The sequence below is a fragment of the Streptomyces sp. Ru72 genome, assembly GCF_002920635.1.
Taxonomy (GTDB): domain Bacteria; phylum Actinomycetota; class Actinomycetes; order Streptomycetales; family Streptomycetaceae; genus Streptomyces.
Genome location: NZ_PQSR01000032.1, coordinates 1 through 57,671, shown reverse-complemented (window position 1 = coordinate 57,671; position 57,671 = coordinate 1). Strand labels below are relative to the sequence as shown.

Sequence of the window (57,671 nt, the reverse complement as noted above, 5' to 3'; positions counted from 1 at the left end):
TACGAATGCCGCGCGGTTATGCCACCGCCGCGGCAGCCGTCTGTGTCGAGGGGTGGCGCATGTCCAGGGAGCAACGCGGGCCGAACGAAAAGCTCGGCGCCGTTCTCGCCCTCGCGGGAATCAGCAACGCAGGACTCGCCCGGCGCGTCAACGATCTTGGTGCCCAGCGCGGGTTGACACTTCGCTACGACAAGACCTCGGTGGCCCGCTGGGTGTCGAAGGGCATGGTGCCGCAGGGTGCCGCGCCGCACCTGATCGCCGCGGCCATCGGCCAGAAGCTCGGCCGCCCCGTACCGCTCCACGAGATCGGTCTGGCGGACGCGGATCCCGCACCGGAAGTGGGCCTGGCCTTCCCCCGGGACGTAGGACAGGCGGTGAGGTCGGCGACGGAGCTCTACCGCCTCGACCTCGCCGGGCGCCGGGCCGGCAGCGGCGGCATCTGGCAGTCGCTGGCCGGATCTTTCGCAGTGAGCGCTTACGCGACCCCTGCTTCCCGCTGGCTGATAACACCGGCCGACAGCTCGGTGGCCCGCGACCCCGCCCCCGGCGACGGGTCCGGGGCGCCGATCAAGGTCGGCCACAGCGACGTCCGGAAGCTCCGCGAGGCGGCGGAGGACGCGAGGCGCTGGGACTCCAAGTACGGGGGCGGCGACTGGCGGTCGTCGATGGTGCCGGAGTGCTTAAGGGTGGAGGCGGCGCCGCTGCTGCTCGGGTCGTACTCCGACGAGGTCGGCAGAGCGCTGTTCGGCGCGGCAGCGGAACTCACCCGGCTGGCGGGCTGGATGGCGTTCGACACCGGCCAGCAGGAGGCCGCCCAGCGCTACTACATCCAGGCGCTGCGCCTCGCGCGCGCGGCGGCCGACGTGCCCCTCGGTGGCTACGTCCTGGCCTCCATGTCGCTGCAGGCGACCTACCGCGGCTTCGGCGACGAGGGCGTCGACCTCGCCCAGGCCGCCCTGGAGCGCAACCGCGGCCTGGCCACCGCCCGCACCATGAGCTTCTTCCGCCTGGTGGAGGCCCGAGCGCACGCGCGCGCGGGTGACGCCCAGGCGGCCGGCGCGGCCCTGAAGGCCGCCGAGGGCTGGCTGGAGCGGGCCCGCGACGGCGACAACGACCCGTCCTGGCTCGGCTTCTACTCCTACGACCGCTTCGCCGCCGACGCCGCCGAGTGCTATCGCGACCTCAAGGCCCCGCGCCAGGTCCGCCGCTTCACCGAACAGGCGCTGTCGCGGCCCGGGGAGGAGTACGTGCGCTCGCACGGGCTGCGCCTGGTGGTGTCGGCGGTCGCCGAGCTGGAGTCGGGCAACCTGGACGCGGCGTGCGAGCAGGGCGTGCGGGCGGTGGAGATCGCCGGGCGCATATCGTCGGCACGCACCACCGAGTACGTACGGGACCTGCTGCACCGGCTGGAGCCGTACGGCGACGAACCGCGCGTGGCGGAGCTGCGGGAGCGGGCGCGGCCGCTGTTGATGGCCCCGGTCTGACGGCGCGGCCGCAGGGCGCTTCCCCGGGTTTGAAGGCATTGTCAGTGGCGCAGTGCACTATCGAAACCGGGAGGTGGAGCAGGTGCGGCAGATCGCCTACGACTGCGACGTGCTGGTGATCGGTGGCGGAATCGTCGGCCTGTCGACGGCGTATGCGATCACGCGTGCCGCGCCCGGCACGCGGGTGACCGTCCTGGAGAAGGAGGCCGGCCCGGCCCGCCACCAGACGGGGCGCAACAGCGGGGTCATCCACAGCGGGATCTACTACCGCCCCGGCTCCCTGAAGGCCCGGTACGCGGTCGAGGGCGCCGCCGAGATGGTCAAGTTCTGCGCGGAGTACGGCATCGCGCACGCCGTCACCGGCAAGCTGATCGTCGCGACCGAACGGGAGGAGCTGCCGCGCCTGCACGCGCTGGTGCAGCGCGGCCGGGAGAACGGCATTCCGGTACGGGAGCTGGGCGCCGCACAGATAGCGGAGTACGAGCCCGAGGTGCGGGGTCTCGCGGCCATCCATGTGGGCAGCACCGGGATCTGCGACTTCGTGGCGGTCGCCCGGCAGCTCGGGGAGGCCTCCGGCGCGGAGATCCGGTACGGGGCGGACGTCCTCCGGATCGACCGGCGCGCCTCGCTGGGGGTCGCCGTACGCACGGGTGACGGTGCGGTGCTCCGCGCGCGTGTGCTGGTCAACTGCGCCGGGCTGCACTGCGACGAGGTGGCCCGGCTGACCGGGGACGACCCCGGGGTACGGATCGTGCCGTTCCGGGGCGAGTACTACGCGCTGCGCCGGTCCGAGCTGGTGCGGGGGCTGGTGTATCCGGTGCCGGATCCGGCGTTCCCGTTCCTCGGTGTGCATCTGACCCGCGGGATCGACTCAGAGGTGCACATCGGTCCGAACGCGGTGCCGGCGCTGGCCCGCGAGGGGTACGGCTGGCGGGTCGTACGGCCTCGGGAGCTGGGCGCGACGGTGGCGTGGCCCGGAACGTGGCGCATCGCGCGGCGGCACTGGCGGTACGGGGCGGGGGAGCTGCGCCGGTCGGTGTCGAAGGGGGCGTTCACCGAGGCCGTGCGGAGGTTGCTGCCCGCGGTGCGGGCGGACGACCTCGTGCCGGCCCCTGCCGGGGTGCGGGCGCAGGCGGTGCTGCGGGACGGGACGCTGGTGGACGACTTCCTGATCCGGGAGGGGGCGCGCGCGGTCCACGTGCTGAACGCGCCGTCCCCTGCGGCTACCGCTTCGCTGCCGATCGGGCGGGAGGTGGCACGGCGGGCGTTGGCGGTGCTGGGGCGGGAGTGAGCGGTGCCCGGGCAGCGCTGCCACGGGGGACCCCCGGACGGGCCGGCAACAGCCGCCCTACCTCTAAAATTGATCCCACTGTGTCTGATTCCCTCAACTTCGCTCCCGAAGACTCCCAGGTCACCCGTGGTGGCGGCGCCGGTGGCGGTGCCGGCGCGTCCATTCGGCACACCCGGGCGAAGGGCGAGCCCCGGTTTCCCGACGGGCCCAAGGCCGATCCCGCCGGGTCGCACTTCGAGCGGCGGATCCGTAGCTTCCAGCCGCGGCGGAGCCGGGTGACGGCCGGGCAGGCGGACGCGCTGCAGCGGCTGTGGCCCAAGTGGGGTCTGGACATCGACGGGCAGCGCGTCATCGACCTCGCCGAGCTGTTCGGGAACAGCCGCCCCGTCGTGCTGGAGATCGGGTTCGGCATGGGCGAGGCCACCGCGGAGATGGCCGCCGCCGACCCGGACACCAACATCCTCGCCGTCGATGTGCACACCCCCGGCCAGGGCAACCTGCTGGCCCTCGCCGACCGGGCGGGAATGACCAACATCCGCGTCGGCAACGGCGACGCGATCATCCTGCTCCGCGAGATGCTCGCCCCCGACTCCCTCGACGGGTTGCGCGTCTACTTCCCCGACCCCTGGCCCAAGAAGCGCCACCACAAGCGGCGGCTCATCCAGCCCGACTTCCTCACCCTCGCCGCGAGCCGTCTCAAGCCGGGCGCGCTGGTGCACTGCGCCACGGACTGGGAGCCGTACGCCGAGCAGATGCTGGAGGTGTTCACCGCGCACCCGCGGTTCGAGAACACCCAGCCCGGCGGCGGGTACGCGCCACGCCCCGGCTTCCGGCCGCTGACCCGTTTCGAAGGGCAGGGTCTGGACAAGGGTCATGTCGTGAGCGACCTGCTCTTCCGGCGCGTACAGCACAGCGCGCAGCCCACCGCCGAAGACTGAGCGTCCGCGCGTCTGTTGGACACCGTCGCGGGCGGCGCCCCCGTCTGGTTAGGGTCGATGCCGTGGCCACCTTTCCCTCGTACCCGACCCATCCGGGCGGCGACTCCGCCGGCGGCGGCTCGTTCGGGCACCCGCACTGGTGGCAGAGGCGGTGGGTGCGGTACGGGGCGCTGATCACGCTCCTCGCGCTCTCCGGGCTCGTCATCCTGGCCCTCGTGCGGCAGCAGACCGGGACCGAGGGCTTTCTGGTCGGGCTGGGCCTCGCGGTCCTGCCCGTGCCGCTGCTCATCGCGGCCTTCCGCTGGCTGGACCGGGTGGCGCCCGGCCCCTGGCGGAACCTGATCTTCGCCTTCGCCTGGGGCGCGTGCGCCGCCGCCCTCATCGCGATCGTCGCCAACAGTTTCGCCACCCGGTGGATAGCGACCGCGACCGCCGATCCGCACAGCGCCGACACGCTCGGCGCGACCGTGATAGCGCCGATCGTCGAGGAGTCCGCGAAGGCGGCGGCCGTGCTGCTCGTCTTCCTCTTCCGCAGACGGGACTTCACCGGGATCGTCGACGGGGTGGTGATAGCCGGCGTCACCGCCACCGGCTTCGCCTTCACCGAGAACATCCTCTACCTGGGCACGGCCTTCGGCACCGACCAGATGAGCGGGGGAAGCGGGCTGGCGTCCGTCACGGCCGCGACCTTCTTCGTCCGCGTGGTGATGTCGCCCTTCGCGCACCCGCTGTTCACCGTGCTCACCGGCATCGGTTTCGGCATCGCCGCGCTGTCCGCGGAACGCCGGCACGTGTGGCGGGTGCCGGCGCCGCTCGGCGGGCTGCTGCTCGCGATGGGCATGCACTCCATGTGGAACGGGTCGTCCACGTTCGGCCAGTACGGGTTCTTCGCCGTGTACGCGTCGTTCATGGTGCCCGCGTTCGGGCTGCTGACCTGGCTGGTCATCTGGACGCGGCAGCGGGAGCTGCGGACGGTGCGGGAGGAGCTGCCCGCGTACGTGGTCGCCGGGTGGATGGGGCCGGTGGAGCCGTTCGTGCTCGGTTCGATGCGGGCGCGGCGGCTGGCCCGTGAGTACGCGAGGCAGCACTTCGGGAAGGACGCGGCACGGTCGGTCGCGCGGTACGAGGCGTACGCGACGTCCCTGGCCTTCCTCCGCCACCGGGGGCGCCGGGGGCGGGTGAGCGGCGATTTCGTCGTACGGGAACGGGAGTTGCTGACCGAGCTGTGGGCGCGCCGGGAGGTGGCGCGGCCGGCGCTGGCCTACGCGGCACGGGCGACGGCACCCGTGGCTCCGCCGGTGTGGCCGGGGTACGGGCACGTGGCCTTCCAGGGGGCGCCGCGGTACGGCCCCGCGACGCCGCAGCACGGCCCCGCGACGCCGCAGTACGGCCCCGCGATGCCGCAGTACGGCCCCGCGATGCCGCAGTACGGTCCGGCGGCGCCGTATCCCGGGCACAACCCCTATCAGTCCTAGGAGTTGCCGGGAGCTCGGCGCCGCCGGATTCCGCCCTCTGGGGGCCCTACGCCGACGCCTCCGTCAGCTTGGCCACCTCCTCGTCCGTCAGCGTCAGGTCCGCCACGGCCAGCAGCGCCGGCAGCTGCTCCACCGTCCGCGCCGAGGCGATAGGGGCCGCGACCGTCGGCTGGGCCGCCAGCCAGGCGAGCGCCACCGTCGGGATCTCGGCGCCCCGGGCCTCGGCGACCTCGTCGAGGGCCGTCAGGACGCGCTGTCCGCGCTCGGTCGCCAGGTGCTTGGCCGCACCCTCCGCGCGCGCCGACTCCACCGTCGTATCCGGCCGGTACTTGCCGGTCAGGAAGCCCGAGGCCAGCGAGAAGTACGGAACCGCCGCGAGCCCCGCCCGGGAGGCGAGGTCCTGCAGCGCACCCTCGTAGGTGTCGCGCGAGACCAGGTTGTAGTGCGGCTGCAGCGCCACGTACCGCGCGAGGTTCTCGCGGTCGGAGAAGTCCAGGGACTCCTTCAGGCGCTCGGCGGAGATGTTGGAGGCGGCGATGGCGCGCACCTTGCCCGCCTTCACCAGCTCGTCGAGCGCGCCGATGATCTCCTCGACCGGCACCTCGGGCTTGTCGAAGTGCGTGTAGTAGAGATCGATGTAGTCGGTGTCCAGACGGCGCAGGGACGCGTCGGCCGCGGCCTTGATGTTGGCGGCGGTCAGCCCCTGGTAGTCGGGGTGCTGACTGACCTTGGTCGCGATGACCACGTCGGAGCGGTTGCCGCGCGCCTTCACCCACGTGCCGATGATGGTCTCGGACTCGCCGCCCTTGTTCCCCGGCACCCAGGCCGAGTACGAGTCGGCCGTGTCGACGAAGTTCCCGCCCGCCTCCGCGTATGCGTCGAGGACTGCGAAGGACTGCGTCTCGTCGGCGGTCCAACCGAAGACGTTGCCGCCGAGGGACAGCGGGAAGACCTCGAGATCGGAAGAACCCAGCTTGCGAAGAGAAGTCATGCTCTGTGTCAACGCCTGGACCGCGCCGGTGTCTTCCGGGAAGCCCGCAAAGATCGTGCAAACTGCGCGCTCTTCGCGGGGTGCGGTCAGGGGTTGAGGCCCTTGCCGCGCAGCCAGGCCAACGGGTCGATCGCGGCGCCGCCGTTCGGGTGGACCTCCAGGTGCAGGTGCGGCCCGGTGACGTTGCCGGTCGCGCCCACGCGGCCGATGACGTCGCCCGTGCCGACCTTCTGCCCGACCGTGACGCTGATCGACGACTGGTGGCAGAACCACAGCTCGGTGCCGTCGTCGAGGGTGAGGATCGTGCGGTAGCCGTAGGAACCGGCCCAGCCCGCCTCCGTGATCGTGCCGCTGTGGACGGCCTTGATGAGCGTGCCGGTGGGTGCGGCGAAGTCCAGGCCGGTGTGGAAGCCGGAGGACCACATGGCACCGGCGTCGCCGAAGTGGGAGGTCAGGGTGTAGGAGGAGGTCGGCAGCGTGAACTGCCGGGCGAGTGCGGCGAGCCGCGCGGCCTCCTGCGCCTTCTTCTGCAGAGCGGCGGCCTTGGCCTGCGCGTCGTCCTGCGCCTTGGCCGCCGCGGCGGCGGCCTTCTTCACCGCGGCGTCCTCGGCGGCCTGCGCCGCCTTCTGCGCGATCCGGTCCTGCTGGGACTCGGCCTGCTGCATGATCCGGGCGCGCAGCGCCTCGCCCGCGCCCTTCGCGTTCGCGGTGCCGGTGGCATCACCGGCATCGGTCCGGCCGACGCTGCTGAGAGCGGTGGCCGAGCTCTTGGGTGCGGCGGAGTCGTCGCCGATGAGCGCCTTGGCGGATTCCGTGACCGAGGAGAGGTCCGGCAGGGATATGGACACCGGCGGCTTGCCGGACTGCGCGGTGGCCATTCCGCCCGCGCCGACGGCGGCGATCACACCGACGCCGAGGACGGTGGAGCTGCGGGCGAGCCCGCCCCCGCGCTGCTTGACGACGCGGTGCCGGCCGCGGACGGAGCGGAGGGAGTCCTCGGTGGGGTTCCACTCCTCCCAGGGGCCCTCGTCGATGCCGGGTGCGACGTCGAGCGTCCGAGTGCCGTTCGGGGCGAACGAAGTGCTCTGGGCAGGCCGGTTGAACGCCACGTGGGCGTACTCCTTTCCTTCCGTCTCGCCTACCGGGTTAGCTGACGGGTTCGGAGCAGGAAGGTCTCCTACGCGCGTATACCGGCCGTGCGACACGGCGGTATCCGCTCGATTCACCCCAAGGTGGTGGTTCCCCGGCTCCCTCGCGGGATTCGGCAGGCGCGCACGGAGCCGCCTCTGGTGACGGCTGGGACGACCGCGCTGCGTTATCGAACGTTAATAGACCCGAGGCGCGTATTCCAAGCCGTTCGGGCAGATCCGTCATGCCGTCGACCTGGACTTTCACGGTCTTAACGGAGGAAATCGGGCGAGTCGCCACCGCCCCAGCGACCACACAGGCATTGACGGTATGTCAGCTGTTATGCGGAGGGACATGACTTACTCACTCTTCGTGACCGGGCTCATGGGCCGCGGGCCGGCGCACGGCCAGCAGAGCCATGTCGTCCGTGCCACGGCGCCCGGTGTGCCGGGCGACCTCGCGCGTCACAGTGCTCAGCAGGGCGCCGGGGCCGGGGAAGACCCGTCCGGCGAGGCGGACGGCGGGGTCGTAGAACCGGCCGTGCGCGTCCCGTGCCTCCGAGACGCCGTCGGTGTGGAAGAGCAGCGTCGAGCCGGGTGGGAAGTCCCACTCCTCCGCCCGGTCGGGCCAGACGCCGAGGTCGCCCATGCCGAGCGGCAGCGCGGGCTCGCGGGCCTGCAGTTCACGCAGGGAGCCGTCCGGGAGCAGGAGCAGCGGAACGGGGTGGCCGCGGTTGACGATGCGGACGACGCCGGAGCCGTGCGGGATCTCGGCGAGGACCGCGGTGGTGAACCCCTCGTAGACGTCGGGCCCCTCCCGTCCGGCGCGGTCGCGTGACAGCGCCCGCTCCAGGCGCTGGACGACGGCCTCGAGCGTCGGCTCCTGTTCGGCGGCCTCCCGGAAGGCGCCGATCAGGACGGCCACGGCCGTCACGGCGCCCATGCCCTTGCCGCGTACGTCGCCGACGACGAGCCGTACCCCGTGCGGGGAGTCCTGGACGGTGTACAAGTCGCCGCCGATGAACGCGTCGGCCTGGGCGGCCTCGTAGCGGGCGGCGATGTCCAGCCCACCGATCCGGGCGGCCGGCTCGGGCAGCACCGCACGCTGCGCGGCCTCGGCGATCTGGCGGGCGGAGGCGAGGCGGGCGACGTTGCGGCGGACCAGCACGTTGATGAGGACGGCCAGGGCGGCGACGGTGACGACCGTGGCCACCTCGGTGACCTCGCCCGCCTTTCCGAGGACGCCGAGCCCGAGGTGGACCCCGAGGACGACGGCGACGGCCGCCGTGCCGGTGAGGACGGTGCCGCGCAACGAGAACAGGGGCGCGGCGACGAGCGGCGCGGCGGTGAAGAGGGGGCCTGCCGTGTAGTCGGCCGGGGCGAAGAGGTCGAAGCAGACCCCCGCGACGATCAGCAGCCCGGGCAGGGCCCGCAGAAAGGACCGCGCGTAGGAGATCCGCCGCTCCTCGGCCTCCGCGGCGGCCTCCGCCTCGGCCCCTGCGTACGCCGGCCCCCGAACGGCCCTCGCGCCGGGGGCGGGGACGGGGGTGCCGGGGCCGGGCGCGGGAGCTTCGAAGGCTCCGAGAGCTTCGGGCGCTTCTGGGGCTCCGGGGGCCTCGACGAGCCGGCCGGGTCTGCCGGGTCGGCGGTCCTCGCGGTCGGGGACACACCCGCCGGACCGGTTGCCGCGGTCGGACAGACACCCGCCCGACCGGTCGTGACGGCCGGAGAGACGCCCGCGCGACCGCTCGTGGTCCTCGACCCTCTCCTCACACGGCCCGGCGGGCCCACACCGCTCGTCCGGATCGTCCTGCTCCCATGACCACCGCTCTCCTGCTTGCTGCACCACCCGTCCAGGCTTCCCGGAAGGGCGGCGGGGGGCGACCGCTGTGGGCCGGGCGGAGTAGCCGCCAGTGGGTGAAGGAGAGCCGGGGAGACACCGAGGGCCGGAGTCCTTTCGGACTCCGGCCCTCGGCCTTCAGTAGCGGGGACAGGATTTGAACCTGCGACCTCTGGGTTATGAGCCCAGCGAGCTACCGAGCTGCTCCACCCCGCGTCGGTGATTCCAGTGTACGCCATGCGCGCGACAGGTAGCGCACGGGTTGTACCCCCATGCCGTCGCACCAGCGATTTCCGGCCGTAGACGGAGCGGCTCGGCCCCCTCGGAGACCGTCAGGAACGGGCGGCCGGGGGCAGCAGATGGGCGTTCGGGGCCTTGGCGCGGCCCTCGTACTCCGGAAGCAGCACCACGTCCACGCCGGCGGCCGCCAGCACCGCGTTCCCGTCAGCCGACGCGACGAACGTGTCCGGTTCCCGCCAGGCCGTCACCACCCGTCGTACCCCCGCGTCGATGATCAGCCGGGAGCAGGGCGCAGGCCGGGACGCGCGGCGGGCGCACGGCTCCAGGCTGCTGTACACCGTCGCGGAGGCCAGCCTCGGGTCCGCCGGGTCCAGCTTCGCCAGCGCCGCCTCCTCGGCGTGGACGACGGGGTCGCCGCCCTCCCGGGAGTGGCCCCGCGCCAGTTCCGTGCCGTCGGCGGCGACGACCACCGCGCCGACGCTGAAGGCGGTCTGTGACGGCGGGCACCGGTCCGCCAGCTCGCAGGCCACCTCCAGCCATCGCCGGTCCGCGGCCGAGGCGAGCCTCCCGGTGCCGGGCGCGGTGGGCACGTACCGCATCAGCACCACGTCGCCGACCGCGCGCGTCTCCACCAGCCGCATCCGGCCCGGCGGGTACACGCCGTGCCCGAACATCCGCGGGGCGTCCGGCTCCCCCACGAACAGCGGCGCCACCACGAGCTGCACCTCGTCCGCGAGCCCCTGCTGGAGCAGCCGCGTGTGCACGCTCCCGCCGCCCTCGACCATCAGCCGCCGTACGCCCTTCACATCGCCGAGGTGGTCGAGCACGTCCCGCCACTCCACGTCCGGCCCGAGCGCGACCACCTCCACGTCCGCCGGCAGCACACCGCGCAGCCGCCGGGCGCCCTTGTCCGTCGTGTACAGGGTCTTCGCGCCGCCCGTGTGCCAGAAGCGGGCCTGCGGATCGAGGTCCCCGGACGCGCTGACCGTGACCTTCAGCGGGTACTCCGGCAGCCCGGCGGCGAGGCGGGCCGCACGCCGCTCGGGCGAGTAGACCAGCAGCCGGGGGTTGTCGATGCGCAGTGTGCCCGCGCCGATGAGGATGGCGTCGCTGCCCGCCCGCACCTCGTCGACCCGGTCGAAGTCCTCCGGGCCGGACAGCAGCAGCCGTTCCGGCCCGGTGTCGTCCAGGAAGCCGTCGAGGGAGACGGCGGCGGACAACAGGACGTAGGGGTGGGCCATGGCGGCGCTCCTGGGGTCGGGACGATCCGGTGAACGAGGCAGCTTGGTTCAACTTTTAAACAATAACTACACTGCCAGTATGACGACCCGCTGGCTCACCCCCGAGGAACAGCGTGCCTGGCGCGCGTACCTGGCCGCGTCCTGGCTCCTGGAGGACGCGATCGACCGGCAGCTCCAGCAGGAGGCCGGCATGCCGCACCTGTACTACTCGATCCTGGCGAACCTCTCCGAGGCGCCCGACCGCAGTATGCGCATGACCGATCTCGCCGAGGCACTGAAGATCACGCGCAGCCGGCTGACGTATGCGGTCACCCGACTGGAGAAGGACGGAACGGTCCGCCGGGAGGGCTGCCCGACCGACAAGCGCGGCAGCGTGGCGGTCCTGACGGAGGACGGCAGGGCGCTCCTGGAGCGTACGGCGCCCGGTCATGTCGAGACGGTCCGCTCGGCCGTCTTCGACCACCTCACCGAGGAGCAGGTGGCCCAACTGGAGGCGATCTGCTCCCGGATCACGCAGGCGCTCCAGCAGGACGAGGAGCGGTCGGCGTGCGGCGAGCTGCCGTGGCGTCGGCGTTCGTCCACACCGTGACTCAGGCGACACGGGCAAAATAGTTGCTTGAAACTTAAAGCAGGGATAGAGTCTCGACCGAGGTTGTGCTTCAAATCTGAAGCATGAGGCGCATCCTCCGCACCCGCCATCGTCGGCCAGGAGAAAGACGACAGCCATGCGCGACGCACACGAGACCGCCCCTTCCCGCGACTCCGGTGACACAGCCGACCCGCACACAACCGCCCCGCACCCGGCGGGGCTGCCCGCAGCCGCCCTGGCCGTCCCCCTTCCCGCCAACGACCTGCCCGGTGCCGTTCTTCCCGCCACCGAGCTGCTCGGTGGCGGCCTGCCCGGTGCCGGGCTTCCGGCCGCCACCGTCCGCACCCGGGTGACGGTCCCGCTCCGCTTCGGCGACGGCTACACGGTCACCGCGGACCTGGTCACCTTCCACGGCCTGGCCGACGGGCAGGAGCACGTGGCCGTGATCCTCGGCGAGCCGGCCGCCGGCAGGCCGCCGCTGGTGCGGCTGCACTCCGAATGCCTGACCGGAGACGTCTTCGGCTCGGCCCGCTGCGACTGCGGCCCCCAGCTGCGGGAGGCGGTGGAGCGCATCGCCGAGCACGGCGGCGTCCTGCTCTACCTGCGCCAGGAGGGCCGCGGCATCGGCCTCTACAACAAGCTCGACGCCTACGCCCTCCAGGACCAGGGCCTGGACACCTACGAGGCGAACGCCGCGCTCGGCCTGCCGGAGGACGCCCGCGACTACACGGCCGCCGCGCAGATGCTCCGGGCGCTCGGCATCGACGCCCTGGACCTGCTCTCCAACAACCCCGACAAGGCCCAGCAGCTCCGCGACCTCGGTCTCACGGTCACCCACCGCGTCCCCACGGGCGTCTTCACCACCGCCCAGAACGTGCGCTACCTGCGCGCGAAGGTGGTCCACACCCAGCACACGCTGCCGCTCACGGAGCTGACGGCGGGCTGACGGCGGCTGAGCGGGCCGGTCCGGGACCGTGTGGTTCAGGACACTTCCAGGCTGCGGAAACGGCCTGGCCGCTCCTTCCACGCACTGCCGCTGAGCAGCACAAACGCAGAGATGCGGCCGGAGCACTACACTGGCCGCCACATTGACACGCGCGACTCGAGGAGACACAGGACCGTGACGGCCATCGTCGACGAGCTCAAGTGGCGTGGGCTGATCGCCCAGGCCACTGATGAGGACGCACTGCGCAAGGCTCTCGCGGACGGCCCCGTCACGTTCTATTGCGGCTTCGACCCCACCGCGGCCAGCCTGCACGTCGGCCACCTGGTGCAGGTGCTCACCCTACGCCGGCTCCAGCAGGCAGGGCACCGGCCGCTGGCGCTCGTGGGCGGCGCGACCGGCCACATCGGCGACCCGCGGCCGACCGCCGAGCGCACCCTGAACGACCCGGAGACCATCGCCCGGTGGGTGGCCCGGCTGCGCGCGCAGATCGAGCCGTTCCTCTCCTTCGAGGGCGACAACGCGGCGACCATGGTCAACAACCTGGACTGGACCGCGGGCCTGTCCGTGATCGAGTTCCTGCGCAACATCGGCAAGCACTTCCGAGTGAACAAGATGCTCACCAAGGACTCGGTCGCCCAGCGCCTGGCGTCCGAGCAGGGCATCAGCTTCACGGAGTTCAGCTACCAGTTGCTCCAGGCCATGGACTTCCTGGAGCTGTACCGGCGGTACGGGTGCACGCTCCAGACGGGCGGCAGCGACCAGTGGGGAAACCTCACGGCCGGTCTCGATCTGATCCACCGCCTGGAACCGCACGCCGAGGTGCACGCGCTCGCGACGCCGCTGATGACGAAGGCGGACGGCACCAAGTTCGGCAAGACGGAGACCGGCGCCCTCTGGCTCGACCCGGAGATGACCACGCCGTACGCGTTCTACCAGTTCTGGCTGAACACCGATGACCGGGACATCTCGCGGTACATGCGCATCCTCTCCTTCAAGTCCCGCGAGGAGCTGGAGGAGTTGGAGAAGGTGACCGCGGAGCGACCGCAAGCCCGCACCGCGCAGCGCGCGCTCGCCGAGGAGCTGACCACGTTGGTTCACGGCGCCGACCAGTGCGCTGCCGTCATCGCCGCGTCGAAGGCGCTGTTCGGGCAGGGTGAACTCGCCGAACTCGACGAGGCGACTCTGGCGGCCGCGGTCTCCGAGCTCCCGAACGCCAAGGTGGGCGAGCTCGGCCAGGTCACCGATCTCTTCGCGGAGGTCGGCCTGGTGGCAAGCAAGTCTGCCGCCCGCCGCACCGTGAAGGAGGGCGGCGCCTACGTGAACAACGTCAAGGTGACCGCCGAGGACGCGGTCGCCACGGCCGACCAGCTGCTGCACGGTCGCTGGCTGGTGCTGCGCAGGGGCAAGAAGAACCTGGCAGTGGTCGAGGTCACCGGAACCTGAGGCAGACCGGGAGCCGGAGCTCAGCCGTGGGCGGGAGGCGCCCTTCCCGCCCACGAAGCTGAGCCACGCCAACCGCGAGGCGAGCAAGCCGGTCGGCATCAGCCCCGGCGCGGCCGGATCACGTCCCCCGAGGCTCACCGCAACGCGCGCCGCGCCGTCCTGGTGGACCACAGCATGGCCAGCAGGCTCGCGACATGCACCGGGGTGAGGGCGCGGAGGACACCGTGCCTCCGGCCGACGAGGGCGATCAGGGTTCCGGTGGCGGAGCCTGCCAGCGCCAGGAGGACGCAGCGCCGGGAGACCGCGCGCGCCGCGGTCACCGCGCGCAGGATGCGCCAGGCGTCCTGAAGACCGTCCGCGCAGACCAGGTCCGCCGACCAGGACGCCTCGGCGCCCGGCGCGTCGGGCACCGCGACCGCGATGTCCGCGGCGGCCAGCGCCTCCGCGTCCGAACCCGAGATCACCAGGACCCCCTCCCCGTGGTCCCGCAGCTCACACACCCGGCCGGCGAGGCCTTCGCGCCCGCCCACGATCTCGTCGGACGGGCAGAGGAGTTCCCGGATGCGCTCGTCCTCGCTGAGCACCACACGCGCTCCGGTGGCGCGCGCGGCGGCCAGCACCGTCACGGCGGGCGGAGCCGGCCGCCCGCCCTTCGTCACCAGCACCGCGGAGTCGACGACCACGGCGGAGACCACGTCGAGCAGCCGCAGCGCCGACGGGTCCAGCGGTACGACACCACGCCGTGCCAGCTCACGTCCGACCGTGGCGGCGAAGGCCTCCCGCCCGTAACGGGCCGCCCGGGGGACGGCGGCGAGCAGGGCGTCCGCCGCCCGGCCGGTACTGCCCCTCAGTGCGAACACCGCCACCGCGGTGAGCGGGGCGGCCGACGCCAGCCGCGCCTCCCACCGCTCGACGGGACCGGGTGGCCGGGCCCTGCCCCGCAGATGCCGCACCGGCCGGGTGTGCGGCACGCAGGCGGGGCCCGGGCACAGGTCCCTCTCGCGCCGCTCCCACACCTGACGCCGGGCCCGGATCTCGCGCAGCAGCAGCGTCCGGTTCGCCGCGTCGACGGCGGGCATCCCGATGCCGCCGTACAGCCCGCCCACGACGGCGCCGGCCAGCGACAGCAGCAGATCGGTCTCCAGCGGCCCGATACGGCGCACCAACGGTCTGCGCAGCCCCCGCTCCAGCTCCAGCGCCGCCACCGCCACGGGCACCACCCGGGGCAGCGACGGCAGCCCGAACACCCTCCGGACCACTCCGGCTGCCACCGCCGCGCAGTCGACCAGCAACTCGGCCGTCACCGCCGCGACCGGCGCGTCGTCGCCCGGGGTGACCGGCTGCGCCCAGGGGAAGTCCGCGTCCCGCACGCCTTGGGCCTTCTCCACCGCCCTGACCGTGTTCAGCAGGCGGTCGACCCCGACACTGCGCTCGTCGAACGACAGCAGCACCTGGCCGGTCACCGCGTTGACCTCGGCCCACCGCACCCCGCTCAGCCCACGCAGCGCCCTGGTCACACCGCCCGTCAGCCGTTCCCGAGTGCGGCCGCCGCGATCGAGCCCGCGCACCTCGATGTGCGCACGCCCGTGCGAGGCCCACACATGACGGGTGTGCCGCCGCGGATGGAGATCGGCCAGAACGCGCCCCGCCCGTACGGCCCGCCCGGGCACCCCCGCGGCCGCCGAGACGCCCTGCTGGACCGCCGACACCGCGATCCGCCCGCTCCCCTCGGCGGCGCGCAGCCCGGTCCTGGCCGCCACCGGCGCCACCCGCCCGGCGGTTCGGGCGCCCGCCGCGCCGAGGGCCCACGCCCCGCTGACCCCGGCACGGGTCACGGACGCCAGGGACGACACCACACTTCCGGCCACCACGCCCGGGTACCCGCAGGGCTCGCGCTCTAAATGCCGCTCGCCGACCGCCACCGGTACGACTCCGCTCGTCGTCTCTACTCGTCGTCCGTGGCGGCCGTCATCTCCCCATCCAGCACTCCCTCGTTCTCGAACAGCTCGGCCGTCAGCCGTCCGGTGTCGGTCGTACCCTCCAGCTCGAGCAGCACGCGTGCGGCCGGGTCGGTGCTGCCGGGCAGCCGGTCGACCTTGACCTGGAGGATGCGGAAACCGCGCCGGGTGCAGATCTCCATCAGCCGGGGCAGCAGGGCCGTTCCGGTGCGGTAGGTCATGCGCAACTCGAAGACGGACGGCGCCCTGTCCGGCATGAGACGCGCAGTGAGCAGCGGGTAGCCCCGCACGACGAGGAAGTGCAGGGCCGTGACCGCCATGGCGAGGATCGGCAGGCCCCCGCCGCAGGCCATGCCCACCGCGCAGGTGAGCCAGACCGTCGCCGCGGTGGTCAGGCCGCGGACGGCGTCCCGGCGTACGAAGATGAGTCCGCCGCCGATGAAACCGATGCCGGACACGATCTGGGCGGCCACCCGCGACGGGTCGAAGGAGACGTGGTCCAGCCCGAGCACGTTGGTGAAGCCGTGCTGGGAGACCTCCATCATCAGTGCGCTGGCGATGCCGACCAGGGTGTGGGTCCGCAGTCCCGCGCTCTTCTGCTGCGCGGCCCGCTCCCAGCCGATCAGGGTGGACAGCACCAGGGCCACACCGAGTTCGGACAGCTGCCGCAGCCCCTGCCCATTGCCCACGTCCCACAAGTCAGCCGCCAGCTCGGACATGCGCACCTCCCCTCCGGCCACACGCATACCCCGGTGACGACGGCCATGCCTGTGAAGAGGGGCACGAGTCGAGAGGGCAGGGAGGGGACGCTCCCGCGGGCCCGGAGAACGAAACGGCGCCCGCCCCGGCCGAAGCCGGACCGGACGCCACGTGACAGGCCGGAGGAGGGTGCCCCTCGCCTGCCAACCGCAGGCCCTGTGGGACTCGAACCCACAACCAATGGATTAAAAGTCCTGGCCAGGGCTTGCCGATGATTCCGGACGCTGCTTCCGTGTCCGGAATCCCCTGGTCAGAGCATGTTCACCGTGGGGCGCGGTGCGGCTCGTGACGGCTCGTGCCGCACCGTCCGCTCACGCATAAGGGGCCGGCGACCAGCCCTTTCCGGCATTCTGCCTGACGCCATTGTTTGAGCGTGCCCTCGCCGCGGTCGGGGAGGAGCCGTCTCTATCTCATCGGAGGTTCGGAGTGACGACGTCGAACGTTCCGGTGAACGTGTCGAGCAGGCCGAGGAGGGCCTCGATGTCCGTACGGTCGCCGTCCACTGCGGCGGCTTCGTCGGCGAGGAGTTGACCGAGGGGCGTCGTGCCGTAGGCGAGGTCGGCCAGTGCGGCGTGTGTGATGCGCAGCGTGCCGGTCGGCTCGGTGGGGAAGGGCGGCTGCGTGTGGCGCAGGATGCCGTTCTCCACGATCAGCAGGAGGCGGTCCTTGGTCGTGTCGTCGAGCCGGTCGCTGGTGATGTCGAGCCCGATGCGGAGGCGGGTCTTGGCGGCGTTCGGGCCGTTGAGGCGGATCGCCATGTAGTCCAGCACCATCTCCGTCGTCATGCCGGCCACAAGGTCCGGGCCGGCGCCGCCGGACGGCTGCCCCGCCGGCGCGCCGTGGCGCAGTTCCTGGGCGCCGACGAGGTAGAAGTTGCGCCAGGGTGCCGCCTCGGAACGGTAGCCGAGCTGTTCGAAGACGTCGGCCTGGAGCAGGCGGGCGGGCCGGTGGTCGGGGTCGGCGGCGAGGGCGTGCCCGAGCAGTTCGGCGGCCCAGCGGTCCTCGCCGGCTTCGTGGGCGGTGCGGGCGTGGGTGACCGCGGCGTCGGTGCCGCCCATGAGCTCGACGTAGCGCCGTCCTGCCTCGGCGGGCGGCAGTGGGTCGAGGTGGGCCGGGTTGCCGTCGAACCAGCCGAGGTAGTGCTGGTAGACGGCCTTGACGTTGTGGCGCGTGGCGCCGTAGTTGCCACGGTTGGCCCAGTAGGCGTCCAGCGGCTCGGGCAGCTGGAAGAGCTCGGCGATCTCGTTCGGCGTGTAGCCGTGGTTGGCCAGGCGCAGGGTCTCGTCGTGGAGATAGCGGTAGAGGTCGCGGTGCATGCCGAGCAGCTCGGCGATCTGTTCCTGGCCCCAGACCGGCCAGCCGTGGCCGAGGAACACGACGTCGGAGTCGGCCCCGTACAGGCGCAGCGCCTCGTCGATCGCGGCGCTCCACGCGGCGGCGTTGCGGACCGGCGCGCCGCGCAGCGTGTACAGGTTGTGCATGTGGTGGGAGATCAACTCAGCCATGCACAGCGCCCGGCGCTCGGGCAGATGGAAGTTCACCTCTGCGGGCGCCTCGGTGTCGGTCACGTACTGGAAGACGAACCGGACCCCGTCGAGGACGAGTTCCTCGCCCGTGCGCCGTACCTCGTGCGTCGGACGGATCAGGGACGTGCGGCCGGTCGCCACGGCAGCGCAGCTGCCGTTCATCACGTGGCCGCGGGGGCCCTTCGGCAGGCGGCCGCCGAACATGAAGCCGGAGCGGCGGCTCATCGCGACGCCTGCGGAGACGTTCTCGCTGACGGCGTGCTCGTAGAAGCCCGCCGGGGCGACGACCGGGACCAGGCCGGCGCGGACGTCGGCCTCGTCGACGACTCCCTTGACCCCGCCGAAGTGGTCGATGTGGCCGTGGGTGTGCACGACCGCGGTGACCGAGCGGTCCCCGAGGGTGCGGCGGACCAGGTCCAGGGCGGCCGCGGAGGTCTCGACACAGGTGAGGGGGTCGATGACGACATAGCCCTCCTCACCGGTGACGACCGTCATGTTGGCGGCGTCGTAGCCGCGCACCTGGTAGACGCCGTCGGTGACCTCGAACAGGCCGTGGTTGCGGTGCAGTTGGGACAGTCGCCACAGGCTGGGGTGCACCGTCGTCGGTGCGTCACCGTCGATGAAGGAGTGCGCCGTCAGGTCCCAGACCACCCTGCCCGAGCCGTCCCGGATAACCGGGGGGTCGATCGCGGCGATCCGCCCGCGCTGAACGTCCTCGAAGGCCCGCCGGTCACCCCACGGGAGCGTCTCCGCGGCGGCTGAGTGCCGTGCGGCCGTAGCGGGGCCGGCCTCCTTCGGCTGGAGTTCGGCGGGCGGATCGGACGTCTGGGACATGGCCCTTCTCTTCCTCTGTGATCGACCTGAAGGCGGGTGGGACACCAGCACCGGCCCCAACCGATACCTCGATTCAAGGTATACCTGAAAGCTAACATGCGATTCGTGGTACCTCGGTACGCGGTATTTCGCCAGTGCATGCGACCATGGGGGCGTGTTGGAGCTCGCGATCCTGGGTCATCTCGCGGACGGCCCGCTGCACGGTTACGTGCTGCGCCGCCGCGTCGAACAGTTGTCCGGCCATACCCGGCCGATCAGCGACGGCAGCCTCTATCCAGCGATCAACCGCATGGTCAAGCGCGGCCTGCTGGCCCGGCACACCGAACCTGGCGCTGCGGCGGCCCAGCGGTACGTGCTGACCCTCACCGACGCAGGGCGCGCCGAACTGCTGGAACGCCTGCGCGAGCCCACCCAGCAGGACATCACCGACCACAACCGGTTCTTCACGCTCCTGGCCTTCCTCTCCCTGTTGCCCGACACGGAACAGCAGCACGCGGTGCTACGGCGGCGGCTGGAGTTCCTGGAGACGCCCGCGAGCTTCTTCTACGACGGCGACCGCCCCCTGCCGGCGGAGGAAGTCGCCGACCCTTATCGCCGCGGCATGCTGCTCATGGCCCGATCCATCAGCCGGGCCGAACGCGCCTGGCTGCACGAGGTCCTGGACGGCCAAGGCGGCACCACGGGCTGACGAGCACGGGCCGACTGCGCCGATGCGCCGCAGCTGACCCGCTAGGGGGCACGAACGTGCGCGCTTCACCCCTCCTCGTGCACGGCGACGGTCCCAAGCGCTCAGTCCCACTTCTCTTGAAGGAAGGATCACTCCCATCCGTTGAGTGACACCTGAGGGCCATCCTGGAGATAACGGTGGAGAGCGCTGGTGGTGGTGTCCACGAACTCCCGCGGGATGGCGCCGGCGTCGACGGTCACGTCCGCTGGAGTGTGTATCGACGGCCACGGGCACATCCGCTCACGTACGGGCCAGAAAACGAAACAGCGCCCGAGCCGACCGAAGCCGACCCAGGCGCTGCGTAGCAGGTCAGAGGGGGGAAGCCCTCTCCCGCCGCCGTAGGCCCTGTGGGACTCGAACCCACAACCAATGGATTAAAAGTCCACTGCTCTGCCAATTGAGCTAAGGGCCCTCGCGATGTTGCCTCCCCGAGCATAGCCCGACGAGGCCGTATCTCCGATCGGGTATCGGGGAGGCGGGCCGGAAGTGTTCGCTGTGGGTGGCATGTGGGTGGGTGCAGGGGCGGCCGTGCGGGTGGCCGGTGGGGTTACGGGTCGGCCGGTTCGGGGGCGCCGCTCGGGGTCTCCCCTGCTCGAGCGGAGCCGAGAGCTTGGGGAAGGCCGGCCTCGCGGATGCGGGTGCGTTCGTGGTCGGGGTTCAGGAACCAGTGGCGGGCCGACGCCAGCCACCAGGTGGCCGCGAAGCCGAGGACGACCAGGACGGCGACCGGGGCGTAGTTGAACGTCTCCCAGGTGACCGGGGAGACCTGCGGGAGCATGAAGAGGACCGTGATCACTACGACCCAGGCCACCGAGATCACGCCGATGGGCTGGGACCAGCGGCCCAGGTGCCAGGGGCCGCGTTCGAAGGTCTCGCCCCGGCGGACCCGCAGCAGGGTCGGGATGACGTAGGCGATGTAGAGGCCGATCACCGCGATCGACGTCACGGCCGCGTACGCGGTCACGTTGATCAGGTACGGCAGGCCCAGGGCCAGTGCCCCGATCGCCGCCAGCCACACCGCCGCCACCGGGGTGCGCGTGCGTGGGCTGACCGTGTGCCACACGCGCGAGAACGGCAGCGCCCCGTCACGCGAAAAGGCGTAGATCATGCGGCTGTTGGCCGTCACGGACGCCATCCCGCAGAACAACTGCGCACCGATCACCACGAGCAGCAGCAGCTTGCCCGCGCTCGCTCCGAGGGCGTCCAGCAGGATCTGCGCGGGCGGCGCGCCGGTCGGGGACTGGAGTTCCCTGTCGTAGGACTGGATGGCGAAGGTGAAGCCCAGCAGGAGGACGAAGCCGGCGATCCAGGAGGTCCAGATGGAGCGGACGATGCCCTTCGGGCCGGCCGTGGAGGCGTCGTGCGTCTCCTCCGTCATATGGGCGGAGGCGTCGTAGCCGGTGAAGGTGTACTGGGCCATCAGCAGACCGAGCAGGACCACGTAAGTGCCGCTGCTCCAGCCGGTGTTGTTCACGAACTTCGTGAAGACGAAGGACGCCGACTGGTGGTGGTCCGGTACGAAGGCCAGGGCGCCGACGATGACCGCGACCCCGAGCACGTGCCACCAGACACTGACGCTGTTGAGGAGGGCGACGATACGGACGCCGAAGGTGTTCAGCAGGCCGTGCAGGAGCAGGATCGCCGCGAAGAGCAGAACCGTGCGGCCGGGGGTGACCTCGAAGTCGAACTGGAGGTTGAGGTACGCGCCCAGGAAGGACGCGGCGCCGAAGTCGATGCCCGCCGTCACGGCAACCTGGCCCAGCACGTTGAACCAGCCCGTGAACCAGGCCCAGGCCGCGGCCGAGCGCGGCGGTGCCAGGCGGTGGGCCCAGAAGTACAGGCCCGCGGAGGTGGGGTACGCCGAGCAGATCTCGGCCATGGACAGCCCGACGAACAGCGTCATCAGACCGACGGCCACCCACCCCCAGGTGATCACGGCGGGGCCGCCGGTGTTCATCCCGAAGAGGTAGAGGGTCAGGCAGCCGGAGAGCACCGAGATGATCGTGAAGGAGACCGCGTAGTTGGAGAACGCCGACATCCGGCGCGCGAGAACCTGTGTGTAGCCGAGCTGGGCCAGCCGCTCTTCGTCCGACAGCCCACTCGCTCTGACGTCATCTGTCATGCCCCCAGCGATTCCCTCGCCGAGGGCGTGACATGCGTCACCCGGTGACCTGAAATCGACGGCCGGAAAAGCGACCGTTGCCGTAGTACGCGGTGGGGCCTCAGTACGACGGAAGACGGAAGGGCCCGTACGACGGGAAGTCGTACGGGCCCTTCGAGCTCACTCGGCGTCAGCCGTTGCGCTTCCAGCGCGGCTTGTCCTCGCGGCGGCCGAACGAGCCGGTGCCGCGGTGGTCGTCACGACGGCCGTAGGGGCGGTCGTGGCCGCTGGAGCGGTAGCCGGGGCGGTCGCCCTGGCGGTCCCGGTTGAACGGGCGGTCGCTGCCGCGGTGCCCGCCGCGGTCGTCACGCCGGTCGAAGGGACGACGGTCGTTGTCACGACGGAAGCCACCGCGGTCGTCGCGCCGGTCGAACGAACGACGGTCGTTGTCACGACGGTCGCGGTCGAACGGGCGGCGGTCACGGTCGTTGTCGCGCCGGAAGCCACCGCGGTCGTCGTCGCGACGGAAGCCACCGCGGTCGTCGCGCCGGTCGAACGAACGACGGTCGTTGTCCCGGCGGTCGCTGTCACGACGCTCGTTGTCCCGGCGGTCGAAGCCGCGGTCCCGGTCACGGCCGGCGAAGCCACGGTCGCGGTCACGGTCGAACGGGCGCCGGTCGCCGTCACGGCGGAAGCCGCCCCGGTCGTCGCGCCGCTCGAACGAGCGGCCGCCCCGGTCGTCGTCCCGGCGGTCGAAGCCGCGGTCCCGGTCACGGTCGAAACCGCGGTCCCGATGGAAACCGCCGCGCTCCTCCCGGCGGTCACGCCGCTCGTACGACGACGAACCGGCCGTGCGCTCCTCACCCTCACTCTGGTCGGCGCCCGCGCCGCGCTCCGCCTCCGCGGCGGTCCGCTGCTCCGGCACCGAGACCTTGGCCGGCGCCTCGGCGCTCTCCGCCGCCGCGGCTGCCACCGCCGCCTCCGGGTCCTCGCCCCGCTCCCGCGCGGCCCGCGCGACGAGGCGGTCGGCCTCATCCCGCAGTTCGGCCGCGCGCCGCGTCGCCCGCTCCAACTGCTTGGTGAGCTGCGCGACTTCCCGCTCGGCCTGCTGCGCGGCCATCCCGGCGGACTCCGCCTGGACCTCGGTCATCGACCGGGCGCCGGTGATCTCCGCGACCTCCGGGTCGAAGGCGGCCCCGCCCTGGATGATGTGGCGCGAGGCGTCGACGCCCGCGTCCTCCATCAGCCGGAAGATCTGGCGCCGCTGGTGCGGCAGCGCGAGGGAGACCACCGTGCCCGTACGGCCTGCGCGCGCCGTACGGCCGGCGCGGTGCAGGTAGTCCTTGTGGTCCCCGGCGGGGTCCACGTTGAGCACCAGGTCGATCCCGTCGACGTGGATGCCGCGCGCGGCGACGTCGGTCGCGACGAGCACGTTGACGTACCCGTCCTTGAAGTCGGCCAGTGTCCGCGTGCGCGCGCCCTGGGTCATGCCTCCGTGCAGCGCGTCCGCCTTCACCCCGGCGTCGCGCAGCTGTTCGGCGACCCGGTCGGCACCCATCTGGGTGCGGACGAAGATGATGGTGCGGCCCTTGCGGGAGGCGATCGCGGCGGTGACCGGGGCCTTGTCCTTGGGCTTCACGACGAGGATGTGGTGCGACATGGTCGTCACCGCGCCCTGGGCGGCGTCCACCTCGTGGCTCACCGGATCGTTCAGGTACCGGTCGACGAGGGTCTTGATCTCGTTCTCCATGGTCGCGGAGAACAGCATCCGCTGGCCGTCGGACGGGACCTGGTCGAGCAGCTCGGTGACCTCGGGCAGGAAGCCCAGGTCCGACATCTGGTCGGCCTCGTCGAGGACGGCGATCCGCACGTCCTCGAGGGAACAGGCGCCGCGGTTGATGATGTCGCGCAGCCGGCCGGGCGTGGCGACCAGGATGTCCACGCCGCGCTCGAGGGCGTAGATCTGGTTCGCCATGGAGGTGCCGCCGCAGACGACCTTCATCTTCAGCCCGAGCACGTCGCCATAGGGCTGCAACGCGTCCGCGACCTGCATGGCCAGCTCACGGGTCGGGGTGAGGATCACGGCCCGGGGCTTCTTCTTCTCGGTCCGGCCGCCGGCCAGGATGGCCAGGGTGGGCAGACCGAAGGACAGCGTCTTGCCCGAGCCGGTGCGGCCACGGCCGAGGATGTCCTTGCCGGCCAGGGCGTCCGGGATGGTCGCGGCCTGGATCGGGAAGGGGACGGTGACGCCGTTCTGCGCGAGCTTGCGGACGACGCCCTCGGGCAGGCCCAGATCGGCGAAGGTCGTCTCGGGAGCGGTCTCCTGGGCCTCAGCGGCCACGGAGGTGCCCTCGGTGTTCTGGGAGTCGTCCGCGGACAGGACGATGCGCTCGGTACCGGCAACAGACATACGAAATGCGAACCTTCCGGAGTTCTGGCACGTGCCCAAACATCCGTGAAGTCGCATTCGACCGCCTCGATGCGGTCCGGCCACGGCAAGGGAGAGTACGCGCCACACGCGGCGCGTCTTCAAGGCGCCGGGCAAATGGGATCAAACGATCTACCAAGATACGCACCTCGGCCCGCCGAAAGCAAACCGATGCCCGCCCCCTCCGGGTGACTCTCGCCACAGGCACCAGGGCCCCAGAGGGGGACACGCCTACGCCGCCGGGATTCCCGCTCGCGGCGCGGGCTCCCGCTGCGTCAGCTGCGTGGCCTGCCCGGGCGCCGAGGACGACGGCTCCGCGGTCGTCGGGGTCGGCGACGGCGGGTCCGGCCGGCTCGTCGGCGTGGGGTCGACCGAGGTCTGCGTGGGGTCCGGCTCGCCCACCGTGGGCGCGGGCGGCACCACACCGCCGCCGCCCCCCTTGCCGGGCTGCGACGTCTCCCTCGCGGTCGGCTTGGCGTCCTTCGTCCCGCCGCCGCCCTTGGACGCCGACGCGGAGGGCGACCCGGAGGCCGCTCCGGTCCCGGACCCGGCCGGCTTCGGCGATCCCGCCTTGGCCGCCGCCCCACCCAGTCCCGCGTCCGCGCCCCCGCTCGTCGCCGAACCGCCGTCCGGCGCCGCCCCGCCGTGCCGCCCCGCCGAAGGCGCCTGCGACGGAGCGCCCGCGTCGTCGCCCACGCTCATGCAGCCGGTGGCGGCGGCGAGGGCCATGACCGTGGCGGCCAGACGGACGGGTACGTAACTGGCGCGCACGGGCAGCCACCTCCGGGGCATACGAGAAGTCGGCCTGCCCAACTCCCGCCGCCCGCAAGAGGACACGCGCCGCAAGAAGGGAACGTCACCCGCCCGAGGTCACCTGTACGCAAGGGCGCTCGACGGCCACCGCGGACATCGCCTCCCGGACCTCACCCTCACCGGAGCGGACGCCGTTCCACGCGCACCCCCGCTCCGACCGCACGCCGTCCCAGGTCACCCGTAGCCGAGCGAGTGCAGCCGGGCGTCGTCGATGCCGAAGTGGTGCGCGATCTCATGCACCACCGTCACCTCGGTCTCCGCGACCACGTCCTCACGGGTGTCGCAGATCCGCAGGGTCGGCCCCCGGTAGATCGTGATCCGGTCCGGCAGCACGCCCGCGTACCACTCGCCGCGGTCCGTCAGCGGAGTGCCCTCGTACAGCCCGAGCAGCCCGGGATCGTCCGCGGGCGGCTCCTCCTCGACGAACACCGCGACGTTGTCCATGAGCCGCGTCAGCTCCGGCGGGATCCGGTCGAGCGCCTCGGCGACCAGTTCCTCGAACTCCTCGCGCGTCATCTCCAGCACAGGGCCATTGTCCGGCACGACACCCCGGCCGGCGGGGTTCGACCGCCCCCGTATCCGTTGATCCACTCCGCATATCCGCTCAGCAACCTGGGCATACGGGACCAATGGACCGCGTCCCCGCAGCAGCTCTGAACCGCGTTCGAAGGGCGCCCTCCACGCTCGCCCGGTACTACCGCTCACTCCGCCCGCACCCGGCCGCCGAACTCGTGCCGCAGCCCCACCCCTGGCTCCGGGCCCTCGGCATGGTCGCCGTGGTGCTCCTGGGCACCTGGCTCGGCCTGTTGATCGTGGGCAATGTCCGCGTCCCGGTGGGCCCCATGAACACCACGATGACCCTGCGCCCCTCGCTCGCCGGGGGCACGAAGATCAACATCTCCCCGCTCGGCGCCCTGGAGCTGAACAGCCACCAGGCGCCCGTCCGCCTCGACGTCAACGTCGACCAGCTGGACCCGGGCCGCTCCCAGGAACTGGTGGACCACCCGGAGCGGATCTCCGGGCTCCAGCAGGAGATCACCCACGACGTCGAGCACGGCACGCTCGACCTCGCCGTGCGCTCCTGCGTGGCCGTGGTCGCCGGCGCCACCGCGCTCGGCCTGGCGGTCTACCGCCGCCCCCGCCGGGCCCTCGCGGCCGGCGGGCTGGCGTTCACCCTCCTCGGCGCCTCCGGGGCGACGGCGTACGCCACCTGGAACCCGGAGTCGGTCCTCGAGCCGAGGTTCTCCGGCCTGCTGTCCTCCGCCCCCTCCCTGGTCGGCAACGCGCGCAGCATCGTCAGCGAGTTCGACGTCTACCAGCAGGAGCTGGCGCGCCTGGTGACGAACGTGACGAAGCTCTACGACGTCACCTCCACCCTCCCCGCCTACCAGCCGGACCCGACGACGATCCGGGTCCTGCACGTCTCCGACATCCACCTCAACCCGGCGAGCTGGAAGATCATCTTCTCGCTGGTGAAGCAGTACGACGTCAATGTGATCGTCGACTCCGGCGACACCATGGACCACGGCACGGCGGCGGAGAACCGCTTCCTGGACCCGATCGCCGACCTGGGCGCCCCCTACGTCTGGGTTCGGGGCAACCACGACTCCCTCACCACCCAGCGCTACCTGGAGCACATGAAGAACGTGCACGTGCTGGACGACGGCAGGGCGGTCGGCATCGCGGGCCTGCGTTTCGCAGGGATCGGGGATCCGCAGTTCACCCCCGACCGGTCGGTCACCCCGGGCGGCGACCACGCCGAGGAAGTGGCGGGCGCGCGCCTGGCCACGGCCCTGCGCGACCAGAAGGCGGCGGGCAGGCCCGTCGACATCGCGATCGCCCACGAGCCGACGGCCGCTCGCCAGGTCGACGGGGCCGTACCGCTGGTCCTGGCGGGTCATCTGCACCACGAGGGGACGGAGATCATGAAGTACGGCACCCGGCTGCGCATCGAGGGTTCGACGGGCGGCAGCGGCCTGCGGGCGGTCGAACGCCAGTACCCGGCCCCGATCGAGGCCTCGATCCTCTACCTGGACCGGGGCACCCGCCACCTGCAGGCCTGGGACGAGATCAGGCTCGGCGGCCTGGGGCAGACGACGGCGGAGGTGACCCGTCACCTGGCCAAGGAGAACCAGCCCGGCGGCAGCCCCTCGCCGGGCACCACGCCCCCGAGCACGCCCCCTGCGAGCCGCTCCGGCGCGACCCCGACGCCGAGCGCCCCCTAAACGGTTTTGGCGAACCCTCCTCCCATCCCATATGCTTCTCACGTCCCCGACGCGCTGAGAAGCGCCCAGGCGGGCCGATAGCCCTCATCGTCTAGCGGCCTAGGACGCCGCCCTTTCAAGGCGGTAGCACGGGTTCGAATCCCGTTGGGGGCACGCACCACCCTGTGCGACACTGTCGTACGCAGCGCTTGGTCCTGTGGAGCAGTTTGGAGTGCTCGCCACCCTGTCAAGGTGGAGGCCGCGGGTTCAAATCCCGTCAGGACCGCTGAGGTTTCACCTGAGACCTCGTGGCTGGGTAGCTCAGTTGGTACGAGCGTCCGCCTGAAAAGCGGAAGGTCGCCGGTTCGACCCCGGCCCCAGCCACAACCGCCCTACCAGGGGCATACACCCCCGCCGAGGATCTTCGGCGGGGGTGTTTCCATGTCGGTTACAGCAACCCGTAGGTCGACGGCCGGCACTTCAGCTCTCGGACTGCCACCTCAGCGGGATGCCGTCCGTCCTTTTCTGGCAGCCCCGGCTCCCAAGGGCGCGGGCGCAGGATAGCTGCACTGTGCGTTGTCGAATTGGCTGCAGAGCGGACGCCAAGGAATCGCCCCGTTCCCCACGCAGTCCAAAGCTGCCGCCCCAGTCACCGCACAGACTTTTTCGTAGACGTGATTGGAGTCATTGAGAACCTTGATGTAGAGCCCGTCAAGCTCCCCCAGTGAGTGGTCGTGAAAACTCAGCGAGACCTGGCACGGCTGGCCCTCCGGGAAACGGTCTGCAGCAGTGACCAGAGGAATCCACGTGTACCGCGTAGCGCCGGACCCGTAGCTGGCCGCGCCGGCCCACACCTGACCGGTGGAGTCCACAGCGGCGCTGTAGTCGATGGCGCTCTCGTTGCGGGAGTCGAGATCTTCGCACGGTCCCGTAGGCCCTTGGATCCCTGGGGGGCCGCTCGGCCCTGGCGACCCAGAGGGCCCCGGGTCACCTCGGTCGCCCTTCGGCCCCGGGTCACCCTGCCGGCCCGGGGAGCCCGACGGACCTGGGTCGCCCTTCGGCCCCGGGGGGCCCGAGGGGCCTGGGGGACCCGACGGCCCGGGGAGGGCCGACGGACCCGCGGGACCCGACGGTCGGTGGGACTTGGGTGGCTTCGGCCTGCACTTGTCTTTGCCCTTGCCGCGCTCCCAGTCGTGGTGGGAGCATTTGTCACCGCCCGCCGGTGCGCCTGCAAGGACAGCCGTCACGGTATTTCTCGCCTTTTCGGGCTGCGAGTGCAGGGTGACTGTCGCGGCGCACGTAGCGGCCACAACCGCTGCGACCAAGCTCGCCAGCGCTCCATTCCTCCAGCGGTTTCGCTCGACCGGCTTTGATTTGCGCTCCACGCATTACTCCCCTACTGCTCCCGCGAGCCTCCGAAGAAAGCATCTTGCAGGCTCATCATTGGCCGCATCAGCCGGTCAAATAGGAGAACAACACGTACCGACCACCACTTCGGCGTACACACCGCTGTCAAAGGTGTGGGGTGCGGGACGGCCCGGCCCGCCCGCACGCTTGGCATGTCCGCTTCCAGACGCTACGTTCGGCCCGGTCGAGGCGCGGCCACAGAGGAATCTTGAGCCGGGACAGGGCGGGTGCCATGCAGGACGTCGAACTGGAGAAGACGCGGGCCCGCTACGGCCTGCTCGCGGTGATCATCAGCAACCTGGCCATCGCCGGCGTGGCGGTCTTCGGCGTCTGGCGCCTGGACGGCGACAAGTCGGTCATGGTCGGCGTCCTCACCGCGGCCTTCACGGCGGTCAGCAGCATGACCACCGCGTACCTGGGCATCAAGGCGGTCTCCAACACGGCGAAGTCCATGGCGGCCCGGGACCAGGCAGCAACGGCTGCGGCCGCGCAGCAGCAGAGCCCGTAGCAACCGGGCGGCTGCCGCAGGGACGGGACAGGCCGCGCCGGGAACGGCGCCCGGCAATTCGTTAGCCACGAATTTCGCCAAGGTGAGATCCTGGACCGCGTATGTCTACGCATCCCGCCCCCGCCCTCGGCACCCTCGCCCCCCGCCTGCCCGAACTGTCCCTGCGCGACGCGCAGCGGCTCGGCCGCAGGCTCGAAGGCGCGCGCAAGATCCGCAAGCCCGAGGCCCGGGCCGCCGTCCTCGCCGAGATCGAGGCGGAGATCGCCAGGGCCGAGGCGCGGATCGGCGAGCGCACCGCGCGCCTGCCCGCCGTCACCTACCCCGAACAGCTCCCGGTCAGCCAGAAGAAGCACGAGATCGCCGACGCCATACGCGACCACCAGGTCGTGATCGTGGCCGGCGAGACCGGCTCCGGCAAGACCACGCAGATCCCCAAGATCTGCCTCGAGCTCGGCCGGGGCGTCCGCGGGATGATCGGCCACACCCAGCCGCGCCGCATCGCCGCCCGTACCGTCGCCGAACGGGTCGCGGAAGAGCTGGACACCCCCCTCGGGGAGGCCGTCGGATGGAAGGTCCGCTTCACCGACCAGGTGAACCCGGACGCCACCTTCATCAAGCTGATGACGGACGGCATCCTGCTCGCGGAGATCCAGACGGACCGCGAGCTGCGCGCCTACGACACGATCATCATCGACGAGGCCCACGAACGGTCCCTCAACATCGACTTCCTGCTGGGCTACCTCGCCCAGCTCCTCCCCCGGCGCCCGGATCTCAAGGTCGTCATCACCTCGGCCACGATCGACCCCGAGCGCTTCTCCCGGCACTTCGGCGACGCGCCGATCATCGAGGTCAGCGGACGGACCTATCCCGTCGAGGTGCGCTACCGGCCCCTCCTGGAGGAGGACTCCGACGACGCGGACCGGGACCAGATCACCGCGATCACCGACGCCGTCGAGGAGCTGATGGCCGAGGGGCCCGGCGACATCCTCGTCTTCCTCTCCGGCGAGCGCGAGATCCGCGACACGGCGGACGCGCTGACCAGGAAGCAGTACAGGTTCACGGAGATCCTGCCGCTGTACGCCCGGCTGTCCCACGCCGAGCAGCACCGCGTGTTCCAGCCCCACACCGGCCGCAGGATCGTTCTCGCGACCAACGTCGCCGAGACCTCCCTCACCGTCCCGGGCATCAAGTACGTCATCGACCCCGGCTTCGCCCGGATCTCCCGGTACAGCCACCGGACCAAGGTCCAGCGACTGCCCATCGAGCCGGTCTCGCAGGCGAGCGCCAACCAGCGCAAGGGCCGCTGCGGCCGGACCAGCGACGGTATCTGCATCCGGCTGTACAGCGAGGACGACTTCGTCGCCCGCCCGGAGTTCACCGACGCCGAGATCCTGCGGACGAACCTCGCCTCCGTCATCCTCCAGATGACCGCGGCCGGGCTCGGCGACATCGAGAAGTTCCCGTTCATCGACCCGCCGGACCACCGCAACATCCGCGACGGCGTGCAGCTTCTGCAGGAACTGGGCGCCCTGGACCCCACGCAGAAGGACCCGCGCAAGCGCCTCACCGACACCGGCCGCAAACTCGCCCAGCTGCCGGTCGACCCGCGCCTGGCGCGCATGGTGCTGGAGGCCGACAAGAACGGCTGTGTCCGCGAGGTCATGGTGATCGCCGCGGCTCTGTCCATCCAGGACCCGCGCGAGCGCCCCGCCGACAAGCAGACCCAGGCCGACCAGCAGCACGCCCGCTTCAAGGACGAGACGAGCGACTTCCTCGCCTACCTCAACCTGTGGCGGTACATCCGCGAGCAGCAGAAGGAGCGGGGGTCCTCGTCCTTCCGCCGGATGTGCAAGCAGGAGTACCTCAACTTCCTGCGCATTCGCGAATGGCAGGACATCTACACCCAGCTGCGCACGGTCGCCAAGCAGATGGGCATCCACGTCAACGAGGACGACGCGCCGGCCGACCGCATCCATGTCTCGCTCCTCGCCGGTCTGCTGTCGCACATCGGCATGAAGGACGTCAAGGACGGCGCCAAGAACGAGTACCTCGGCGCCCGCAACGCCAAGTTCGCGATCTTCCCTGGCTCGGCGCTCTTCAAGAAGCCGCCGCGGTTCGTGATGTCGGCCGAACTCGTCGAGACCTCCCGCCTCTGGGCCCGGGTCAACGCGAAGATCGAGCCCGAGTGGGTCGAGCCGCTCGCCGGCCACCTGCTGAAGCGGACGTACAGCGAACCGCACTGGGAGAAGGACCAGGCGGCCGTGATGGCGTACGAGAAGGTCACGCTGTACGGCGTCCCGATCGTCGCCCAGCGGAAGGTGAACTACGGCCGGATCGACCCCGAGGCCAGCCGCGAGCTGTTCATCCGCAACGCCCTGGTCGAGGGCGACTGGCGCACCCACCACAAGTTCTTCGCCGACAACCGCAGACTCCTGAGCGAGGTCGAGGAGCTGGAGCACCGCGCCCGGCGCCGGGACATCGTGGTCGACGACGAGACGCTGTTCGACTTCTACGACCAGCGCGTGCCCGAACACGTCGTCTCCGGCGCGCACTTCGACTCCTGGTGGAAGCGCAAACGCCACGAGCAGCCCGACTTCCTCGACTTCGAGCGCGAGATGCTCATCAACGAGAAGGCGGGCGCGGTCACCAAGGACGACTACCCCGACTCGTGGCGCCAGGGCCGGCTGAAGTTCCGGGTCACCTACCAGTTCGAACCGGGTGCGGACGCGGACGGCGTGACCGTCCACATCCCGCTGCAGGTCCTCAACCAGGTCACGGACGAGGGATTCGACTGGCAGATCCCGGGCCTGAGGGAGGAGCTGGTCACCGAGCTGATCCGCTCCCTGCCGAAGCCGATCCGCCGCAACTACGTCCCGGCGCCGAACTACGCCAAGGCGTTCCTGGACAAGGCGGTGCCCTTGCAGGAGCCGCTGACCACCACGATGGCGCGTGAGCTGAAGCGGATGGTCGGGGTGCCGTTCGAGCCGGAGGACTTCGACTGGTCCAAGGTGCCGGACCATCTGAAGATCACCTTCCGGATCGTCGACGAGCGGCGCCGGAAGCTGGCGGAGGACAAGGACCTCGAGGCGCTGAAGCTGAAGCTGAAGCCCAAGGCACGCAAGGCCCTGTCGCAGGCCGCGGCGGCCACCGCCGAGCGGCAGGGCGGGGAGTCCCTGGAGCGCACGGGCCTCACGGACTGGACGATCGGCACGCTCACCCAGGTGTTCGAGACGCGCCGGGCCGGGCAGCCGGTCAAGGCGTTCCCGGCGCTGGTCGACGACGGCGACACGGTGTCCGTGCGCCTCTTCGACACGGAGGCGGAACAGGCCGAGGCCATGTGGAAGGGCACGCGCCGGCTCATCCTGCGCAACATCCCGGTGAACCCCGCGAAGTTCGCCTCCGAGAAGCTGACCAACCAGCAGAAGCTCGCCCTGTCCGCGAACCCGCACGGCTCCATCCAGGCCCTGTTCGACGACTGCGCGATGGCGGCGGCGGACAAGCTGATCGGTGACTTCGGGGGACCGGCGTGGGACGAGGAGTCCTACCGGAAGCTGTTCGACAGGGTGCGCACGGAGATCGTCGACACGACGGTGCGCACGGTCGCACAGGTGCAGCAGGTGCTGGCCGCCTGGCAGGCCTGTGAGCGCCGCCTGAAGGCGGTGCGCAGCCCTGCCCTGCTGCCGAACCTGGCGGACGTACGGGCGCAGCTGGACGCCCTCGTGAAGCCCGGGTTCGTGACGGAGTCGGGGATACGGCGGCTGCCGGACCTGATGCGGTACCTGGTGGCCGCGGACCGCCGCCTCCAGCAGATGCCGACGAACGTGCAGCGGGACACCACGCGCATGGAGAAGGTCCGGGAGATGCAGGACGAGTACGCGTGGCTGCTGGAGCAGTTGCCGCAGGGCCGTCCGGTGCCGTCCTCGGTGCGGGACATCCGCTGGATGATCGAGGAGCTCCGGGTCAGCTACTTCGCCCACGCGCTGGGCACGGCGTACCCGGTCTCGGACAAGCGGATCGTGAAGGCGATCGACGCGGCGGCACCGTGACGACTCGTGCACGAAGGGTGAGTTCGACCCGGGGCTCACCCTCCTGTACAGTCTCTTCTCGCAGCGCAACGCACAGAAGCGCAGCGAAACCTGGTCCTGTGGAGCAGTTTGGAGTGCTCGCCACCCTGTCAAGGTGGAGGCCGCGGGTTCAAATCCCGTCAGGACCGCATCTCGGCGAAGGCCCGCATCCGGCAACGGACGCGGGCCTTCGCCGTACCACCCCACACCACCGGTGGAGGCGGAGGCGGAGGCCACGCCCGCGGCGCAGCCGCAATCGGACACGGCAAATCCCGTCAGGACCGCATCCAGGACAGTCCCGCATCCGGCAACGGACGCGGGCCTTCGCCGTACCACGGCAGAGGCCGCGCCCGCCGTGCACCCGCCATGCCTGCCGGCCGACAGTGCCCGGAAGGGGCTCGGGGCCAAGCTCCGTGGCGGCATCTCCACCCCCGGGCCCCGCAGTCGGCGGCACTCTCGCCGTCCTGACCGCCGCACCGAGCGGTGGAGCCAAGCGGCACGTGCCCGTGCCTTGACGGCGTCACATTCCCCCGGTACCCCAGAAGTCAGGGCTCCCTGAGATGCGGGCGGCCCGGGGAGGTGGCGTATGGCGGCGTCCGTTCGGCACGAGACCCGTGCTCTGCTCCGTGCCCATCTGTCCGCCGCCGCCGGGTACCGCCATCTGACCCGGCACTGCCCCGTCTGCCACCACCTGCTGCGCCTGGCCATGGAACCCGCCCAGCGCGGCGAGGAGGCGCCGGAGACGGCCCCGGAGATCGACGGCGCACCCGAGAGCGCCACGACCGCCTGAAACCCCGGGGGTTCAGCCCACGCCGGCGTGGGCACTCCTGGACTTGCGGCCGCCCAACACCCGCCGCTCAGCGGGCTGTTCTCTAGCAAAGACCCCGCACCCGCAACAAGGACTCCGGCGTGTGACGGGTGTCACCGCACCAGTTTCGGGAACCGCCGCCCTTACCCCCCTCCTACAAAGGGTCAATTTAATATGTGCAATTGCACCGTGTCCTGAGGTGACACACAGCAGTTCCGACACCCCTCCCCAGACTGCGACAAGGCCGCTCACAGCCCGGCCCCCACCCCCGGTCGGCGCACAAAAAAGATCGCGCTGGACCCGGCGGAGTCCAGCGCGATCTACGACGCACCCTTGTCGTGCCTCTGTTGACCTCGGGCGTGAGTCCTGTTGGGGCAGAACCCGCGTCGCTTGGAGCTGTTGTCCCGGACGTCACGGCAGGTGGGGGACCTGCCCGTATGTCCGGCTATGCGATTGTTCAGGCCTCGCTGCGCTGCTGCGGGATGCCCGCGAGCAGGGCGCGGACCTCGGCCTCGCGGTAGCGGCGGTGCCCGCCGAGCGTACGGATGGACGTGAGCTTGCCGGCCTTCGCCCACCGCGTGACCGTCTTCGGGTCGACGCGGAACATGGTGGCGACCTCAGCCGGGGTCAGCAGCGGCTCGGCATCAGGGGTGCGAGCGGTCATGAGCGGCCTCCTCGGGAGAACCGAACCTTCTCGGTTCTTTCCTCTAAATTCTGCACCTTGACCCGCGTTGCCCGAAATGGCGGACGCGAGTCGAGTCGGTTATAGGACGAACGGCTTGTCCTCGGCACTACAACTACACCATCTGTCCAGCCGCGTCGGCCAAACCGATGGAATTGCCCTCCCAGGTGTTCATCAGCGACGGAAGCCGATGGACCATGCCATAGCGGACAGTCACGCCACTGTGACGAACAGTCACAGGACGATCAGGAGTCACGAGACCCCCCAAAGCGTGCAATGCTGAGTTTCCGCCCAGATGTGGGCAGAAGGAGCCTCCCCCGGGCTCCTTGTCCTATTTTGGCATGAGGAGGGCCGTAAGGCGCAAGGTCCTTGTAAGTGCCGTCCGTCACGCTTGGTGGCATAAGCCCGGATCGGTCGCTACGTCCTCCGCCCCGACCCCGCATCCACCTGCGGTACGTCAACCATGGGCCAAGGGTTGCGACTTCACCATGTCTCGCGGGTCACAATTCGAGCAACGGTTCAGCAGCGCCCCGGCTGAGGGGTCGCCCTCAGTTCGCCGACCGGCGCTCCCGTACGGCCCGCCAGCGCTCCACCAGCCGCCCGTAGGCCTCACCGGCCGCCGCCCCGTCCCCGTGCCGCAGAGCCTCGATGCCCTCGGCGACGTCCGCGGCCGAATGGTCGGCGTCCAGCTCCGCGGCCGGCAGGACGTGGACCAGCCCGCCGTAGTCCAGCTCGACCAGCGACCGCGGGTGGAACTCCTCCAGCCACCGCCCGACGTCCACCAGACCGTCGATGAGCGGCCCCTCGTCGATCGTGTCCTTCAGGGTCCTGAGGGCCCGCGCGACGCGCCTGCGGGCCTGCACCATGGGCGTGCGGTAGCGCAGCATCGGGGGCACCTCGCCGGACCCCTTCTCGTACCTGCGTTCCTCGTCGGAGACCAGCACGAACCAGTTCAGCGGCACCTGCCAGGTCGCGGTGCGGATCCAGGGGCGCGCGTCCGGGTTCCGCTCCCGCCAGCGCTCGTAGTCCTGGGCGGCCTGGCGGCGCACGACGGGCGGGAGGACCGCGTCCAGGACCGGCGCCGGCAGCTCCTCGGGCAGCTCCCCGAGCGCCTGCCAGCCGCGCAGCCGGGTGCGCCAGGGGCACACGCACAGCACCCCTTCGACCTCGGTCACGAAGGCGTCGTCGCTCTCGTGCACCGGTACCGGGACCGGCGGCGTGGGCAGCAAGTCGGCCAGGGAACGGCGCAGTTCGTCCTGGTACGAGGGCCGGTCGGGGCGGCGCGCGTAGCGGGCCCAGTGGCTGCGCTCCGGCTCCGGGAAGGCGGCCAGCGGTTCGTACACGCGCAAGTAGGACGCGTACGGAACGATCACCGAGGACACCTTGGGCACACCTGCTCCCTCCCCACCGGAACCCGACCCGAACCCGCCCGGGCACCGGCCCGGCCGAGGTGGAAAACCCCTGCAAATCGTCCCACGAACCCGTCCGGGCGTACTCCGAGGGAGGGTGATCCTCGGCACTGCGCACATCGTGGGCGCCCGCACGCTCTACGCTCATGCCCACGGGCCCCGCCACCCGCACGGGACCCTCCCCCAACCGCCGCTACTCAACCGGGAGTCACCACCGTGACCGACGTAACCGACGGCGTCCTGCACACCCTGTTCCGCTCGGATCAAGGGGGTCATGAGCAGGTCGTGCTCTGTCAGGACAGGGCCAGTGGTCTCAAGGCCGTCATCGCGATCCACTCCACCGCTCTGGGCCCCGCCCTCGGCGGCACGCGCTTCTACCCGTACGCGAGCGAGGAGGAGGCCGTCGCCGACGCGCTGAACCTCTCGCGCGGGATGTCGTACAAGAACGCCATGGCCGGTCTCGACCACGGCGGCGGCAAGGCCGTGATCATCGGCGACCCCGAGCGGATCAAGACCGAGGAGCTGCTGCTGGCGTACGGCCGTTTCGTGGCCTCGCTCGGTGGTCGGTACGTCACCGCCTGCGACGTCGGCACCTATGTGGCCGACATGGACGTGGTGGCCCGGGCGTGCCCCTGGACCACAGGCCGCTCCCCCGAGAACGGCGGCGCGGGCGACTCCTCCGTGCTGACCGCGTACGGCGTCTTCCAGGGCATGCGGGCCTCCGCGCAGCACCTGTGGGGTGACCCGACGCTGCGCGGGCGCAAGGTGGGCATCGCGGGTGTCGGCAAGGTCGGGCACTACCTGGTCGAGCACCTGCTCGAGGACGGCGCCGACGTCGTGATCACGGACGTACGGCCGGACGCCGTGCGCCGGGTCACCGCCGCGCACCCGCAGGTCGCCGTCGCCGCCGACACCGATGCCCTCATCCGCACCGAGGGCCTGGACATCTACGCCCCGTGCGCGCTGGGCGGGGCGCTGAACGACGAGACGGTGCCGGTGCTGACGGCCAAGGTGGTGTGCGGCGCGGCCAACAACCAGCTCGCGCATCCGGGCGTGGAGAAGGACATCGCGGACCGCGGGATCCTGTACGCGCCCGACTACGTCGTCAACGCGGGCGGTGTCATCCAGGTCGCCGACGAGCTGCACGGCTTCGACTTCGACCGGTGCAAGGCGAAGGCGGCGAAGATCTTCGACACCACGCTGACGATCTTCGCTCGTGCGAAGGAGGACGGCATTCCGCCGGCCGCCGCGGCCGACCGGATCGCCGAGCAGCGGATGGCGGAGGCGCGCGGACGGTGACCTTCCCGAGGGGGGCCACCCGGGTTTGACCGGTACCCGCCGAGGGACGGTTTGAGAGGACTCTCACTTTCCTCGGCGGGTCGTCGGCCAATAAGTGGTTAAAATCGGCCGTGACCAGCGAGGACAGGGCTCCTCGACGGTTGTGGGCACACGCCCGTCCTGCGGGCGACGTACCGTATGGGCGTGGGCTCAGGTACCGTGGAAGCCCTACGGGCCGGTCTCTCTGCGGAGAGCCCGTTCCGGATCATGAACGCGTGTCAAGACTCTGGGGCCGTCGAGCCCCGTCGTTGAGGGGGTCGAGCCATGGGGCGCGGCCGGGCCAAGGCCAAGCAGACGAAGGTCGCCCGCCAGCTGAAGTACAACAGCGGTGGGACGGACCTCTCACGCCTGGCCGAGGAGCTGGGCGCATCGACGTCGAACACGTCGCCGAACGGCGACCGGTTCGAGGACGATGAGCACGACGACGATCTGTACGCACGGTACGCCGAGCTGTATGCGGACGACGAGGACGAGGAAGACGAGTCGTCCTCTCGGCATCGTCGCGGCGCTTGACCCTGCACTGAGTTTTCACCCGGTCCGTGGCCCTGGCCACGGACCGGGTTCTGTGCTGTCGGCAGGGTCTCAGCCGGCGTAGTCCCCGACCAGGGCGGCACCCGTTTCGTGCTCGCCCCGCTCGGTGATCTCGCCGGCGACCCATGCGTCCACGCCGCGGTCGGCGAGGGCGGCGAGCGCGACGTCCACCGACTGCCCGGGGACGACCGCGATCATTCCGACGCCCATGTTCAGGGTCTTCTCCAGCTCCAGACGCTCGACGTCGCCGGTCCTGCCGACGAGGTCGAACACCGGAGCGGGCGTCCAGGTCGAGCGGTCGACCGCGGCGTGCAGGTGGTCGGGGATCACACGGGCCAGGTTGGCCGCGAGTCCACCGCCGGTGACGTGGCTGAACGCGTGCACCTCGGCGGTGCGCATCAGGGCCAGGCAGTCCAGCGAGTAGATCTTCGTGGGCTCGAGCAGCTCCTCGCCGAGGGTGCGGCCGAGGTCGTCGATGTGCTGGTCGAGGCCGAGCTTCGCCCGGTCGAGCAGGACGTGCCGGACGAGGGAGTACCCGTTGGAGTGAAGTCCGGAGGACGCCATGGCGATCAGCGCGTCACCCTCGCGGACGCACTCGGCGCCGAGCAGCCGGTCGGCCTCCACGACGCCCGTACCGGCGCCCGCGACGTCGAAGTCGTCCGGACCCAGCAGACCCGGGTGTTCGGCCGTCTCACCGCCCACCAGGGCGCACCCGGCCAGCACGCAGCCCTCGGCGATGCCCTTCACGATCGCGGCGACCCGCTCGGGGTGGACCTTGCCGACGCAGATGTAGTCGGTCATGAACAGCGGCTCGGCACCGCACACCACGATGTCGTCCATGACCATCGCGACCAGGTCGTGGCCGATGGTGTCGTAGACGCCCATCCGACGCGCGACGTCGACCTTGGTGCCGACGCCGTCGGTGGCGGAGGCGAGCAGCGGACGCTCGTAGCGCTTGAGGGCGGAGGCGTCGAAGAGGCCGGCGAAGCCGCCGAGGCCGCCGAGGACCTCGGGGCGCTGCGTCTTCTTCACCCACTCCTTCATGAGCTCCACGGCGCGGTCGCCCGCTTCGATGTCGACGCCTGCCGCCGCGTAGGAAGCACCGGTTTGGGTCTCAGACATTGCCTGGGATCTTTCGGGTTGGTGGCTGGGTCTTCCGGGGGACGCCCCCGGACCCTCTGGTCTTACGGGCGACGGATCGCGTCGGTCGCGGCCGTGGCGGCGGGACCGGCGGCCAGCTCGGTCTCCAGCAGCTGCTTGCCGAGGAGCTCCGGGTCGGGCAGCTCCATCGGGTACTCGCCGTCGAAGCAGGCGCGGCACAGGTTCGGCTTGGCGATGGCGGTCGCGTCGATCATGCCGTCGATGGAGATGTACGCCAGGGAGTCGGCGCCCAGGGAGCGGCCGATCTCCTCCACCGACATGCCGTTGGCGATCAGCTCGGCGCGGGTGGCGAAGTCGATGCCGAAGAAGCAGGGCCACTTCACCGGGGGGGAGGAGATCCGGATGTGGACCTCGGCGGCGCCCGCCTCGCGCAGCATCCGCACCAGGGCGCGCTGGGTGTTGCCGCGCACGATCGAGTCGTCGACGACGACCAGGCGCTTGCCCTTGATGACTTCCTTGAGGGGGTTCAGCTTCAGGCGGATGCCGAGCTGGCGGATCGTCTGCGAGGGCTGGATGAAGGTCCGGCCGACGTAGGCGTTCTTCACCAGACCGGAGCCGAACGGGATGCCGGAGGCCTCCGCGTAACCGATCGCGGCGGGGGTGCCGGACTCGGGGGTCGCTATGACCAGATCGGCGTCGACGGGCGCCTCCTTGGCGAGGCGACGGCCCATCTCGACACGGGAGAGGTACACGTTCCGGCCGGCGATGTCGGTGTCCGGGCGGGCCAGGTACACATACTCGAAGACACAGCCGCGGGGCTTCGCGTCCGCGAACCGCGAGGTGCGCAGACCGTTCTCGTCGATCGCGACGAACTCGCCCGGGTCGATCTCGCGGACGAAGCTCGCGCCGACGATGTCGAGTGCGGCGGTCTCCGAGGCGACGACCCAGCCGCGCTCCAGCCGCCCGAGGACCAGCGGGCGGATGCCCTGCGGGTCGCGCGCCGCGTAGAGGGTGTTCTCGTCCATGAAGACGAGCGAGAAGGCGCCCTTGACCTGGGGCAGCAGCTTGGGTGCCGCCTCCTCCACGGTCAGCGGCTTGCCGTCGTCGTCGACCTGGCCCGCGAGAAGGGCGGTGACGAGGTCGGTGTCGTTGGTGGCGGCGACCTGGGTGGCGCGGCCGTTCTCCTTGGGGAGGTCGGCGACCATCTCGGCGAGCTCCGCCGTGTTGACCAGGTTGCCGTTGTGACCGAGCGCGATCGAACCGTGCGCGGTGGCGCGGAACGTCGGCTGGGCGTTCTCCCATACGGAGGCGCCGGTGGTCGAGTAGCGGGCGTGACCGACCGCGATGTGACCCTGGAGCGAACCGAGGGAGGTCTCGTCGAAGACCTGGGAGACCAGGCCCATGTCCTTGAAGACGAGGATCTGGGAGCCGTTGCTCACCGCGATACCCGCGGATTCCTGACCCCGGTGCTGGAGGGCGTAGAGCCCGAAGTACGTGAGCTTTGCGACCTCTTCGCCCGGAGCCCAGACACCGAAGACGCCGCAGGCGTCCTGGGGGCCTTTCTCACCGGGGAGCAGATCGTGATTGAGTCGACCGTCACCACGTGGCACGCCACCGAGTGTAGGCGAGATCGTGCACTGGTCCGAATCCGGTCATCGCTGCCGCACGCCGTGCGACGTCGCCGAACGCCCCGGGTCAGCGCTCGGCGAGCGCGCTGACCTTCACACCGTTTTAGCTGGTCAGCGCGGTGCGCGGGTGGTCGCGTACGGAGGAGGGCGGACGGCCGGAGAGACCGCTCGGCGTTTTCTCGGTGTCCGTGAGTGAGCCGTCGCACATCTTCCCGGTGAGCTCTCCGATGCGTTTGGTGAGGTGACCGCCCCGTAGCGTGGCTGGCGTTCGGGGTCCGCGTGGCCGCGCCGTCACGCCATGAGGGGGAGCAGATCGCTCAGGTCGGCCCGCTCACCGCTCGCGCCGACCTCGGCGTCGGCGAGGGCCCTGTCCCAGCTCGTACGGCCGGTGGCGAGCCGGACCCAGGTCAGCGGGTCGGTCTCGACGACGTTCGGCGGGGTCCCGCGGGTGTGCCGGGGGCCCTCGATGCACTGCACGACGGCGTACGGCGGAACGCGCACCTCGGTGGAGGCACCGGGCGCCTTCACGGCGAGCGCGTCGGCGAGCAGCCGGGTGGCGGCGGCGAGGGCCTGGCGGTCGTAGGGGACGTCGAGGCCCGGGACGGCGGCGTTGAGGTCGTCGGTGTGGACGACCAGTTCGACGGTGCGGGTCACCAGGTAGTCGGCGAGCGGCATGGCGCCCGCGGTGGTGTCCAGCAGTCGGGTGCCGGGGTGCGCCGTGAGGAGTTCCGAGACCTCCTTCTCGATGCCGGCGAGGTAGGTGTCCAGGTCGGGGTTCTGGGCGGCCAGTGTGCGGGTCGCATCCGCGATGGCACCGGAGTTGGCGGAGGTCGCGAAGGGCCAGTCGAGGGCGGTGGAGTCCTGTGTCGCGGGCTCCGGCCTGGCGAGGAACCGCCCGAAGGCCGACAGGGCCATCCCGATGTGCGCGACCAGTTCCCGTACGGTCCAGTCCCCGAGCCGGGTGGGAAGCGCCAACTGCTCGGCGCTGAGGGTCGCCACCCCGTCGCGCACGTTCCCGAACTGGGCGAGAACCGCCGCACGCGTCTTGGCGGGGTCGTACGTCCGTGTGCGTTTCCTGGCCGGAGGCATGAGGCGAGCCTATGCCTTCACGGCATACCCCTTCAGTCCTTTTCGATCAGTTCGAAGGCCCGCCGGCGCGCACCATCGTGACCTGGCTGGCCCGGCGCCGCATGCAGACCAGGCCCGATCTGGACCTGGATCAGGGCCGAGGGCTCCAAGTGCAGGCGTATCGAGAAGGCAGGGCCGAACCGGATGCGGTGCTCGCGCCCGAGGCCCGCTTCGCGGGCCGCCCGAGGCCCGCTTCGCGGGACACGGTGAGTGGGCCGACCCGGACGGGGCGCTCATGGTCGTCGACTCACCTCGTACGACTCGGACACCGACCGACGGGGCCGGTATGAGAAGCCGGCTGCATACGGCCGGGCCGGAATTCCCCTGGCCTCTTGATCGACCGGGGCCCCTGCACGGTCACGGTGCACAGCATCCCGGACCGGCAGGTCGGTGGCTACCGCGACATCCGCGCCGCCAAGTTCGGTGAGAAGGTCCTCCGCCCCGAGCCGATGGGCATCGAACTCGACACTGAGATCCTCAAGAACTACGTCCGACGAGCCGAGGAGCCCCCACCCGGAAACGTGAGTCCGGGTGGGGGCTCCATCGCGGTGCAGGGGCACGCCCCTGAGCCGGTTACGCCAGCAGTGCGGGAATCGTCCCCTCGTGAGCCTCGCGCAGCTCGGCGAGGGTCAGCTCGAACTCGCCCTGGACCTCGACGGTCTCCCCGTCCACGACACCGACGCGGGTGGCCGGCAGGCCGCGCGCACCGCACATGTCGTTGAAGCGGACCTCCTCCGAGCGCGGCACGGCGACGATCGCCCGTCCCGCAGACTCGGAGAAGAGGAACGTGAACGCGTCCAGGCCGTCCGGCACGATCAGCCGTGCGCCCTTGCCGCCGAGCAGCGCCGACTCCACCACGGCCTGGATCAGACCGCCGTCGGACAGGTCGTGCGCGGAGTCGATCATGCCGTCGCGGGAGGCGGAGATCAGGATCTCGGCCAGCAGCCGCTCCCGCTCCAGGTCGACCTTCGGAGGCAGACCGCCGAGGTGGTCGTGGATCACCTGGGACCAGGCCGAACCACCGAACTCCTCACGGGTGTCGCCGAGGAGGTACAGCAGCTGGCCCTCCTCCTGGAAGGCGACCGGGGTGCGCCGGGCGACATCGTCGATGACGCCCAGCACGGCGACCACCGGGGTCGGGTGGATGGCCGCCTCGCCCGTCTGGTTGTAGAGGGAGACGTTGCCGCCGGTCACCGGGGTGCCCAGCTGCTGACAGCCGTCCGCCAGACCGCGCACGGCCTCCGCGAACTGCCACATCACCGCCGGGTCCTCGGGCGAGCCGAAGTTCAGGCAGTCGGAGACCGCCAGCGGCTTGGCGCCCGTGGTCGCCACGTTGCGGTACGCCTCCGCGAGAGCCAGCTGCGCGCCCGCGTACGGGTCGAGCTTGGCATAGCGGCCGTTGCCGTCCGTGGCGATGGCCACGCCGAGGCCGGACTCCTCGTCGATGCGGATCATGCCGGAGTCCTCGGGCTGGGCGAGGACCGTGTTGCCCTGCACGAAGTGGTCGTACTGCTGGGTGATCCACTTCTTGGACGCCTGGTTGGGCGAACCGACCAGCTTCAGGACCTGGTCCTTCAGCTCCTCCGCCGTCGCCGGGCGCGGGAGCTTGTTCGCGTCGTCGGCCTGCAGCTCGTCCTGCCAGGACGGGCGGGCGTACGGGCGCTCGTAGACCGGCCCCTCGTGCGCGACCGTGCGCGGGTCGACGTCGACGATCTTCTCGCCGTGCCAGTAGATCTCCAGGCGGTCCCCGTCGGTCACCTCACCGATGACGGTGGCGATGACGTCCCACTTGGCGCAGATCTCCAGGAAGCGGTCGACCTTCTCCGGCTCGACGACCGCACACATCCTTTCCTGCGACTCGCTCATCAGGATCTCCTCGGGGGAGAGCGTCGAGTCGCGCAGGGGGACGTCGTCGAGGGTGACACGCATGCCGCCGGAGCCGTTCGAGGCCAGCTCCGAGGTCGCGCAGGACAGGCCCGCCGCGCCCAGGTCCTGGATGCCGACGACCAGCTTCTCCCGGAACGCCTCCAGGGTGCACTCGATGAGGAGCTTCTCCTGGAAGGGGTCGCCCACCTGGACGGCGGGACGCTTGGAGGGCTTGGCGTCGTCGAAGGTCTCGGAGGCGAGGATGGAGGCGCCGCCGATGCCGTCGCCGCCCGTGCGGGCGCCGTACAGGATGACCTTGTTGCCCGCGCCGGACGCCTTCGCGAGGTGGATGTCCTCGTGCCGCATCACACCGATGGCACCGGCGTTGACCAGCGGGTTGCCCTGGTAGCAGGCGTCGAAGACGACCTCGCCGCCGATGTTCGGCAGGCCCAGGCAGTTGCCGTAGCCGCCGATGCCGGCGACGACGCCCGGCAGGACGCGCTTGGTGTCGGGGTGGTCGGCCGCACCGAAGCGCAGCGGGTCCACCACGGCGACCGGACGCGCGCCCATCGCGATGATGTCGCGCACGATGCCGCCGACGCCCGTGGCCGCGCCCTGGTAGGGCTCGACATAGGAGGGGTGGTTGTGCGACTCCACCTTGAAGGTGACGGCGTAGCCCTGGCCGACGTCCACGACACCGGCGTTCTCGCCGATGCCGACGAGCAGGGCGTCGTTCTCGGGGGCCTTCTCGCCGAACTGGCGGAGGTGGACCTTGGAGGACTTGTACGAGCAGTGCTCGGACCACATGACCGAGTACATGGCGAGCTCGGCACCGGTGGGCCGGCGGCCGAGGATCTCGACCACGCGCTCGTACTCGTCCTTCTTCAGGCCCAGTTCGGCCCAGGGCAGCTCGACGTCGGGGGTCGCGGCCGCGTGCTCGACCGTGTCCAGAGGCGTCCTGCTCATGCGGTGACCAGCTTCTTGAGGATCGAGGTGAAGAACGGGAGGCCGTCGGTACGACCGGTACCGATCAGCGATTCGACGGCGTGCTCGGGGTGCGGCATGAGGCCCACGACGTTCCCGGCCTCGTTGGTGATGCCGGCGATGTCGCGCAGCGAGCCGTTGGGGTTGAAGTCGAGGTAGCGGAAGGCGACCCGGCCCTCGGCCTCGAGCTTGTCGAGGGTGTACTCGTCGGCGACGTACCGGCCGTCCATGTTCTTCAGCGGGATGTGGATCTCCTGGCCGGCGTCGTAGTCGCTGGTCCAGGAAGTGTCCGCGTTCTCCACCCGCAGCTTCTGGTCGCGGCAGATGAAGTGGAGGTGGTCGTTGCCGAGCATCGCGCCCGGGAGGAGGTGAGCCTCGGTGAGGATCTGGAACCCGTTGCAGATGCCGAGGACCGGGAGGCCCGCCTTCGCCTGCTCGATGAGGGGCTCCATCACCGGCGAGAAGCGGGCGATGGCACCGGCCCGCAGATAGTCGCCGTAGGAGAAACCGCCGCACAGGACCACGGCGTCGACCTGCTTGAGGTCCTTGTCCTTGTGCCAGAGGGCGACGGGCTCCGCCCCGGCGATACGGATCGCGCGCTGGGTGTCCCGGTCGTCGAGGCTGCCCGGGAAAGTGACGACGCCGATACGGGTGGTCACTTCGAGGCCTCCACCACTTCCTCCACCTTGACGGTGAAGTCCTCGATCACGGTGTTGGCGAGGAAGGATTCGGCGAGATCGTGGATGCGGGCGAGCGCGGCGTCGTCGACCGGCCCGTCCACCTCGAGTTCGAATCGCTTTCCCTGACGTACGTCGGAGATGCCGTCGAAGCCGAGGCGCGGCAGTGCGCGCTGCACCGCCTGGCCCTGGGGGTCGAGGATCTCCGGCTTGAGCATGACGTCGACTACGACGCGTGCCACTGGCACTCCCGGTGTGTGGTGCTGAGCAGGTTCCTTCAGACTACCCGCACACAATTTCTACTCGCGTAGATTCGTAGCATCCTACGTGACCGCCATCACGATCGGGCATCGACGCGGTGCCGCGCACGGAAAATCCTCGGAAAAACCACGGGAGAAGGATGCCGGGGCATTGCACCCGGACACGCGGAGGTATTCAGTCTGTCTTCACAATGCAATGCCGGGCACTGTACAAAGGAAAAGGCAATAGCCGATACTTTGCCCAATTACTGCCGGACAGTCGACACCTCCCCGACATCTGCCGGACGACTGCGCACGTCATCGTTGCGCACGTCATGGCCTGGGGTCGCGTAGGTGCCGCACGAAGGGACCGATATTCGTGGCGCAGCGTGTCGTGGTCACTCTCTTTGACGACATCGACGGCTCAGAAGCGGCGGAAACGATCGTCTTCGGTCTGGACGGCAAGTCGTACGAGATCGACCTCAATCAAGCCAATGCCAAGAAACTGCGTAAGGCGCTGGAGCCGTACGTGGAGGCCGGGCGGAAGAAGGCCAAGTCAGGCCGGGCGTACACGCACACGGCCCTGACCCCGGACCCGGCCGCGGTCCGGGCGTGGGCCCGCTCCAACAAGCTGGACGTGCCGCCGCGGGGGCGGATCCCGAAGAAGGTGTACGAGGCGTTCGCCGAGGCGCAGTAGCCGCGCGGGCTCGGCAGGGGGCCCGGTGCGGCCGGCTGCGCCGGGCTCGGGGGTCGGGTTCCGTCGTGGGGCCCGCCTTGGGCCCCGGGGTGTCAGGCGCCGTGGGGGTCCTGCTCGCCACGGCCGTGCCGGTCGAGGCGGGTTGCTCTCGCCCACGCGGCGAAGTCGCCTGCCGTCACAGCTCCGCGCCCCTCGCGGGGGGAGCCGCAAGTGCCCATCCGCGCACGCAGGCAACCGACTTGCGTTGCACCCCTGGTGATCAGCTAGAGTCTGAGCACGTCGAGGGACGAGGCCGTGAACGCCGAGGCCCGAGGGGTCACGCGGGTGTAGTTCAGTAGCAGAACACCCCCTTTCCAAGGGGGAGGCGCAGTGTGCAATCCCTGTCACCCGCTCTACGAGACCGGCCGGACCACCCTTGTGGATCAGGTAGGCTGGTGCTCGCACCGATCGGCGGCTGTTTTTCACAGCTGGCGTTCGGAGGCAGTGCGGACGTAGCTCAGTTGGTAGAGCGCAACCTTGCCAAGGTTGAGGTCGCGAGTTCGAGCCTCGTCGTCCGCTCGGGAAAGCGAAGGCCCCGGTCAATCGACCGGGGCCTTCGTCGTCTGTGCGTTCGGGCCGACCGTCTGACATTTGTCATGGGGACCGATGACACCGCGCACTGCTGTCCTTCCCCGGCGGCGAGGACGCTGGAGTGGTGAACAGCAACCAGCGCGAGCGCGTGATCGATGTCACTGACCTTCGGCGCGTCTACGGGGGCGGATTCGAAGCCGTGCGCGGCATCACCTTCTCGGTGGACCGCGGCGAGGTCTTCGCGCTCCTCGGCACCAACGGCGCGGGCAAGACGTCCACCGTGGAACTCATCGAGGGCCTCGCCCCGCCGGCCGGCGGACGCGTACGGGTCCTCGGGCGCGACCCGTACACCGAGCGGGCGGCCGTCCGGCCCCGGATCGGCGTGATGCTCCAGGAGGGCGGCTTCCCCTCCGAACTGACGGTCACTGAGACCGCCCGGATGTGGGCCGGTTGCACCACCGGCGCCCGGCCCGTGGGCGAGGCGCTGGACCTCGTCGGGCTGACCCGGCGCCGCGGCGTACGCGTCAAGCAATTGTCCGGGGGAGAGAAGCGGCGCCTCGACCTGGCGCTCGCGCTCCTCGGACGCCCCGAAGTCCTCTTCCTCGACGAGCCGACCACCGGCTTGGACGCCGAGGGCCGCCAGGACACCTGGCGGTTGGTCCGCGAACTGCGCGGCGCGGGCACGACCGTCTTGCTGACGACCCACTACCTCCAGGAGGCGGAAGGTCTCGCCGACCGGCTCGCCATCCTCCACGAGGGCCGTGTCGCCGTCTCCGGCACACCCGCCGAGGTCACCGCGACCCAGCCCTCCCGGGTCTCCTTCGACCTGCCCCAGGGCTACTTCCTCGGCGACCTGCCCCCGCTCGCGGACCTCGGTGTCACGGCGCACGAGACCGCGGGCCGTACGGTTCTCCTGCGCACGAACGACCTCCAGCGCACCGCCACCGCCGTCCTGCTGTGGGCCGAGCGCACCCGGGTCGAACTGCGCGCCCTGGATGTGCGGTCCGCCTCCCTGGAGGAGGCGTTCCTGCACATCGCCAAAGCGGCCGCGCCCACCGCAGCCGCCACCGACCCCGAGGACGGCGCCGCGGAGCGCAGGACGGAGGCGGCGGCATGAGCACACTCGCGCCCGCCACCACGGCGACCACGACCACACCTGCCCGGCGTCTTCGGGCCCTCGCGCGCGCCGAACTGACGCTCCTGGGCCGCAACCGGAACGCCGTCGTCACCGCCCTGCTCGCCCCACTGGCGGTCCCCTTCAGCCTGCGGCCGGCCGTCGAACAGATGGACCTGAAGGGACGGGGACTGACGGCGGGCGCCGTGATGGTGACGGCCGCGATCGGCTTCTCGCTGCTCTTCGCCGTCTACACCTCACTCGTCAGCGTCTTCGTGGCGCGCCGGGAGGAGCTCGTGCTCAAGCGCCTGCGCACCGGGGAACCCGGCGACGCCGAGATCCTCATCGGCTCCGCGCTGCCCGCGGTCGGCGTCGGCCTCGCGCAGTGCGTGCTGCTGGCGGCCGGCTGTGCGGCGCTGCTCGACGCAGGGGCGCCCCGGGCGCCCCATCTCGCCGTGCTGGGGCTGCTGTCGGGCGTCGTCCTGTGCGCGGCCCTGGCCGCCCTGACGGCGAGTTTCAGCAGAACCGTCGAGAGCGCGCAGGTGACGGCGCTGCCGATGGTGTTCGTCTCCCTGGTGGGGTCGGGCATCACGATCCCCACCGAGGTCCTGCCCGACCGGGTCGCGTCCGTGTGCGAATGGCTGCCGCTGTCCCCGGCTATCCGGCTGATCCGCGGCGGGTGGAACGGCGGGCTGTCGGTGTACGACACTCTGGGCGCGGTCGCGGCAGCGGCCGCCTGGGCGGCGGCCGCGCTGTGGGCCGTGCGACGGTGGTTCCGCTGGGAGCCGCGGCGCTGACCGGCGACGCGGGGGCGGACCGGGTGGGCACGGAGGGGGGCGGTTCAAGGGTGATCGCAGCGATACGGGACTGACAGCGCAGGACGTGGCACGAGCGCAGCAAGGCGGCCCGGGTGGAGCTGCAGAGCGTCATCATGTGGCGGTTCTCGGTGGTGTTCTTCTCCCTTGGCTGGATGCTGCTTCCGCTCCTCTCCGGAGCCCACCGCGACTCCCTGGCCCGGTCCGTCGCGGGATCGCTGCTCATCGTCAACACCCTGCAGTGCGTGGCGGCCAACCGGCTTCTGAGGCCGGTGCTCGACCACTACCTGGGGCGGGCGGTGCTGCGTCCGCGCGCCTGGTGGGCGTCGACCGGGCTGCTCGGATCGGCGCTGGCGCTGGTCCTGGCGCTGGATGCCCTGGACGCGGCCTCACCGGTGACCTGCAGGATGGCCCTCGCCGCCGTGCTGCTGCCGTTCGGGATGGTGTACGTGCTCTTCCTGCCGGTCCGGGCGTTCGTCCGCCGGTCCACGGTGCTCGCCGGCGCCCTGGCGGTGGCGACCGCGCTCGTCCGCTGGGACGCCATGGACGCGGTGGCGACCGGTGTCATGACCGCGTTCGCGGTCGGGTTCTGCCTGCTCGCCTCGCGGTGCGCCGCCTGGACCCTGGCGGTGCTGTGGGAGGCGGAACGGGCCCGTGAGATCGAGGCCCGCCTCGCCGTGGCCGAGGAGCGACTGCGGTTCGGCCGCGATCTGCACGATGTGATGGGCCGCAACCTCGCGGTCATCGCGCTCAAGAGCGAGCTGGCCGTGGAGCTGGCGCGGCGCGGACGCCCCGAGGCCCTTGAGCAGATGATCGAGGTGCAGCGGATCGCACAGGAGTCGCAGCGGGAGGTCCGCGAGGTCGTGCGCGGCTACCGCGAGGCCGACCTCGGCGCCGAACTGGCCAGGGCACAGGGCGTGTTGACCGCCGCCGGCATCCGTTGCACGGTGACCGGGTCGGCCACCGGGCTGCCCGCGCCCGTGCAGTCGGCCCTGGCGTGGGTGGTGCGGGAGGCGGCGACGAATGTGCTGCGCCACGGGGACGCCCGGCACTGTGCGGTGTCCCTGAGCGTGGCGGGGGAACGGATCGTGCTCCGCGTCGAGAACGACGGGGCGCCGGACGGCGGGCAGGGAAGGGGATCGGGACTCGTGGGACTGCGCGAACGGCTGTCGGAGATCGGGGGGTCGCTGCGGGCCGGGCCCGCAGAGCCAGGCGTGTTCCGGCTGACCGCGGAGGTCCCGCTGCCTCCGTCCGCGCCGGTGCCCGTCGCGCCCGCTCGGGCCGACGAGGTCACCTCATGACGGCCGTACCGCCCGTCCGCCTGCTGTTGGCCGACGACGAGCACCTGATCCGGGGGGCCCTGGCCGCGCTGCTGGCTCTGGAGGACGACCTGCTGGTGGTGGCCGAGGCGGCGACCGGTCCGGAGGCGCTGGCGATGGCGCGTGCGCACCGTCCCGACGTCGCCGTACTGGATCTTCAGATGCCAGGGGCCGACGGTGTGAAGGTGGCCACATCCCTCAGGGCCGAGCTGCCGGGGTGCCGGGTGCTGATCGTGACCGGTCACGGTCGCCCGGGACATCTGAAGCGGGCGCTGGCAGCGGGCGTGCGCGGCTTCGTGCCGAAGACCGTCAGCGCCCAGCGCCTCGCCGAGATCATCCGTACCGTGCACGAGGGAAACCGCTATGTGGACCCCGAGTTGGCCGCCGACGCCATCGCCTCCGGGAACTCTCCGCTGACCGCCCGGGAGGCCGAGGTCCTGGAGCACGCGGCCGACGGGGCGCCGGTCTCGGAGATCGCGCAGCGGGCCGCACTCGCGGAGGGAACCGTGCGGAACTACCTGTCGTCGGCCGTCTCCAAGCTCGGCGTCGAGAACCGGCATGCCGCGGTGCGTCTCGCACGGGAGCGAGGTTGGGTATAGTTGGCTTCGCGCAGCGCGCAGTGCGGACGTAGCTCAGTTGGTAGAGCGCAACCTTGCCAAGGTTGAGGTCGCGAGTTCGAGCCTCGTCGTCCGCTCCAGAAAGAAGCCCCCGGCCCAGGCCGGGGGCTTCTTCGTGTGCCTCGGGGTGCGCCGGATGCTCGTGGCGGCCGTCGGGGCCCGGCCGAGCGCCGGGCCCTGTGAGCCGTCGTACGGGGTCGGCCGGCCGGCTACGACCAGCGCACGCCGGTCAGGCGCTCGTATGCCTCCACGTACTTCGCACGGGTGGCCTCCACGATCTCCTGCGGCAGCGGCGGCGGGGGCTGCTCGCTCGCGCGGTCCCAGCCGGAGGCGGGGGAGGTGAGCCAGTCCCGTACGAACTGCTTGTCGAACGACGGCTGGGCACGGCCCGGCTGCCACTGGTCGGCCGGCCAGAAGCGGGAGGAGTCCGGGGTGAGGACCTCGTCGGCGAGGACGAGGGTGTCTCCGTCGTAGCCGAACTCGAACTTGGTGTCCGCGAGGATGATCCCGCGGTCGCGGGCGACGTCGCGGGCGCGGCCGTAGACGGCGAGGGTCGCCTGCCGCAGCTGGGCCGCGGTCTCGGCGCCGACCTGGCGGGCGACTTCCTCGTAGGAGACGTTCTCGTCGTGCTCGCCGACCGCGGCCTTGGTCGCCGGGGTGAAGATCGGGGCGGGCAGTTCCGAGCCGTCGACCAGGCCCTCGGGCAGAGCGAGGCCGCAGACCGTGCGGGACTCCTTGTACTCGGCGAGGCCCGAGCCGGTGAGGTAGCCGCGGGCGACGCACTCCACCGGGACCATCTTCAGGGACTTGCAGACCAGGGTGCGGCCGGCCCAGTCCGCGGGGGCGCCCGGCGGGAGTTCGGTGCTCAGGACGTGGCTCGGGACGAGGTCCCGGAGCAGGTCGAACCACCAGAGCGACAGCTGGGTGAGGATCCGGCCCTTGTCCGGGATCTCGGTCGGCAGCACCCAGTCGAATGCGGACGTACGGTCGCTGGCGACCATCACGAGGTCACCCGCCTCGTTCTGGTACAGCTCGCGCACCTTCCCGGTGTGCAGATGCACCAGTCCCGGCACCTGGACGGGTTCGGGCTTTTCGACGAATCCGGACACGGTCCCTCCCCGTGGTTCTCTCCCAATGGCTCGATTGTCCCCCATGCCGGGAGCGAGCCGGTCCGCGGGGCCTGGGAGGGGCGGGTTCAGTCCCGTTTGCAGATGCGGTCCAGGAGGTTCGCCGTCGCCTGCTGGACACGGGGGTCCACGTGCCCTGGGCGGTCCAGTGACGGGGACCACGCGAATGTTCCGGACGCGAAGACCAGGGCGCCGGAAGGGGCGCGGTAGAGGGAGGTCTCCTGGTGGCGCAGGACACCCTCGCCGTCCCGGTACGGGGAGTGGGCGAGCAGGATGCGGCCCTCATGGTCGGGCAGTGGGGCGCGCGGGAAGTAACGGTCCGCCTCCCCGGCGACCATCCCGTCCAGCTTGTCGCCCTCCTCGGCGCCGGTCCCCTCCCACAGCCAGTGGTCGGCGTTGCGGACCACGAGCGGGTGGGGCTCGGGCACCCGGCCCGCGTACTGGATGCCGATCAGCTCCTGTTCCGCACGGTCGATTTCCCGCCACAGGACCGGCTTTCCGGGGCCGCGCCGCTTGCGGCAGGTGAGCAGGCGGTCGGGGACGCCGGATGCGGACGGGCCGAGTTCCACCTGCCAGTACATGGTGTTGGCGGAGAGGAAGACCAGCGAGGTGCCGTGCTCGCGCGCCAGCTCCACGGTGCGGCGCATCTGCGCCGACCAGTATTCGTCGTGCCCTGGGAAGACGAGGCCGCGGTAGCGGGTGGGGTCGACGCGGCCGGCGTGCAGATCGCGGGCGTCGGCGTAGGCGAGGTCGTAGCCGTACCGCTCGGCCCAGCGGATGAAGTCGTACGCGTGACCGACGTGCAGAGGCAGGCCCGCGCCGGCGTACGGGCGGTCGAAGGAGACCGTGGTGGCGGCGTCGGCCTCGCCGAGCAGCCGGCCGTTGTCGTCCCAGGCGTGGTAGAGGCTGGCGCCGGTGCGGCCGTCCTCCGGGTAGAGGTTGTACGCCTGCCAGGTGATGTCCGGGAGCAGCAGGAGCAGATCGGCCGGGCGGGCGTCCCGGACGGTGAACGGGACGTGGGAGCGGTAGCCGTCGGCGGTGGTCAGTACGGCGACGTAGGCGCCGACGCTCCAGTACGACGGGATCTGCAGCCGCCAGGACAGCCACCAGTGATGGCAGGAGACCGTGCGGTCCGCGGTGAGCGGCGGCGGCTGGACGATGCCCGAGAGACGGGGGCTCGTGGTGATCTTGGCAGCCCCGTCGCCGTTGTAGTGCCCGATCCGGTACACGTCGACGGCGAACTCCTGGGGTGGGTCGACGGTGATGTGGAAGTCCAGGGCCTCACCCGGAGCGACGGCGCCGGTCGAGGTGAACCCCTTGATCTGGCGGTGGACGTCGTCCGCGGAGCGGGGGCCGCTGGTGCGGGGGGCCGGGATCCGAGCCCCCTTCTGGCCCTGGGCGGGCACGTGGGCCGGGGCCGGGTCCACGTACCAGGGGACCACGTGACCCGTGTCGTCGAAGTAGGTCTCACTGCCCCTCAGCCAGGGAACGGGACCCTGGCCGAAAGGATCCGTCACGGCGTGCGCGAGAGCACCCGACTCCCACCGGCGGATGTGTTCCGACCCCATGCGTGTCCCCTCCCTCGTCCCCCGTGAGCCTCGTAAGCCCTTACCGAGTGCGCGATCGGTACCCAGCACATCACATAACGCACCCACTCCGTCACCGTTCGTCGCGAATTGACGTGAACGGAATGGGATTCTGCGGCCAGGGGTCGGGCTTGCGGAACGGGGTGGGCGGAGTTTCCCCAGGTCGTCGCGGGAGCGGTGCGATCTCGACCAAGGCGGAGCGGTCGCCGGATCACGCCCACCGGTCGTCGCATCGTGCCCACCGGTCGTCAGACCGGGCGGCGGACGCCGTCCTCGGACAGTCGCAGCGATCGTGAGAACAAGCGGAACAGCCGTCAGACCGGGCGGACGCCGTCCTCGGACAGTCGCAGCGATCGTCGGACCGGTCGGTGCCGTCGTCAGACCAGGCGGACCGGTTTCTCGGGGCGTACGCCGAGGTTGCGGAGCCAGGTGCGCAGCGGGGTGGGGTCGCCCTGCTCGACGAGGGTGCGGATCCGGGGGGAGAGGTCGGCCGCGCGTTCGCCCTTCACCAGGAGGGACGGACCGTCCAGCCAGTCCAGACCCGGTGCCGCTCCCGCCGTGTCCATCGCGGCGCAGCACACCACCGCGGAGACGTGGTCGACAAGCAGTTCGCGGCCGGTGCGGGGCGGCTGCAGCGGGAACAGCGGGAGCATCGCGGAGGCGTCCCACATCGCACGGTCAGGCCCCTGTCCCTGCCCCCCCGCGCCGCCGGGTGTGGCTCCCGCCTCCTCCCGCGCCATCTCGGCGCTGAGCCCGGCGGCGAGCGCAGCGGTCCGCACACTGGCGACCGCGTCGTCGTCGGGAAGGTCGGCGGTTTCGTCGGCGGCCCGGTCCTCGCCCGGGAGACGTGTGCCGTCGGACCCGCTCCCGCCCGTGGCCGTGCCGCTCGCGCTCCCGCCCTCGCGCGTCGGCGTGCCGCTCGCGCCGGCGGCCGGGCGGACCGTCAGGTACTCCAGGACCCGCTCCAGCGTCGGCCCTCCCGCGTCGGGGGCCGTGTCGCGGTGGGCGTGGTGGACGCCGAGGGCGTCCAGGACGCGGTGCAGGCGCGCCGCGTCCGTGCGCCACTTGCGGTCGACGACCTCGTCCGGGTACTCCTGCCAGTCCACCGGCGCCCAATTCGGGCCGGGCTCGGCCGGGCCTCCGTGGAAGAGACGGGCAGCGAGCAGGGACGCGGCCTCGTCCACCAGGCCGGGCTCCTCGAGCAGGTCACAGGCCGGCCGCTCACCCAGCCGCGAGGTGAAACCCTCGGCCAGCCGGTCCCGGCGCGACAGCTCCGTGAGCGCCGCGACCACGCCCGCGTCCAGGCGCGAGGGCCAGCGGCCCATCCGCCAGGCCGGCAGCGCGACCCGGGTCAGCAGCCGGTCCCATCCCGCGTACGCCAGCCCCACCTGTTCCTGCGCGACGATCCGCACCCCGTAGTCCACAGCCTGTGCACGTTCGGACGCGGCCGCCGCCACGCCCCGCTCCATCTCCTCCGCATGCCCGCGGCAGCTGCGCAACAGCAGTCGCGCCACCCAGCCGGCGCCCGCCAGCGCCGTACGGATCACGGGCCCGTGCGCCGGTGCCGACGTCACCGCCACCGCGGCGTCCAGCCCTCGGACGAAGCGCCGTGCCGCCGCTATGTCGGGGTGGGCCGACGGTCCGGTACCGGCGACGACCGGAGCGAGGACGGCGCGCAGCTCGCCCACCCGCATCCACCAGAGGAACGGCGAGCCGATGACGAGCACGGGGGCGGTCGCGGCGCGGTGCCGCTGGGGAGCCGACAGGCCGCGTATGCCGCGGGCGCCGGATATCTCCTCCCCGGGCGGCCGACCCGGCGGGCCGTGAGCGGGGTGGGTGCGGTCCTCCAGCCAGCTGTCGCAGTCCGGGGTGAGCGCTATGGCGGACGGCGCCGGCACGTCGAGGCGGTCGGCCAGGTCTCTCACCATCCGGTAGAGATCGGGTGCCGCGTCCTCCGCTATCGGGACCGTCGGGCTCATGGCCGGGCGGGCGCGGGCGATCACGAGGGCGATCCCGGCGGCGCAGAGCAGGACCACCACGGCGATGCCGGTCACGATCCAGCGGGCGATCCCCCAGCGTCCTCCGCCGAGGTGACCCGTGGCACCGCCGACGAGCAGCACGACGGCGACAGCCGCGGGCAGCAGGGCGACGGCCAGCGCCCGGCTGCGGATCCGCAGCACGGCCAGCGCCCGTGAGCGCGCGGCCTGCGCGCCGGCCTCCACACCCATCCCGTTCACGATCTGACGTCACCCCCTCCGACCCGCCTCTGCCCGGCACGACCTGTGCCGTGACGGTCTACGTCACGGAGGTCGCCGCCGGATGCCCGTGCGTTGCTCACTCCCCCACTGTGGCACCCGCCACTGACATCGCAATGCCGGTGGGCCAAGTGCCGGAACGCTTGCGCCGCACCCTAGTTGGGGCTCCGGCCGCCGTCAGCCGGACGGCACACCGCTCACTCGATGGAATGGCTTTGGGGAAAGGTGGCTGACGCAGGGCAACGGACAGGCCAGGATTGCACCCGGTCGACGCCGAGCCTCCGCACGGCGCCATCGACGCCATCGCATGACATCACCGCATGACACGGGCCCCGCATCCTGAGACGGATCCGGGGGCCACGAGGTTCATCGCCCGGCGTGACCACGACGGGGGTGCGCCGAGGTCGGACGCCGGCGCGTCAGATACCGGCGCTCGCGGCCTTGGCCGCGATGTCCGTGCGGTGGTGGGAGCCCTCGAGTCCGATGCGTCCCACCGCCGCGTACGCCCGGTGACGCGCCTCGGTGAGGTCCGCGCCAGTCGCCGTGACGGACAGCACGCGGCCGCCCGCGCTCACCACCGCGTCGCCCTCGCGCCGGGTGCCGGCGTGCAGGACGTAAGCGTGCGGGGCGTCCTGGGCGGCCACCTCGTCGAGCCCGGTGATCGGGTCGCCGGTGCGCGGGGTGCCCGGGTAGTTGTGGGAGGCGACGACCACGGTGACGGCCGCGTCGTCGCTCCAGCGCAGCGGCGGGAGGTCGGCAAGGGTGCCGTTCGCGGCGGCCAGCAGCACGCCGGCGAGCGGGGTCTTCAGCCGGGCGAGGACGACCTGGGTCTCGGGATCGCCGAAACGGGCGTTGAACTCGATGACCCGGACGCCGCGAGAGGTGATCGCGAGCCCCGCGTACAGCAGCCCGGAGAACGGCGTGCCGCGGCGGCGCATCTCGTCGACGGTCGGCTGCAGAACCGTCTGCAGCACCTCCTCGACCAGCTTCGGGTCGGCCCACGGCAGCGGCGAGTACGCGCCCATGCCGCCGGTGTTCGGTCCCTCGTCGCCGTCCAGGGCGCGCTTGAAGTCCTGGGCGGGCTGGAGCGGGACGACCGTCTCGCCGTCGGTGACGGCGAACAGGGACACCTCGGGGCCGTCGAGGAACTCCTCGATGACGACACGCTCACAGGCGGCCGCGTGGGCCCTGGCGGCATCGAGGTCGGCGGTGACGACGACGCCCTTGCCGGCGGCGAGGCCGTCGTCCTTCACGACGTACGGGGCGCCGAAGGCGTCGAGCGCCTCCTCGACCTCCTCGGTGTTCGTGCAGACGTACGACCGTGCGGTGGGGACGCCCGCGGCCGCCATCACGTCCTTGGCGAAGGCCTTGGAGCCCTCGAGCTGCGCGGCTTCCCCGGAGGGGCCGAAGACGGGGATCCCGGCCTCGCGCACGGCGTCGGCGACCCCTGCGACGAGCGGCGCCTCCGGGCCGACGACGACCAGCCCGGCGCCGAGCTCGCCGGCCAGCGCGGCCACGGCCTGCCCGTCGAGGGCGTCGACCTGGTGCAACCGGGCCACCTCGGCGATACCCGCGTTGCCGGGGGCGCAGTGCAGCTCGGTGACGTCGGGATCGAGGGAGAGGGAACGGCACAGGGCGTGTTCGCGGGCGCCGCTACCGATGACGAGGACCTTCACGGGGTCAGCCTAACGGGCCCGGGCGAGTGACCTTGTGGGGGCCGCCGAAGAGGGACGGGACAGGGGTTTGTGGGTTCCTCCCAAGGGTCCCCGGTCCTCGCGCTCCCGGACCTCCTACTCGTTCGAGAACTCCTCGACCACCGTGGCCCCGAGCTCTCTGACGATCAGTTCGTGGCCGGAGAGGGCCGACTCGTCGAGGTCGGGGTCGTCGTCCTCCGGCATGTCGTCCTCGGGGGCGACCACATGGCGCTCCGGTGCGGGGGGCGCGGTCGGCGCGGCGGCGGGCGCCGCCGGTGCCGGGCTCGAGGGCGTCGCCGGAGCCGCCGGGCGCGCGGCCGGGGCCGGTTGCTGGGGTGCGGGACGGGGTGTGGACGGGGCGCCCGATCCGTAGCCACCGCCGAAGCCGGAGCCGGAGGCGGCCGGCGGTGCCGAGCCGCCCGAGGGGTCGACGATCGCCTCGATCTTCCACTGCACGTTGAACTGCTCGCCCAGCGCCTGTCGCAGTACGTCCTCGCTGCCGCTGCTGAGGAAGTTGTCCCGGGCTCCGGCGTTCACGAAGCCGATCTGCAG

At 71.3% G+C, this 57,671-nt stretch carries 42 protein-coding genes, 9 tRNA genes, 2 pseudogenes and 1 riboswitch; of the genes and pseudogenes, 26 read left to right on the top strand and 27 right to left on the bottom strand.

Annotated features, from left to right (window positions below):
• Window positions 1-59 precede the first annotated feature (59 nt).
• From C3488_RS17480 to C3488_RS17465, 4 genes are all read left to right on the top strand, one after another.
• Window positions 60-1,484 (top strand): MFS transporter, encoded by a 1,425-nt coding sequence (locus tag C3488_RS17480; RefSeq protein WP_103840391.1) that lies wholly within the window; start codon window positions 60-62, stop codon window positions 1,482-1,484.
• A gap of 52 nt (window positions 1,485-1,536) precedes the next feature.
• The gene (lhgO, locus tag C3488_RS17475) at window positions 1,537-2,775 is read left to right on the top strand and encodes an L-2-hydroxyglutarate oxidase (RefSeq protein ID WP_103840388.1); all 1,239 of its coding nucleotides are present in this window, start codon (window positions 1,537-1,539) and stop codon (window positions 2,773-2,775) included.
• Between the two features lie 161 nt (window positions 2,776-2,936).
• Window positions 2,937-3,713, top strand: a complete 777-nt coding sequence (trmB, locus tag C3488_RS17470) for a tRNA (guanosine(46)-N7)-methyltransferase TrmB (RefSeq protein WP_103840419.1) — start codon at window positions 2,937-2,939, stop codon at window positions 3,711-3,713.
• Between the two features lie 62 nt (window positions 3,714-3,775).
• Window positions 3,776-5,188, top strand: a complete 1,413-nt coding sequence (locus C3488_RS17465; RefSeq protein WP_103840386.1) for a PrsW family intramembrane metalloprotease — start codon at window positions 3,776-3,778, stop codon at window positions 5,186-5,188.
• Window positions 5,189-5,234: 46 nt separating this feature from the next.
• On the opposite strand, the gene C3488_RS17460 is transcribed toward C3488_RS17465, so the two are convergent.
• The 5 genes from C3488_RS17460 to C3488_RS17440 form a co-directional block, all read right to left on the bottom strand.
• Window positions 5,235-6,179, bottom strand: coding sequence for an aldo/keto reductase (locus tag C3488_RS17460; RefSeq protein WP_103840385.1), 945 nt, complete (start codon window positions 6,177-6,179; stop codon window positions 5,235-5,237).
• An 86-nt stretch (window positions 6,180-6,265) separates the two neighbouring features.
• Entirely contained in the window at window positions 6,266-7,288 is a 1,023-nt protein-coding gene (locus C3488_RS17455; RefSeq protein WP_103840383.1) for a M23 family metallopeptidase, read from the bottom strand.
• Window positions 7,289-7,299: 11 nt separating this feature from the next.
• A riboswitch (cyclic di-AMP (ydaO/yuaA leader) is annotated at window positions 7,300-7,456 on the bottom strand.
• A gap of 214 nt (window positions 7,457-7,670) precedes the next feature.
• The gene (locus tag C3488_RS17450; protein ID WP_374955424.1) at window positions 7,671-9,155 is read right to left on the bottom strand and encodes a PP2C family protein-serine/threonine phosphatase; all 1,485 of its coding nucleotides are present in this window, start codon (window positions 9,153-9,155) and stop codon (window positions 7,671-7,673) included.
• Window positions 9,156-9,288: 133 nt separating this feature from the next.
• Window positions 9,289-9,362 (bottom strand) — tRNA-Met (locus C3488_RS17445).
• A 116-nt stretch (window positions 9,363-9,478) separates the two neighbouring features.
• Complete coding sequence (locus C3488_RS17440) at window positions 9,479-10,627, bottom strand: dihydrofolate reductase family protein (RefSeq protein ID WP_103840381.1); 1,149 nt, start codon at window positions 10,625-10,627, stop codon at window positions 9,479-9,481.
• A 79-nt stretch (window positions 10,628-10,706) separates the two neighbouring features.
• On the opposite strand from C3488_RS17440, the gene C3488_RS17435 reads away from it, so the two are divergent.
• From C3488_RS17435 to tyrS, 3 genes are all read left to right on the top strand, one after another.
• Window positions 10,707-11,216 (top strand): MarR family winged helix-turn-helix transcriptional regulator, encoded by a 510-nt coding sequence (locus C3488_RS17435; RefSeq protein WP_103840379.1) that lies wholly within the window; start codon window positions 10,707-10,709, stop codon window positions 11,214-11,216.
• A gap of 307 nt (window positions 11,217-11,523) precedes the next feature.
• Window positions 11,524-12,162, top strand: a complete 639-nt coding sequence (gene ribA, locus C3488_RS17430; protein ID WP_103840415.1) for a GTP cyclohydrolase II — start codon at window positions 11,524-11,526, stop codon at window positions 12,160-12,162.
• Window positions 12,163-12,336: 174 nt separating this feature from the next.
• Window positions 12,337-13,605 (top strand): tyrosine--tRNA ligase, encoded by a 1,269-nt coding sequence (gene tyrS / locus C3488_RS17425; protein ID WP_103840378.1) that lies wholly within the window; start codon window positions 12,337-12,339, stop codon window positions 13,603-13,605.
• 134 nt (window positions 13,606-13,739) lie between these two features.
• On the opposite strand, the gene C3488_RS17420 is transcribed toward tyrS, so the two are convergent.
• From C3488_RS17420 to C3488_RS17410, 3 genes are all read right to left on the bottom strand, one after another.
• Complete coding sequence (locus tag C3488_RS17420) at window positions 13,740-15,473, bottom strand: heavy-metal-associated domain-containing protein (RefSeq protein ID WP_146067880.1); 1,734 nt, start codon at window positions 15,471-15,473, stop codon at window positions 13,740-13,742.
• 77 nt (window positions 15,474-15,550) lie between these two features.
• Window positions 15,551-16,282 (bottom strand): MgtC/SapB family protein, encoded by a 732-nt coding sequence (locus C3488_RS17415; protein ID WP_103840374.1) that lies wholly within the window; start codon window positions 16,280-16,282, stop codon window positions 15,551-15,553.
• A 450-nt stretch (window positions 16,283-16,732) separates the two neighbouring features.
• Window positions 16,733-18,682, bottom strand: coding sequence for an alkyl/aryl-sulfatase (locus tag C3488_RS17410; RefSeq protein WP_103840372.1), 1,950 nt, complete (start codon window positions 18,680-18,682; stop codon window positions 16,733-16,735).
• A 154-nt stretch (window positions 18,683-18,836) separates the two neighbouring features.
• Here C3488_RS17410 and C3488_RS17405 point away from each other — a divergent pair, with 154 nt between their 5' ends.
• Window positions 18,837-19,370 (top strand): PadR family transcriptional regulator, encoded by a 534-nt coding sequence (locus C3488_RS17405; protein ID WP_103840370.1) that lies wholly within the window; start codon window positions 18,837-18,839, stop codon window positions 19,368-19,370.
• 128 nt (window positions 19,371-19,498) lie between these two features.
• Here C3488_RS17405 and C3488_RS17400 read toward each other — a convergent pair.
• From C3488_RS17400 to C3488_RS17375, 6 genes and pseudogenes are all read right to left on the bottom strand, one after another.
• A pseudogene (locus C3488_RS17400) lies at window positions 19,499-19,603 on the bottom strand (DNA mismatch repair protein MutT); the annotation flags it as partial.
• Window positions 19,604-19,748: 145 nt separating this feature from the next.
• Window positions 19,749-19,821, bottom strand: a tRNA-Lys gene (locus C3488_RS17395).
• A 135-nt stretch (window positions 19,822-19,956) separates the two neighbouring features.
• Window positions 19,957-21,531 carry an amino acid permease gene (locus C3488_RS17390; RefSeq protein ID WP_258053473.1) on the bottom strand — a complete coding sequence of 525 codons (1,575 nt, stop codon included), beginning with the start codon at window positions 21,529-21,531 and terminating at the stop codon, window positions 19,957-19,959.
• Between the two features lie 169 nt (window positions 21,532-21,700).
• Entirely contained in the window at window positions 21,701-23,920 is a 2,220-nt protein-coding gene (locus tag C3488_RS17385; protein ID WP_181139060.1) for a DEAD/DEAH box helicase, read from the bottom strand.
• A gap of 249 nt (window positions 23,921-24,169) precedes the next feature.
• Window positions 24,170-24,709: a hypothetical protein gene (locus C3488_RS17380; protein ID WP_103840366.1), complete on the bottom strand. Its 540-nt coding sequence runs from the start codon at window positions 24,707-24,709 to the stop codon at window positions 24,170-24,172.
• Window positions 24,710-24,925: 216 nt separating this feature from the next.
• On the bottom strand, window positions 24,926-25,276 hold the full coding sequence (locus tag C3488_RS17375; RefSeq protein WP_103840364.1) for a metallopeptidase family protein: 351 nt from the start codon (window positions 25,274-25,276) through the stop codon (window positions 24,926-24,928).
• Between the two features lie 104 nt (window positions 25,277-25,380).
• Here C3488_RS17375 and C3488_RS17370 point away from each other — a divergent pair, with 104 nt between their 5' ends.
• The 8 genes from C3488_RS17370 (at window position 25,381) to C3488_RS17330 (ending at window position 33,724) form a co-directional block, all read left to right on the top strand.
• The gene (locus C3488_RS17370; RefSeq protein WP_181139059.1) at window positions 25,381-26,976 is read left to right on the top strand and encodes a metallophosphoesterase; all 1,596 of its coding nucleotides are present in this window, start codon (window positions 25,381-25,383) and stop codon (window positions 26,974-26,976) included.
• Window positions 26,977-27,056: 80 nt separating this feature from the next.
• A tRNA-Glu gene (locus tag C3488_RS17365) sits at window positions 27,057-27,129 on the top strand.
• A 37-nt stretch (window positions 27,130-27,166) separates the two neighbouring features.
• Window positions 27,167-27,241, top strand: a tRNA-Asp gene (locus tag C3488_RS17360).
• Between the two features lie 24 nt (window positions 27,242-27,265).
• Window positions 27,266-27,339 (top strand) — tRNA-Phe (locus C3488_RS17355).
• Window positions 27,340-28,594: 1,255 nt separating this feature from the next.
• A complete protein-coding gene (locus C3488_RS17345) occupies window positions 28,595-28,870 on the top strand; it encodes a hypothetical protein (RefSeq protein WP_103840362.1) in 276 nt (91 codons plus the stop codon).
• Window positions 28,871-28,971: 101 nt separating this feature from the next.
• Window positions 28,972-32,916: an ATP-dependent RNA helicase HrpA gene (hrpA, locus tag C3488_RS17340; RefSeq protein ID WP_103840360.1), complete on the top strand. Its 3,945-nt coding sequence runs from the start codon at window positions 28,972-28,974 to the stop codon at window positions 32,914-32,916.
• A gap of 92 nt (window positions 32,917-33,008) precedes the next feature.
• A tRNA-Asp gene (locus C3488_RS17335) sits at window positions 33,009-33,083 on the top strand.
• Between the two features lie 437 nt (window positions 33,084-33,520).
• Entirely contained in the window at window positions 33,521-33,724 is a 204-nt protein-coding gene (locus C3488_RS17330) for a DUF6274 family protein (RefSeq protein WP_103840358.1), read from the top strand.
• A 475-nt stretch (window positions 33,725-34,199) separates the two neighbouring features.
• Here C3488_RS17330 and bldC read toward each other — a convergent pair whose 3' ends face one another.
• Window positions 34,200-34,406 carry a developmental transcriptional regulator BldC gene (gene bldC, locus C3488_RS17325; RefSeq protein ID WP_003949541.1) on the bottom strand — a complete coding sequence of 69 codons (207 nt, stop codon included), beginning with the start codon at window positions 34,404-34,406 and terminating at the stop codon, window positions 34,200-34,202.
• A gap of 566 nt (window positions 34,407-34,972) precedes the next feature.
• Complete coding sequence (locus tag C3488_RS17320) at window positions 34,973-35,815, bottom strand: hypothetical protein (RefSeq protein WP_103840356.1); 843 nt, start codon at window positions 35,813-35,815, stop codon at window positions 34,973-34,975.
• 234 nt (window positions 35,816-36,049) lie between these two features.
• On the opposite strand from C3488_RS17320, the gene C3488_RS17315 reads away from it, so the two are divergent.
• Window positions 36,050-37,132 carry a Glu/Leu/Phe/Val dehydrogenase dimerization domain-containing protein gene (locus C3488_RS17315; protein WP_103840354.1) on the top strand — a complete coding sequence of 361 codons (1,083 nt, stop codon included), beginning with the start codon at window positions 36,050-36,052 and terminating at the stop codon, window positions 37,130-37,132.
• Window positions 37,133-37,435: 303 nt separating this feature from the next.
• Window positions 37,436-37,684, top strand: coding sequence for a DUF3073 domain-containing protein (locus C3488_RS17310; protein WP_103840352.1), 249 nt, complete (start codon window positions 37,436-37,438; stop codon window positions 37,682-37,684).
• 69 nt (window positions 37,685-37,753) lie between these two features.
• On the opposite strand, the gene purM is transcribed toward C3488_RS17310, so the two are convergent.
• The 6 genes from purM to purS form a co-directional block, all read right to left on the bottom strand.
• Window positions 37,754-38,824, bottom strand: coding sequence for a phosphoribosylformylglycinamidine cyclo-ligase (gene purM, locus C3488_RS17305; protein WP_103840350.1), 1,071 nt, complete (start codon window positions 38,822-38,824; stop codon window positions 37,754-37,756).
• Between the two features lie 62 nt (window positions 38,825-38,886).
• Window positions 38,887-40,413, bottom strand: coding sequence for an amidophosphoribosyltransferase (gene purF, locus C3488_RS17300; protein WP_103840348.1), 1,527 nt, complete (start codon window positions 40,411-40,413; stop codon window positions 38,887-38,889).
• 309 nt (window positions 40,414-40,722) lie between these two features.
• Entirely contained in the window at window positions 40,723-41,520 is a 798-nt protein-coding gene (locus C3488_RS17295) for a maleylpyruvate isomerase family mycothiol-dependent enzyme (protein ID WP_103840346.1), read from the bottom strand.
• A gap of 612 nt (window positions 41,521-42,132) precedes the next feature.
• Window positions 42,133-44,391 (bottom strand): phosphoribosylformylglycinamidine synthase subunit PurL, encoded by a 2,259-nt coding sequence (gene purL, locus C3488_RS17290; RefSeq protein ID WP_103840343.1) that lies wholly within the window; start codon window positions 44,389-44,391, stop codon window positions 42,133-42,135.
• Window positions 44,388-45,068, bottom strand: coding sequence for a phosphoribosylformylglycinamidine synthase subunit PurQ (gene purQ, locus C3488_RS17285; RefSeq protein ID WP_103840341.1), 681 nt, complete (start codon window positions 45,066-45,068; stop codon window positions 44,388-44,390). The genes purL and purQ overlap by 4 nt, the downstream gene beginning before the upstream one ends.
• Entirely contained in the window at window positions 45,065-45,328 is a 264-nt protein-coding gene (gene purS / locus C3488_RS17280) for a phosphoribosylformylglycinamidine synthase subunit PurS (protein ID WP_103840339.1), read from the bottom strand. Before purS ends, purQ begins: the two co-directional genes overlap by 4 nt.
• Window positions 45,329-45,704: 376 nt before the next feature.
• Between purS and C3488_RS17275 the strand changes: the two genes are divergently transcribed.
• The 8 genes from C3488_RS17275 (at window position 45,705) to C3488_RS17240 (ending at window position 50,537) form a co-directional block, all read left to right on the top strand.
• On the top strand, window positions 45,705-46,022 hold the full coding sequence (locus tag C3488_RS17275; protein ID WP_103840337.1) for an Lsr2 family protein: 318 nt from the start codon (window positions 45,705-45,707) through the stop codon (window positions 46,020-46,022).
• Between the two features lie 320 nt (window positions 46,023-46,342).
• Window positions 46,343-46,414: transfer RNA gene (locus C3488_RS17270), tRNA-Gly, on the top strand.
• Between the two features lie 93 nt (window positions 46,415-46,507).
• Window positions 46,508-46,580 (top strand) — tRNA-Gly (locus C3488_RS17265).
• A gap of 136 nt (window positions 46,581-46,716) precedes the next feature.
• Window positions 46,717-47,709, top strand: a complete 993-nt coding sequence (locus tag C3488_RS17260) for an ABC transporter ATP-binding protein (RefSeq protein ID WP_103840409.1) — start codon at window positions 46,717-46,719, stop codon at window positions 47,707-47,709.
• Complete coding sequence (locus tag C3488_RS17255) at window positions 47,706-48,503, top strand: ABC transporter permease (protein ID WP_103840335.1); 798 nt, start codon at window positions 47,706-47,708, stop codon at window positions 48,501-48,503. Before C3488_RS17260 ends, C3488_RS17255 begins: the two co-directional genes overlap by 4 nt.
• 113 nt (window positions 48,504-48,616) lie before the next feature.
• Window positions 48,617-49,822: a sensor histidine kinase gene (locus C3488_RS17250; protein WP_258053472.1), complete on the top strand. Its 1,206-nt coding sequence runs from the start codon at window positions 48,617-48,619 to the stop codon at window positions 49,820-49,822.
• Window positions 49,819-50,439 (top strand): response regulator transcription factor, encoded by a 621-nt coding sequence (locus tag C3488_RS17245; protein ID WP_103840333.1) that lies wholly within the window; start codon window positions 49,819-49,821, stop codon window positions 50,437-50,439. Before C3488_RS17250 ends, C3488_RS17245 begins: the two co-directional genes overlap by 4 nt.
• A gap of 22 nt (window positions 50,440-50,461) precedes the next feature.
• A tRNA-Gly gene (locus tag C3488_RS17240) sits at window positions 50,462-50,537 on the top strand.
• A 129-nt stretch (window positions 50,538-50,666) separates the two neighbouring features.
• Here the strand turns inward: C3488_RS17240 and C3488_RS17235 are convergent.
• The 5 genes and pseudogenes from C3488_RS17235 to C3488_RS17210 form a co-directional block, all read right to left on the bottom strand.
• The gene (locus C3488_RS17235; protein ID WP_103840331.1) at window positions 50,667-51,566 is read right to left on the bottom strand and encodes a phosphoribosylaminoimidazolesuccinocarboxamide synthase; all 900 of its coding nucleotides are present in this window, start codon (window positions 51,564-51,566) and stop codon (window positions 50,667-50,669) included.
• Window positions 51,567-51,652: 86 nt separating this feature from the next.
• Window positions 51,653-53,152 carry a N,N-dimethylformamidase beta subunit family domain-containing protein gene (locus C3488_RS17230; protein WP_103840330.1) on the bottom strand — a complete coding sequence of 500 codons (1,500 nt, stop codon included), beginning with the start codon at window positions 53,150-53,152 and terminating at the stop codon, window positions 51,653-51,655.
• Window positions 53,153-53,547: 395 nt separating this feature from the next.
• Window positions 53,548-55,398: a hypothetical protein gene (locus C3488_RS17225; protein ID WP_103840329.1), complete on the bottom strand. Its 1,851-nt coding sequence runs from the start codon at window positions 55,396-55,398 to the stop codon at window positions 53,548-53,550.
• Window positions 55,399-55,844: 446 nt separating this feature from the next.
• Window positions 55,845-57,101: a phosphoribosylamine--glycine ligase gene (purD, locus tag C3488_RS17220; RefSeq protein ID WP_103840328.1), complete on the bottom strand. Its 1,257-nt coding sequence runs from the start codon at window positions 57,099-57,101 to the stop codon at window positions 55,845-55,847.
• A gap of 114 nt (window positions 57,102-57,215) precedes the next feature.
• A pseudogene (locus tag C3488_RS17210) lies at window positions 57,216-57,671 on the bottom strand (DNA polymerase III subunit gamma and tau); the annotation flags it as partial.

Bases quoted from the DNA above. Each gene is read 5' to 3' on its own strand.
- C3488_RS17480 (WP_103840391.1), top strand. From the start codon at position 60: ATGTCCAGGGAGCAACGCGGGCCGAACGAAAAGCTCGGCGCCGTTCTC.
- C3488_RS17460 (WP_103840385.1), bottom strand. From the start codon at position 6,179: ATGACTTCTCTTCGCAAGCTGGGTTCTTCCGATCTCGAGGTCTTCCCG.
- C3488_RS17440 (WP_103840381.1), bottom strand. From the start codon at position 10,627: ATGGCCCACCCCTACGTCCTGTTGTCCGCCGCCGTCTCCCTCGACGGC.
- C3488_RS17435 (WP_103840379.1), top strand. From the start codon at position 10,707: ATGACGACCCGCTGGCTCACCCCCGAGGAACAGCGTGCCTGGCGCGCG.
- C3488_RS17415 (WP_103840374.1), bottom strand. From the start codon at position 16,282: ATGTCCGAGCTGGCGGCTGACTTGTGGGACGTGGGCAATGGGCAGGGG.
- C3488_RS17410 (WP_103840372.1), bottom strand. From the start codon at position 18,682: ATGTCCCAGACGTCCGATCCGCCCGCCGAACTCCAGCCGAAGGAGGCC.
- C3488_RS17390 (WP_258053473.1), bottom strand. From the start codon at position 21,531: ATGACAGATGACGTCAGAGCGAGTGGGCTGTCGGACGAAGAGCGGCTG.
- C3488_RS17385 (WP_181139060.1), bottom strand. From the start codon at position 23,920: ATGTCTGTTGCCGGTACCGAGCGCATCGTCCTGTCCGCGGACGACTCC.
- C3488_RS17370 (WP_181139059.1), top strand. From the start codon at position 25,381: ATGGACCGCGTCCCCGCAGCAGCTCTGAACCGCGTTCGAAGGGCGCCC.
- C3488_RS17345 (WP_103840362.1), top strand. From the start codon at position 28,595: ATGCAGGACGTCGAACTGGAGAAGACGCGGGCCCGCTACGGCCTGCTC.
- hrpA (WP_103840360.1), top strand. From the start codon at position 28,972: ATGTCTACGCATCCCGCCCCCGCCCTCGGCACCCTCGCCCCCCGCCTG.
- C3488_RS17330 (WP_103840358.1), top strand. From the start codon at position 33,521: ATGGCGGCGTCCGTTCGGCACGAGACCCGTGCTCTGCTCCGTGCCCAT.
- bldC (WP_003949541.1), bottom strand. From the start codon at position 34,406: ATGACCGCTCGCACCCCTGATGCCGAGCCGCTGCTGACCCCGGCTGAG.
- C3488_RS17310 (WP_103840352.1), top strand. From the start codon at position 37,436: ATGGGGCGCGGCCGGGCCAAGGCCAAGCAGACGAAGGTCGCCCGCCAG.
- purM (WP_103840350.1), bottom strand. From the start codon at position 38,824: ATGTCTGAGACCCAAACCGGTGCTTCCTACGCGGCGGCAGGCGTCGAC.
- C3488_RS17295 (WP_103840346.1), bottom strand. From the start codon at position 41,520: ATGCCTCCGGCCAGGAAACGCACACGGACGTACGACCCCGCCAAGACG.
- purL (WP_103840343.1), bottom strand. From the start codon at position 44,391: ATGAGCAGGACGCCTCTGGACACGGTCGAGCACGCGGCCGCGACCCCC.
- C3488_RS17255 (WP_103840335.1), top strand. From the start codon at position 47,706: ATGAGCACACTCGCGCCCGCCACCACGGCGACCACGACCACACCTGCC.
- C3488_RS17245 (WP_103840333.1), top strand. From the start codon at position 49,819: ATGACGGCCGTACCGCCCGTCCGCCTGCTGTTGGCCGACGACGAGCAC.
- C3488_RS17230 (WP_103840330.1), bottom strand. From the start codon at position 53,152: ATGGGGTCGGAACACATCCGCCGGTGGGAGTCGGGTGCTCTCGCGCAC.
- C3488_RS17225 (WP_103840329.1), bottom strand. From the start codon at position 55,398: ATGGGTGTGGAGGCCGGCGCGCAGGCCGCGCGCTCACGGGCGCTGGCC.